This is a genomic window from Marinobacter halodurans, from assembly GCF_004327985.1.
Classification (GTDB): Bacteria; Pseudomonadota; Gammaproteobacteria; order Pseudomonadales; family Oleiphilaceae; genus Marinobacter_A; species Marinobacter_A halodurans.
Map to the genome: position 1 here is coordinate 1 of NZ_SJDL01000021.1, position 57,439 is coordinate 57,439.

The 57,439-nt window shown below is 61.6% G+C and carries 53 protein-coding genes (1 of these 53 cut by a window edge); 29 read left to right on the forward strand and 24 right to left on the reverse strand.

The genetic code is table 11. The features are described from left to right. Positions 1-620: 620 nt before the first annotated feature. The 9 genes from EZI54_RS13505 to EZI54_RS13545 all read right to left on the reverse strand — a co-directional run bounded on the left by EZI54_RS13505 (position 621) and on the right by EZI54_RS13545 (position 13,099). Complete coding sequence (locus tag EZI54_RS13505; RefSeq protein WP_131482418.1) at positions 621-1,364, reverse strand: response regulator; 744 nt, start codon at positions 1,362-1,364, stop codon at positions 621-623. Positions 1,365-1,554: 190 nt separating this feature from the next. Continuing rightward, positions 1,555-2,262, reverse strand: a complete 708-nt coding sequence (locus EZI54_RS13510; protein WP_131482419.1) for a sensor histidine kinase — start codon at positions 2,260-2,262, stop codon at positions 1,555-1,557. Then, on the reverse strand, positions 2,259-3,899 hold the full coding sequence (locus EZI54_RS13515; RefSeq protein ID WP_242674463.1) for a tetratricopeptide repeat-containing response regulator: 1,641 nt from the start codon (positions 3,897-3,899) through the stop codon (positions 2,259-2,261). The genes EZI54_RS13510 and EZI54_RS13515 overlap by 4 nt, the downstream gene beginning before the upstream one ends. Before the next feature lie 2 nt (positions 3,900-3,901). Then, positions 3,902-7,426 (reverse strand): hybrid sensor histidine kinase/response regulator, encoded by a 3,525-nt coding sequence (locus EZI54_RS13520; protein WP_131482420.1) that lies wholly within the window; start codon positions 7,424-7,426, stop codon positions 3,902-3,904. A 59-nt stretch (positions 7,427-7,485) separates the two neighbouring features. Further along, a complete protein-coding gene (locus EZI54_RS13525) occupies positions 7,486-7,989 on the reverse strand; it encodes a hypothetical protein (RefSeq protein WP_131482421.1) in 504 nt (167 codons plus the stop codon). A gap of 87 nt (positions 7,990-8,076) precedes the next feature. Beyond that, positions 8,077-9,843, reverse strand: coding sequence for a sodium:solute symporter family protein (locus tag EZI54_RS13530; protein ID WP_131482422.1), 1,767 nt, complete (start codon positions 9,841-9,843; stop codon positions 8,077-8,079). Positions 9,844-9,848: 5 nt separating this feature from the next. Continuing rightward, on the reverse strand, positions 9,849-10,112 hold the full coding sequence (locus EZI54_RS13535) for a DUF4212 domain-containing protein (RefSeq protein ID WP_131482423.1): 264 nt from the start codon (positions 10,110-10,112) through the stop codon (positions 9,849-9,851). Between the two features lie 363 nt (positions 10,113-10,475). Further along, the gene (locus EZI54_RS13540; protein WP_242674468.1) at positions 10,476-11,183 is read right to left on the reverse strand and encodes a 3'-5' exonuclease; all 708 of its coding nucleotides are present in this window, start codon (positions 11,181-11,183) and stop codon (positions 10,476-10,478) included. 5 nt (positions 11,184-11,188) lie between these two features. After that, positions 11,189-13,099 carry a putative nucleotidyltransferase substrate binding domain-containing protein gene (locus EZI54_RS13545; RefSeq protein ID WP_131482425.1) on the reverse strand — a complete coding sequence of 637 codons (1,911 nt, stop codon included), beginning with the start codon at positions 13,097-13,099 and terminating at the stop codon, positions 11,189-11,191. A 383-nt stretch (positions 13,100-13,482) separates the two neighbouring features. Between EZI54_RS13545 and smrA the strand changes: the two genes are divergently transcribed. The 7 genes from smrA to EZI54_RS13580 all read left to right on the forward strand — a co-directional run bounded on the left by smrA (position 13,483) and on the right by EZI54_RS13580 (position 18,756). Continuing rightward, on the forward strand, positions 13,483-14,064 hold the full coding sequence (gene smrA, locus EZI54_RS13550; protein WP_131482426.1) for a DNA endonuclease SmrA: 582 nt from the start codon (positions 13,483-13,485) through the stop codon (positions 14,062-14,064). 114 nt (positions 14,065-14,178) lie between these two features. Then, on the forward strand, positions 14,179-14,415 hold the full coding sequence (locus EZI54_RS13555) for a hypothetical protein (protein ID WP_131482427.1): 237 nt from the start codon (positions 14,179-14,181) through the stop codon (positions 14,413-14,415). A 297-nt stretch (positions 14,416-14,712) separates the two neighbouring features. Beyond that, positions 14,713-15,681, forward strand: a complete 969-nt coding sequence (locus EZI54_RS13560) for an XdhC family protein (protein WP_131482428.1) — start codon at positions 14,713-14,715, stop codon at positions 15,679-15,681. A gap of 51 nt (positions 15,682-15,732) precedes the next feature. After that, complete coding sequence (locus EZI54_RS13565) at positions 15,733-16,359, forward strand: methylthioribulose 1-phosphate dehydratase (RefSeq protein WP_131482429.1); 627 nt, start codon at positions 15,733-15,735, stop codon at positions 16,357-16,359. Next, positions 16,356-16,916, forward strand: coding sequence for a 1,2-dihydroxy-3-keto-5-methylthiopentene dioxygenase (locus EZI54_RS13570; RefSeq protein WP_131482430.1), 561 nt, complete (start codon positions 16,356-16,358; stop codon positions 16,914-16,916). The genes EZI54_RS13565 and EZI54_RS13570 overlap by 4 nt, the downstream gene beginning before the upstream one ends. Beyond that, a complete protein-coding gene (gene mtnC, locus EZI54_RS13575; RefSeq protein ID WP_131482431.1) occupies positions 16,913-17,605 on the forward strand; it encodes an acireductone synthase in 693 nt (230 codons plus the stop codon). The genes EZI54_RS13570 and mtnC overlap by 4 nt, the downstream gene beginning before the upstream one ends. A gap of 107 nt (positions 17,606-17,712) precedes the next feature. Next, the gene (locus EZI54_RS13580; protein WP_131482432.1) at positions 17,713-18,756 is read left to right on the forward strand and encodes a DUF3080 domain-containing protein; all 1,044 of its coding nucleotides are present in this window, start codon (positions 17,713-17,715) and stop codon (positions 18,754-18,756) included. Between the two features lie 6 nt (positions 18,757-18,762). Here the strand turns inward: EZI54_RS13580 and tfpB are convergent, their stop codons facing one another. From tfpB to arsC, 4 genes are read right to left on the reverse strand one after another with little or no spacing between them, the layout of a single operon-like run. After that, positions 18,763-20,544: a type IV pilus assembly ATPase TfpB gene (gene tfpB, locus EZI54_RS13585; RefSeq protein ID WP_207389215.1), complete on the reverse strand. Its 1,782-nt coding sequence runs from the start codon at positions 20,542-20,544 to the stop codon at positions 18,763-18,765. 7 nt (positions 20,545-20,551) lie between these two features. After that, positions 20,552-20,905: a DUF2069 domain-containing protein gene (locus EZI54_RS13590; RefSeq protein WP_131482485.1), complete on the reverse strand. Its 354-nt coding sequence runs from the start codon at positions 20,903-20,905 to the stop codon at positions 20,552-20,554. Between the two features lie 8 nt (positions 20,906-20,913). After that, positions 20,914-21,516: an NAD(P)H:quinone oxidoreductase gene (gene wrbA / locus EZI54_RS13595; protein ID WP_131482434.1), complete on the reverse strand. Its 603-nt coding sequence runs from the start codon at positions 21,514-21,516 to the stop codon at positions 20,914-20,916. 10 nt (positions 21,517-21,526) lie between these two features. Continuing rightward, positions 21,527-21,880, reverse strand: coding sequence for an arsenate reductase (glutaredoxin) (gene arsC / locus EZI54_RS13600; protein WP_131482435.1), 354 nt, complete (start codon positions 21,878-21,880; stop codon positions 21,527-21,529). Positions 21,881-21,954: 74 nt separating this feature from the next. Here arsC and EZI54_RS13605 point away from each other — a divergent pair, with 74 nt between their 5' ends. From EZI54_RS13605 to EZI54_RS13685, 17 genes are all read left to right on the forward strand, one after another. Beyond that, on the forward strand, positions 21,955-22,407 hold the full coding sequence (locus EZI54_RS13605) for a TlpA family protein disulfide reductase (protein ID WP_242674464.1): 453 nt from the start codon (positions 21,955-21,957) through the stop codon (positions 22,405-22,407). A 136-nt stretch (positions 22,408-22,543) separates the two neighbouring features. Beyond that, positions 22,544-26,032, forward strand: a complete 3,489-nt coding sequence (gene dnaE, locus EZI54_RS13610; protein ID WP_131482437.1) for a DNA polymerase III subunit alpha — start codon at positions 22,544-22,546, stop codon at positions 26,030-26,032. Positions 26,033-26,185: 153 nt separating this feature from the next. After that, complete coding sequence (gene accA, locus EZI54_RS13615; RefSeq protein WP_131482438.1) at positions 26,186-27,139, forward strand: acetyl-CoA carboxylase carboxyl transferase subunit alpha; 954 nt, start codon at positions 26,186-26,188, stop codon at positions 27,137-27,139. A 43-nt stretch (positions 27,140-27,182) separates the two neighbouring features. After that, positions 27,183-28,445 carry a tRNA lysidine(34) synthetase TilS gene (gene tilS, locus EZI54_RS13620; protein ID WP_165495751.1) on the forward strand — a complete coding sequence of 421 codons (1,263 nt, stop codon included), beginning with the start codon at positions 27,183-27,185 and terminating at the stop codon, positions 28,443-28,445. 90 nt (positions 28,446-28,535) lie between these two features. Then, complete coding sequence (locus tag EZI54_RS13625) at positions 28,536-30,170, forward strand: CTP synthase (RefSeq protein ID WP_131482440.1); 1,635 nt, start codon at positions 28,536-28,538, stop codon at positions 30,168-30,170. Between the two features lie 62 nt (positions 30,171-30,232). After that, entirely contained in the window at positions 30,233-31,078 is an 846-nt protein-coding gene (gene kdsA / locus EZI54_RS13630) for a 3-deoxy-8-phosphooctulonate synthase (RefSeq protein WP_131482441.1), read from the forward strand. Positions 31,079-31,134: 56 nt separating this feature from the next. Then, the gene (eno, locus tag EZI54_RS13635) at positions 31,135-32,430 is read left to right on the forward strand and encodes a phosphopyruvate hydratase (RefSeq protein ID WP_131482442.1); all 1,296 of its coding nucleotides are present in this window, start codon (positions 31,135-31,137) and stop codon (positions 32,428-32,430) included. Positions 32,431-32,657: 227 nt separating this feature from the next. Further along, complete coding sequence (gene ftsB / locus EZI54_RS13640) at positions 32,658-32,930, forward strand: cell division protein FtsB (RefSeq protein ID WP_123635515.1); 273 nt, start codon at positions 32,658-32,660, stop codon at positions 32,928-32,930. Positions 32,931-32,959: 29 nt separating this feature from the next. After that, complete coding sequence (gene ispD / locus EZI54_RS13645) at positions 32,960-33,667, forward strand: 2-C-methyl-D-erythritol 4-phosphate cytidylyltransferase (protein WP_131482443.1); 708 nt, start codon at positions 32,960-32,962, stop codon at positions 33,665-33,667. Then, the gene (ispF, locus tag EZI54_RS13650) at positions 33,667-34,146 is read left to right on the forward strand and encodes a 2-C-methyl-D-erythritol 2,4-cyclodiphosphate synthase (RefSeq protein ID WP_131482486.1); all 480 of its coding nucleotides are present in this window, start codon (positions 33,667-33,669) and stop codon (positions 34,144-34,146) included. The genes ispD and ispF overlap by 1 nt, the downstream gene beginning before the upstream one ends. Further along, on the forward strand, positions 34,143-35,126 hold the full coding sequence (gene truD, locus EZI54_RS13655) for a tRNA pseudouridine(13) synthase TruD (RefSeq protein ID WP_131482444.1): 984 nt from the start codon (positions 34,143-34,145) through the stop codon (positions 35,124-35,126). Before ispF ends, truD begins: the two co-directional genes overlap by 4 nt. A gap of 80 nt (positions 35,127-35,206) precedes the next feature. Next, positions 35,207-35,956, forward strand: coding sequence for a 5'/3'-nucleotidase SurE (gene surE / locus EZI54_RS13660; protein ID WP_131482445.1), 750 nt, complete (start codon positions 35,207-35,209; stop codon positions 35,954-35,956). After that, entirely contained in the window at positions 35,956-36,612 is a 657-nt protein-coding gene (locus EZI54_RS13665; RefSeq protein WP_131482446.1) for a protein-L-isoaspartate(D-aspartate) O-methyltransferase, read from the forward strand. The genes surE and EZI54_RS13665 overlap by 1 nt, the downstream gene beginning before the upstream one ends. After that, positions 36,609-37,574, forward strand: coding sequence for a DUF368 domain-containing protein (locus EZI54_RS13670; RefSeq protein WP_242674465.1), 966 nt, complete (start codon positions 36,609-36,611; stop codon positions 37,572-37,574). The genes EZI54_RS13665 and EZI54_RS13670 overlap by 4 nt, the downstream gene beginning before the upstream one ends. A gap of 285 nt (positions 37,575-37,859) precedes the next feature. Next, positions 37,860-38,639, forward strand: a complete 780-nt coding sequence (locus tag EZI54_RS13675; RefSeq protein ID WP_207389216.1) for a peptidoglycan DD-metalloendopeptidase family protein — start codon at positions 37,860-37,862, stop codon at positions 38,637-38,639. 148 nt (positions 38,640-38,787) lie between these two features. Further along, positions 38,788-39,786, forward strand: coding sequence for an RNA polymerase sigma factor RpoS (gene rpoS / locus EZI54_RS13680; protein WP_131482447.1), 999 nt, complete (start codon positions 38,788-38,790; stop codon positions 39,784-39,786). A gap of 226 nt (positions 39,787-40,012) precedes the next feature. Then, the gene (locus EZI54_RS13685; RefSeq protein ID WP_242674466.1) at positions 40,013-40,579 is read left to right on the forward strand and encodes a chalcone isomerase family protein; all 567 of its coding nucleotides are present in this window, start codon (positions 40,013-40,015) and stop codon (positions 40,577-40,579) included. Between the two features lie 529 nt (positions 40,580-41,108). Here the strand turns inward: EZI54_RS13685 and nth are convergent. The 8 genes from nth to metG all read right to left on the reverse strand — a co-directional run bounded on the left by nth (position 41,109) and on the right by metG (position 49,703). Next, complete coding sequence (gene nth / locus EZI54_RS13690; protein ID WP_131482448.1) at positions 41,109-41,750, reverse strand: endonuclease III; 642 nt, start codon at positions 41,748-41,750, stop codon at positions 41,109-41,111. A 7-nt stretch (positions 41,751-41,757) separates the two neighbouring features. Continuing rightward, a complete protein-coding gene (locus tag EZI54_RS13695) occupies positions 41,758-42,474 on the reverse strand; it encodes an electron transport complex subunit E (protein ID WP_131482449.1) in 717 nt (238 codons plus the stop codon). A gap of 1 nt (position 42,475) precedes the next feature. Next, on the reverse strand, positions 42,476-43,132 hold the full coding sequence (gene rsxG / locus EZI54_RS13700) for an electron transport complex subunit RsxG (RefSeq protein WP_131482450.1): 657 nt from the start codon (positions 43,130-43,132) through the stop codon (positions 42,476-42,478). 11 nt (positions 43,133-43,143) lie between these two features. Then, the gene (gene rsxD / locus EZI54_RS13705) at positions 43,144-44,187 is read right to left on the reverse strand and encodes an electron transport complex subunit RsxD (RefSeq protein ID WP_131482451.1); all 1,044 of its coding nucleotides are present in this window, start codon (positions 44,185-44,187) and stop codon (positions 43,144-43,146) included. A gap of 18 nt (positions 44,188-44,205) precedes the next feature. Continuing rightward, positions 44,206-46,377, reverse strand: a complete 2,172-nt coding sequence (rsxC, locus tag EZI54_RS13710) for an electron transport complex subunit RsxC (protein WP_131482452.1) — start codon at positions 46,375-46,377, stop codon at positions 44,206-44,208. Then, complete coding sequence (gene rsxB / locus EZI54_RS13715) at positions 46,377-46,970, reverse strand: electron transport complex subunit RsxB (protein ID WP_131482453.1); 594 nt, start codon at positions 46,968-46,970, stop codon at positions 46,377-46,379. Before rsxB ends, rsxC begins: the two co-directional genes overlap by 1 nt. A gap of 13 nt (positions 46,971-46,983) precedes the next feature. Further along, positions 46,984-47,565, reverse strand: a complete 582-nt coding sequence (gene rsxA / locus EZI54_RS13720) for an electron transport complex subunit RsxA (RefSeq protein WP_131482454.1) — start codon at positions 47,563-47,565, stop codon at positions 46,984-46,986. Positions 47,566-47,648: 83 nt separating this feature from the next. Next, positions 47,649-49,703, reverse strand: coding sequence for a methionine--tRNA ligase (gene metG / locus EZI54_RS13725; protein WP_131482455.1), 2,055 nt, complete (start codon positions 49,701-49,703; stop codon positions 47,649-47,651). A 226-nt stretch (positions 49,704-49,929) separates the two neighbouring features. Here metG and apbC point away from each other — a divergent pair, with 226 nt between their 5' ends. The 4 genes from apbC (at position 49,930) to EZI54_RS13745 (ending at position 53,679) form a co-directional block, all read left to right on the forward strand. Further along, positions 49,930-51,027 carry an iron-sulfur cluster carrier protein ApbC gene (apbC, locus tag EZI54_RS13730; protein ID WP_131482456.1) on the forward strand — a complete coding sequence of 366 codons (1,098 nt, stop codon included), beginning with the start codon at positions 49,930-49,932 and terminating at the stop codon, positions 51,025-51,027. Positions 51,028-51,171: 144 nt separating this feature from the next. Beyond that, positions 51,172-51,738: a dCTP deaminase gene (gene dcd / locus EZI54_RS13735; protein ID WP_123635530.1), complete on the forward strand. Its 567-nt coding sequence runs from the start codon at positions 51,172-51,174 to the stop codon at positions 51,736-51,738. A 45-nt stretch (positions 51,739-51,783) separates the two neighbouring features. Continuing rightward, a complete protein-coding gene (locus tag EZI54_RS13740) occupies positions 51,784-52,389 on the forward strand; it encodes a YjaG family protein (RefSeq protein ID WP_131482457.1) in 606 nt (201 codons plus the stop codon). A gap of 12 nt (positions 52,390-52,401) precedes the next feature. Next, positions 52,402-53,679: a valine--pyruvate transaminase gene (locus EZI54_RS13745; RefSeq protein WP_131482458.1), complete on the forward strand. Its 1,278-nt coding sequence runs from the start codon at positions 52,402-52,404 to the stop codon at positions 53,677-53,679. Here the strand turns inward: EZI54_RS13745 and EZI54_RS13750 are convergent. The 3 genes from EZI54_RS13750 to purM all read right to left on the reverse strand — a co-directional run bounded on the left by EZI54_RS13750 (position 53,642) and on the right by purM (position 56,291). Continuing rightward, positions 53,642-54,403 carry a DUF3108 domain-containing protein gene (locus tag EZI54_RS13750; RefSeq protein ID WP_131482459.1) on the reverse strand — a complete coding sequence of 254 codons (762 nt, stop codon included), beginning with the start codon at positions 54,401-54,403 and terminating at the stop codon, positions 53,642-53,644. The genes EZI54_RS13745 and EZI54_RS13750 overlap by 38 nt on opposite strands. Before the next feature lie 131 nt (positions 54,404-54,534). Next, a complete protein-coding gene (purN, locus tag EZI54_RS13755; RefSeq protein WP_242674467.1) occupies positions 54,535-55,227 on the reverse strand; it encodes a phosphoribosylglycinamide formyltransferase in 693 nt (230 codons plus the stop codon). After that, a complete protein-coding gene (gene purM, locus EZI54_RS13760) occupies positions 55,224-56,291 on the reverse strand; it encodes a phosphoribosylformylglycinamidine cyclo-ligase (protein WP_131482460.1) in 1,068 nt (355 codons plus the stop codon). The genes purN and purM overlap by 4 nt, the downstream gene beginning before the upstream one ends. Before the next feature lie 302 nt (positions 56,292-56,593). On the opposite strand from purM, the gene EZI54_RS13765 reads away from it, so the two are divergent. Beyond that, a protein-coding gene (locus tag EZI54_RS13765; RefSeq protein ID WP_131482461.1) for a DUF2066 domain-containing protein crosses the window boundary here: on the forward strand, positions 56,594-57,439 show its 5' portion. The gene runs 465 nt beyond the window's last position; 846 of the gene's 1,311 nt are visible here — the first part of the coding sequence; it begins with the start codon at positions 56,594-56,596; the stop codon falls past the right edge of the window.

Below are 57,439 nucleotides of genomic sequence, written 5' to 3' on the forward strand. Positions count from 1 at the left end.
GCCAAAGAAGGTGTTCGACCGCCTGTCTCTGGTCAGTTTGCTGGATACGATAAACCGGCTTCAGAGCCAATCATGAACCGCCGTGGTACGGAACCGTATGCCCGGTGGTGTGAGAGGACGGGGGAGGTGACTCCCCCTCCTACTCGATGCCTCACAAAAGTGACCTGCGGGGTGTGCAGAGAACCTCTCCACCGCCCGGGGCGAAACGCTTCAATGCCGGCTAATCCGCCTGCTCCTGCCAGTATCCAGTCCCGCTCGGTGGACCGCAGATCACGACTGCGGTTGGAAAACTAATGACCCCCTTGCTTCAAATCATCGAACCATTGCCAATGTGCAAGAAGACAGCTCCCCAACAGGCTTATCGACCTTCTCCAGACCTATCCCCGAAGACCTACCGTCTACCTACTACAGCTTGCGCACAGCGGTGCCATCAGACCATACCGCCACCACGCCCACTCCCTCTCTCCAAGTTGCTCTCCGTTGCTCCCATATCCCCAGGCTGATGCCACGCAGAACCAGCCGTATCACCATCATTTACCCAGGAAAAAGCCCCGACAGTCTGAACCGCCGGGGCCGCCTGGAACACAATGACTGAAAGCCAAAAGGCATAAGTGACCTGGTTACTGCCCCTGCCCATCAATTCCCACTATCTGGGCAATAATGTCCTGAATCACAGTGAACTGCTCATTCACGCTATTGAGTACCTGTTTGACCTGCGCCAATTCGAGGGAAAAATACACCGTCACGGCCACCAGCCCCACCAGTGTCAACGACCAAAGCAGGCGCAGTCGACGGTAGCGTCGATCAACGCGTTCCTCCAACTGTGCCTGAAGGGTGGCGACGGTTGTTCTCAGTTGATGAAGTTCGTCGTGGGAGTCTTCGTAGGCGATCTCAAGCGTCGACAGGCGGCCGGTCAGGCGACGGTTGACAGACGTCTCCTCGGTGCCGTTAAGTGGCTCCCGGGGTAGGGGAAGTACGGGAATATCGTCATCGCGGCCGGCCAGGATGGAATCCACCATCTCCAGAAGTTGGTCTCGATCCACCTGCTTGCTGATCACCCCTGCAGCGCCCAGGGCTTTCGCATCTTCCAGGTATTTATCGGCATTCTGGGAGGTGTACATGAAGACCGGAATATTCCGGGTGTCGGGATCGTCCTTGAGAATCTTCAGGGCATCGAAGCCATTCATGCCCGGCAGCAGGTGATCCAGAAAGATCAGGTCGTAGGACTCCGCACGGAGCATTTTAAAGCCCTCTTCCGCGGAAGCTGCCCCCCGGGCCGTGAAATCCCCTTTCTCAAGCATGCGGGCAAGGATGATCCGTGCCGTCGACGAATCATCAATAATCAGCGCGTGGCCGCGAGGCATAATTCTCTCCTTATGAACTGATGACTCCGACCACACCTGGGCCTTCTTGGTAGTCGCCCTCAGACGCTTTAACCCTTGCCTGGATTCACCGGAGGAGCGCCTGCTTGCCTGGAGTTCTCGAAAAAGTTATCCCGTCATGTCACCCGGCGCAAGGAATTGGTGCCGGTTCCTGTGAGCACCGTCGATGCCCTCAGGGCAGGTGAATCTCGAAGACGCCTCCGCCGAGAGGCCCGCCGTTAAACAGGCGAACGAAACCGGTCCGTTCCCCCTCCTGGTGGAGGCGGGCAACGGCATCCGCAAAGTAGAGGCCCAGCCGCGTGCTGCCGCTGTCGAAGTCGATAGGGGCGGATGTTCCCGGGGACGTCGACAACATACTGGCAGGGTACCCCTTGCCGTCGTCTGCCACCTGGATGACCAGGTATCCATTCTCTTCCCGACTGCCCATGCGAATGCGTTTGTCGGTATAGCGGATGGCGTTATTGAGTGTGTCATTCAACACGCCGCTTAGGAGGTCTGCGTCGAAAAAGCCGCTGATTGGATCAGCGGTTATCTCGTAACTGATGCCACGACCATCCAGGAGTGGCACATGGCGCGCGAGTTGGGCTTCCAGGTAGTCGGGAACGAAGTGTTCCTCGACATGCGCCGAGAGATTCGACTGGTCCAGCCGGTAAAGCCCAAGTAGCTGGACCAGGTCTGAATGAACCCGTTCGGCCTCGTAACGCAGGGTGTTGAAACGGGGCGATTGAGCCCCATCCGGCGACAGTTCATCCCGCAGCTCATCCAGCGAGTGCAACAGCATGCCCAGCGAGTTCTTCATGTCGTGAACGGCAGAGGCCATGACCATGGCAAAATCCGGCGACGGCTTGGTGCCCTGATCGGGTTGGTCGGCATCAGTCATGACAGACCCTCGACTTTGCGTTTGAGCGATTGGAAACGACGATACTGCTTATGTCGCTCGGGCAGGCTCTCCAATTGAGCCAGACACTGTCGGCACTCCCGGATCAACGGTTGCCGATCGGCTCCCTGGTCGATCTGCCGGAGGCGGACCTGTATCAGGTTAAGGTTCAGGGCCGGGTGGGCCGGCACCAGTTTCAGGGCTTCCGAGAAACTGGTCGCCGCGTTATCGAGGTCCCGATTCTCGAAGGCCTGGATACCCTGGCGAGTAAGACGGCGGGCCTGCAGTTTTTGGCGGAAACTGACCGGCTCATCCAGTAAGGCTTCGATGTCGGACTGTACCGCTTCATTGCCTTCACAGCGCTGGGACAGCGCCATCAGTCTCTGCCAGGCTTCATCCCGGCGATCCATTGCAAACAGCGAACGCGCCAGTTCGAGCTCAGTATCCGGGGCATTGCCTTCTTCGCTTTCCAGGAAGCTGTTGATGATGGCACTGGCTTCGCTCGTGCGTTTCTGGCCCTGGTGAACCCGGGCCTCGATCAGCCGTGACACCTCCGGAACCCCGGCCGAGTCGGGGAATCGCTTGCGAACGAGCGCGAGGGCCCGCAGCGCTTCGTCGGCCCGGCCACGGCCCTCATCACTGGAGTCATCCTCGCTGAGATCGCAGAGTGACCGTCCCAGACCCAGGTAGTGGTCCGGGTGGTCGTGAATGCTGTAGTGGCCCAACTGGACCGTGCGGCGCCATGCCTCACAGGCGGTATCCATGTCCTGGTTGCTGCCGGCCAGCATGGCCAGTTGCTTCTGCCGCAAAATGGCATTGGGCGACAGGGTGGCCGCCTGTTCCAGCGTGCGTTGTGCCGTTCCCTGCTTGCCCGCCAGTGACTGGGCACGCGCCAGGTGATCGTAGGCCTCGACCATGTCGGGCTGTTTCTCGATCAGGGTATGGAGGGCGTCTATGGCCTCAGCATAACGCTGCTCGGCGATCAGGATGCGCCCCAGCCCCAGGCGAGCCCAGGAAAGTTCCCTGGACTGCAGGACATCCTCGCAGATCTTGCGCGCATGGCTGTAATCGCCCACCTGGTAATACAGGTCTGACAGCGTCTTGAGAATCCAGGTTCGATAGCGCGGCTGTTGGGGCAGCATCTGTGTACACAGGGAAATCGCCTTGGGCAGGTTGTCCAGGTCCATTTCCCGGTTGATCGGCAAAAGTACGGCCCGCTGCTGCAGGAGGGCACCAAGTCGCTGGCTCAGGGACGCCTGGTTGATGGGTTTGGTGAGGTAGCCGTCCGGCTGGTATTCCCGGGCTCCCATGACCATCTCCTTGGACGTTTCCGCGGTCACCATGATGAACAGTGCCGTACGTCGCAACAGCTTGCGGTGGCGTAACTCCTCGAGAATGTGTTGACCGTTCTTCCCGGCACCCAGATTGTAATCGCACAGGACGATATCGAACTGCTCGTAGGTGCAGCTCTGGATGGCCGCGTTGCCATTGGCACAGGCCTCGATATGGCCGATACCCATGCCGCGCAGCATCTGCCTCATGGACAGGCGAAAATTTTCGAAATCGTCCACGATCAGAACCCTCAGTTTCGAGTAGTCGATCGGTTGGGCGCTGGACGAGGTCGTTGTCGAAGATTGCACGGTCAGACCCCCTGGGCGGCTTTCTTGAGCTGCTTGTTCACCATGGCTCGCAAGGCGGCTGGTTTTACGGGTTTATACAGGATCTGATACCCCAGCTCCAGCGTTCGGCTGCGGACATCCTCGGCCATGTAGCCGGTGATCAGAATGCCGGGAATGGACTCTCCCAGTTCCGCGCGCAGGGTATTCATGGCATCGAGGCCGTTCCTGTCGTCGTCCAACTGGTAGTCGGCCAGTATGATGTCGGGCGGATCCCCGGCCAGCTTATCGCGAGCCTCCTCCAGGCTGCGGGCCGGAATGACCTGGCAGCCCCAGTTATTCAACAGTGCGATCATGCCATCGAGAATGTTCTCGTCGTTGTCGATGCACAATACCGACAGTCCCTTGAGGTTGGACAGACCGCGTGACGAGGATTTCGAGGTCTGGGCCGTTGCACTGACTTCGACCGGCTCCACCCGCGGCACCGTGATGCTGAACATGCTGCCGCGGCCCTGTCGGGAGCGTACGTTGACCGGGTGATCGAGCATGGTGCTGATGCGGTCGACGATGGCCAGGCCCAGGCCAAGCCCTTTCTGGTCACTGGCCTGCTGCAGGCGGCGAAATTCTTCAAAGATCTGTTTCAGCTTGTCGCTGGGGATGCCGGGACCGGTATCCCAGACTTCGATTCGGATGTAGCCCTGCAGGCGCCGGCAACCCAGGAGGATGCGGCCGGTGGGCGTGTAGCGGATGGCATTGGACAGGAAGTTCTGGATGACCCGGCGCAGCAGTTGCAGGTCGGAATGGATCCAGGCGGAGCAGGGCACCATGTGCAGTGCCAGGTTCTGTTCCTGGGCGATGGCGGAGAACTCTGTCGACAGGTGGCGCAGCAGCTCGTTGACGGAGAAACTGGAGCGCTTGGGTTCCAGCGCACCGGCATCCAGCTTGGAGATGTCCAGCAGCGTGCTGATGATCTCCTCGGCGGCTTCCAGCGAGCTGTCGATGTGATCCACCAGTTCCTTGAGCTCGGTCCCCGAGGCCTTGCCGGCCAGCGCCGAAGTGAACAGGCGCGCTGCATTCAGCGGCTGTAGCAGGTCATGACTGGCGGAGGCGAGGAAGCGGGTTTTACTGACGTTGGCCTGCTCGGCGACGGACTTGGCGGTCAGGAGCTGCTCGTTCAACACCTGCAGTTCCTGGGTCCGTTCTTTGACCCGCTGCTCCAGATAGATGTTCGTCTCCTTCAGCGCCTGCTCGGTCCGGCGCATGGGAGTGATGTCCTGGAATGTGGTTACATACCCGCCGCCGGGAATCGGGCTGCCTTCGATCTGCAGCACTGTGCCGTCCGGTCGGTGCTGCTCATCGCCGAAGGCCAGGCCCTCTCGCATGCAGTGCAGCCGGTATTCCACCAGCTCGTCCACCTTGCGGGCGGGCAGGTTGGTCACCATGTTGTAGCGGATCAGGTCCGCGAATGGCCGGCCGGCGCGCACGAAGCCGCGTGGGTAGGTAAACATTTCCAGGTAGCGCTGGTTCCAGACCACCAATTGCTGCTGGTGATTGACCACGGCCACGCCCAGGCTGATGTTCTCGATGGCGGACTGCAGCAACTCCCGGCTGAACGTCATGGCCTGGGAGGCCTCGTCGACGATGCTGACCACATCCTCGATCTGCATGTCACGCCCGGTGAGCGTGGACTCCAGTACGACCCGGGCCGTGGATGCCCCGATCACGGAGGCCAACTGGCGTTCCACATACTTCATCAGGTGCGTACTGGCCGGCCGGTGCGGTGACAGCCGGATGGCGTTCCGCCGCTCGTAGTTGCGGAACAGGGTATAGGCCCGCTCCTCGCCCATGAAACGGTCCGCAACCGCCTGCAGGTCGGAAATCAGGATCTCGCCCTCCCAGACCTGCTGCTGAGGTGTGTCGGCCCTGGGCTCGGGATCGTGGAAGAAAGACGCAATCTGGATCTTTTCCCGGACCCGTTGGCGAGTCACCAGGGACAGGGCAATATAGATCAGCATGTTGCAGCCGAGACTCCAGATAATACCGTGGCTGACTTCGTCCATCTGCAGGCCGAACAGGGCGGTGGGACGGGTCCAGGCAATGCCCAGGATGCCGTTCTCGATCAGGGTATGGCCGAGCCAGCCGGTCGACGTCAGCGTCGGGATCAGCAGGGTGTAGCACCACATCAGGAAGCCCGCGGCCAGGCCCCATACCGCCCCGGTGTGATTGCCCCGCCGCCAGATGATGCCGCCCACGAGTGCCGGGCCAAACTGGGCCGCAGCCGCAAACGACAACAGACCGAACGCGGTCAGGCTGTAATCCTCACCGGCCAGCCGGTAAAACCCATAGGCGATCAGCAGGATCACGAAAATCGCCACCCGGCGAATACTGAGCAGGAGGTAGCTCAGGTCCCCGCGCCGGCTCATGCGTGGATGGAAGAACTTGAGCAGCGCCGGCATGATGATTTCGTTGCTCACCATGGTGGAGATGGCCACCGAGCACACGATGACCATCGCTGCGGCGGCTGATCCCCCGCCCAGGAAGGCCAGTACCGCAAGCCACTGCTCCCCGGCCAGGATGGGCAGGCTCAGGATCATGACGTCCGGATTGGTCTGCCCGCTGGTGGGCAGCAGCAGCCCGCCGGCAGCAATCGGCACCACGAAGGCGCTGGCGATGAGCAGATAGGCCGGCATGGCCCACCGGGCGGTATTCAGGTCGCGATGGTCGGTGTTCTCGACCACCGTGACGTGGAACTGGCGGGGCAGGCAGATAATGGCCAGCATGGCCACCAGTGTCTGGGTAATGAATGCCACCGGCTCGATGTTGTCGGTGGTGAGCGTACCCATCAGGTTGGCATCGCGGATGCGTTCGAACAGGTCACCGAAACCATCGTACAGCCCATAGCTGACAAACAGCCCCACCGCGACGAAGGCAACCAGCTTGATCACCGACTCGAAGGCAATCGCCTGGATCATGCCCCGATGGTGTTCGGTGGATTCCAGGTGGCGGGTACCGAAAAGCACCGTAAAGATGGCCAGCGCCAGCGTGATATACCAGGCTGAGTCGGTCCATGCCGCTTCGCTGATGGAAGGCTGGAACAACCCGCCGGGTTCGGTCAGTACATTGAATCCCATGGCAATCGCTTTCAGTTGCAGGGCGATATAGGGAATGCTGCCCACCAGCGCGATCACCGAGATCAGCGCGGCCAGGGTCTGTGACTTGCCGTAACGGGAGGCGACGAAGTCCGCAATGGACGTGCTGTTGTTGCGCTTGCTGATATAGATGATGCGTCGCAGCAACGGCGAGCAGAGCAGGAACACCAGCAGGGGGCCCAGGTATATCGGCAGGAACCCGAAACCCTCCTGGCTGGCCCGGCCGACAGCACCGTAGAACGTCCACGAGGTAAAATACACCGCCAGGGAGAGGGCGTAGATGTGGGTGCGGGCAAATTTCCGCTGGTAAAGGCCGGGGTGGCGGTCGCCCGCCCAGGCCACCAGGAACAACAGTGAGATATAGGTTACGGAAATCAGGGCGAGTAGCCAGACACTCAGCATAGAAAGCCTTTGCCGCGGAACATCTTCCAGTCAGTTTGTTCGGATCAGGTGACTACTGGTCAGGAGCATACCCGAGCGAGCAGCGGGTCGCTGTCGGGCAATTGCCGGAGCGCCTTGGTGTTCGCCTTACCATCGTCGCCCACGGGGACCAGTTCCTGAGAGGTGCAGTTCAGGAGGTAGACCTGTTCTTTTACCGAGTCAGTATAGGTCCTCTCAAACTGGTAAAGATAGAAACTCGCCACATCGGGGTCCGACGAGATACGGGTGATGCTGTTGGTGTCGAGCACCGTAAAACGGGCAACCTGCGGCACGATCAGGCTCCAGGGGCGCCAGATGACCCTCTGGGTCTCTTCGCTCACAACCTCGGCGCCCTTTGGCAGGCGTGATTGCATCACGGTGTGCCAGGTGTACTCGTTGTAGGCCAGGTAACCCAGCATGCCGGCACCGGCAAATACCGGAATCAACCAGCGTGGTGCCTTCTGTCGGGTTGCGGCGCGAATACCCAGGGCCAGACCGGCAGCACCGAGGCCCGCAAACACGGTAGCAACAAAATTCCAGAACATCGGGATTCCTTAAATAAAACGGGCTTCCCCGGAGGGAAGCCCGCTTGTGGTCGTTATGCAGCTAGCTGCATTGAACTACATTTCGGATTAATGGTCGACCGCGTTGCTGGCACCACGAGGGTAGCGCACGCTCTCGACCAGATCCTGGATCTCCTGCGGAGGTTCCTCGGTTGCGGAGGACACCGCGAAGGCGACGACAAAGTTGAAGAGCGCACCAATGGCACCGACGGACAGCGGGGAAATCCCCAGTACCCAGTGCTCCGGTGTGTCCGGCAGGTTGTTGGTGCCGGGGATGAACAGCCAGCCCTTGTACACGAAGATGTAAGCCAGCGTGAAGGCCAGGCCCACCAGCATGCCGGAAATGGCACCGGTGTTGTTCACCCGCTTGGAGAAGATCCCCATCATCAGCGCCGGGAACAGGGAAGCGGCAGCGATACCGAACGCCAATGCCACCACCTGTGCGGCAAAGCCGGGCGGATTGGCCCCCAGGTAGGTGGCCACGACGATGGCGACCGACATGGAGATCCGCGCGGCCATCAATTCGCCCTTCTCGGTGATGTTCGGGTTGATCGACCCTTTGATCAGGTCGTGACTGACCGCCGACGATATGGCCAGCAGCAGACCCGCCGCTGTGGACAGGGCGGCTGCCAGCCCCCCGGCGGCAATCAGACCAACGACCCAGCCCGGCAGGTTGGCGATTTCCGGGTTGGCCAGCACCAGGATGTCCCGGTTGACATCCAGCTCATTCCCGTTCCAGCCGCGGGCTTCAGCCTCGCTCTTGAAAGCCGGGGTGTCGTTGTAGAGCTGGATCCGGCCGTCGCCGTTCTTGTCGGTATACTGGATCAGACCGGTGGTCTCCCACTCCTTCACCCAGTTGGGACGGTCGTCGTACTGGATGGGGGCCGACTGGGTGCCTTCCGGATAAATGGTGGTCATCAGGTTCAGACGCGCCATGGAGGCAACAGCCGGTGCCGTCAGGTAGAGCAGGGCGATAAAGACCAGGGCCCAGCCGGCAGACCAGCGGGCATCCGCCACCTTGGGTACCGTGAAGAAACGGATGATGACGTGCGGCAGACCGGCCGTACCGATCATCAGTGTCAGCGTGAACAGCACCATGTTCAGTTTGTTGTCCACGTCTGCCGTGTACTCATTGAAACCCAGATCGGTAATGACCTGATTCAGCTTGTCCAGGATCGGCATGCCTGAAGCCGTGTGATCCGAGAACAGACCCAGCGCCGGAATCGGGTTGCCGGTGAGCTGCAGGGAGATGAACACCGCCGGAATCGTATAGGCGACGATCAGCACGCAGTACTGGGCCACCTGGGTGTAGGTGATGCCTTTCATGCCACCGAGTACGGCGTAGACGAAGACCACCACCGCGGCGATGATCAGACCCATGGTGGCGTCCACTTCCAGGAAGCGGGAGAACGCCACGCCGGCACCGGCCATCTGGCCGATAACGTAGGTCACCGAGGCGACAATCAGACAGATCACGGCGACCAGGCGCGCGTTCTTGCTGTAGAACCGGTCACCGATAAACTCGGGCACCGTGAACTTGCCGAACTTGCGCAGGTAGGGCGCCAGCAGCATAGCCAGCAGCACGTAGCCGCCGGTCCAGCCCATCAGGAAGGTGGAGTTGGCGTAACCACCGGCGGCAATCAGGCCCGCCATGGAGATGAAGGATGCCGCGGACATCCAGTCGGCGCCGATGGCCATACCGTTGGTGACCGGGTGCACGCCGCCACCGGCCACATAGAAGTCCTTGGTGCTTCCGGCCTTGGCCCAGATGGCAATGGCAACATAGAGGGCGAAGGAGCCGCCCACGAACAGAATATTAATGGCAAATTGACTCATCGTGCTTACTCCTCATGCAGGCCGAATTTACGGTCGAGCGCGTTCATTCTCCAGGCATAGAAGAAGATCAGAACGATGAATGAGAGAATGGAACCCTGTTGGGCAAACCAGAATCCCAGATCCGTTCCGCCGACGTGAATGCCGGCCAGAAGAGGACGGAAGAGTATCCCGCAGCCGTATGAGACGAAGGCCCAGACGATCAGGCATCCGACAATTAGGCGCAGGTTGGCCTTCCAGTAATCCACAGCGTTTTGAGGGTCGTGCGACATAACAGCTCTCCAATGTTGTTTTTATTGAACATGGGCTCTTTATTGGTAGGCGTTTGGTCCGAGACCGGCGGGACTGACGAGATGATCGTCGGCGGCTGTCCGCTCCATGGCCGGATGTGGCCGGGGCGTGGATCAATACCGCCTCGGATCGGGGTTCGTGAAGTGCTGCACGGCGCTCGGGTCACTCGGAAATACTTGTTCGCATTCTTTTTCCATCTTTACCCAGAGTCAGACTCTACCGGGAGTCCGGGTATTGGATATTGGCAAATAGTCTAAGAATGCAATGGTTAGTGCTGAAACATCTTTGGAAAGTGATATGTCGCTTTGCCAACAGATAAGGGAGGCGGGAAAAGTGCCCATATATCAATGGTTTTTTAGCTGCTGGATGCGGCGCCCGACCCGCAGGGTAGCGTCGAGGTCGGCCAGGGAGTGGATGTTTTTCCGGCTGGCATAGCGCAGGGCGATCAGTGCCAGCTCCGCCGTGGCCATGGCATCGGCCGCCGCGTGGTGGCGTTCACTGACCGTCAGTCCGAACCGGTCCACCCAGTCGTCCAGCCGGCCTTTGCCCGCCGTGGCGTCGGGGAACAGGGCAGGCAGGATCTCGGCAACGTCCAACCAGGCATGGCTGGCGGTGTAGCCCAACTGCTTTTTCAGGGCCTTCTCCAGGAAACGGCGGTCGAAGGCGGCGTGAAAGGCCAGGATGGGATCGCCGTTCATCCATTGCAGTAGGCGCAGGAGGGCATCTTCCGTTTCGTGCCCGCGCTGGAGGGATTCCGGGCCGATCCCGTGGATCAGGACGGTTTCGCGGATGTCCAGTTCCGGGCGCCGCAGGATCAGGTCGAATTGATTACCCAGAGGGATGCTCATCCGGTCTATGGCGACGGCGCCAATGGCGATCACCTCGTCCCGGGCGGGGTTGAGGCCGGTGGTTTCCAGGTCCAGGACGATCAGCCGCTGGTCGGCGAACGCCGTGCTGTCCAGCCGTCTGGGCGAGGGCAGATCCGCCGTATTCGGGTGTCGGGCCGATGAGCGTCGGCGCCGTGACAGCCAATGGCGGAGGTGTTCGAACAGGGCCGTCATAATTGATAGGTGATCTCGAGCTTGTGCTGGAGTCTCTGGGCCTGACGGAACGACTCCCGCAGGATCCGCCGGTCCAGGGGATTAAGGTCGTCGGGATTGACGTAGTTGTGCAGGGGCTGGTCCTGGCTGGCCTGTTCCTGGTGGGCACGCATCCGGATGGCCTGGATCAGTCCATAGGCCTCTTTCCAGGCGTTGGCGTCCTTGCGGTCGAAAACGCCCTTTTGTGCCAGTTTCTCCATGCGTTCAACCGTGTTGGATTCGGTAATGCCATGGGCCAGGGCAAACACGCGAACCGACTCGACAAAGGGGGCCAGACCTTGGCGCTTGAGGTCCAGGGTGTGTTTCTCTCCATCGGGAGCGTAGCGAAAGCCGCGGAACAGGGTCAGTGGCGGGCGCCGTTCCACGGCATTGGCTGCCAGCATTTTCTGGAACAGCGCGTTTTTCTGGATGCGCCCCACAATTTTTTTCTGGAGTGCCTCCAGTGGAGCGGCGGGACCGAACACGGCGCGCATGTCGAGAAAAATCGAAGAGTAGACCAGGTTCTGGGGCGTCGAGGTATCGATAAACCGAATAAACCAGTCGTCCCATTCGCTGCTGCTCAGGCACAGTTTGGGGTTGCTGGCCATGATGTTGCCCCTGCACAGCGTGAAGCCGCATTCGGCCAGTTCGTTGTTGGCGGTCTCCGCGAATGGCAGCAGCCGCTTTCGCACGTCGTTTTCGCTCATGCCGTCCGGCGGGTCGAACAGGATGCCATTGTCCTGGTCCGTCAGCAGCGTCTGTTCCTGGCGCCCCTCGCTGCCGAAGGTCAACCAGGTAAAGGGGATACCGGGATCGCTTTTCCGGATATTCAGTTCGAGGACACGGCGCACCGTCACGTCATTCAACGTCGTGATGATCTTGACGATCTGCCCTGAATCGGCGCCATGGGCAAGCATGGTGTCGACCAGTCGCGACACTTCCGAGCGCAGGCTGACGAGGGTCCTCAGGTGTGATGCCGTGGCGATGGTGCGTGCCAGGCGAACCAGGTCGACCCGTTGCAGGGAAAAAAGGTCGCGCTGGGAGACCACGCCGGCCAGCCGGCCTTCCTCGTCGACCAGGCACAGGTGGGCGAAATGGTGCTCGGCCATCAGCATGGCGGCGGAAAACGCATCCCGGTCCGCCGGCAGGGTCATCGGTTCCCGCGTCATGACCTGGCTGACAGGCGCATCCAGGGAGGCGGTTTCCTCAGCCACCATGGTGCGCAGGTCGCGCAGGGTGAAAATGCCCACGGGCTGGCGGGTTTCGTTGGTCACGATAATGCTGCCCACGTCATTCTGGTGCATCCGGGCCACGGCCTTGCGGATGGGAGTGTCCGGTGAGCAGATGATGGGGTTGCGCAGGGCGTAGCGGTCCAGCGGCGTGTCCAGCGAGTGGGTGGGGCTGATCGAGGCCATGGCACCGGACTGGATGCGCTGGTTCACCTGATCCAGCAGACTGCTGACCCCGCGCAGACAGAAATCACGAAACGGATCGCTTTCAGCAAACAGCGTGACGAAACCCTGATGATCCAGGCTGAGACAGAAGGTGTCTCCGGCGGCCCGGTGAAGGGTCCGGGTCGGGCGCTCACCAATCAATGCAGCCAGCGGGAAGCACTCGCCCTGGCTGATTTCGAACGTGGTCTGCACACTGCCGTCCTTGCCTTCCCGCTCACCGCGGATCAGGCCCTGCTTGACGACATTGAACGTGGTCACCGGCCCGTCGTCCGGGGAAATCACCACATCGTTGTCGGCGTAGAAACGCAGCGTGCAGTGTTCGGCAAAATGAGCCAGATGATCCTCGTCCATGCTGGCAAACGGGTTGTGTTCGCGCAGGAAGGCCATGATAGCCCGTGTGTTCTGCGGATGTGAGTCCCGGATTTCGGCGGGCATGGCGGTTCCTGCGGTGCGTTGGGGTGTTGTTACCGGGAGAGTTTAGTCGAAGCTGTCGAATGCCAGGAATGCCGATGCGTAAGACTAATGTACAACTGTCGGCGTGGCATGATTTGGATAAGGTATACGCAGTTATCTCGTAACTGATCTCCGTCGGGATAACTGTCTGTGGTGTCTGAAAGCTTAAGGGAAGTTATCTTCCCGATATTATGCTCCCCCCGGTCCCCTCCGGGGGTTTTTTCGTTCTGGGCTTTCAATTCCTGCCTGATCCCCCTCTTTCGACTTGCTTCCGTGCCGGCATGGCTGGTGGTAGAGTTTTTCTGTCCACTCCTGTTTTTTGGAGAGTCCCGGACACGCACCACTGCAACAAATCGGGAAGAACCATGACCACAAAAGAGGAGCGGCTCAGCTTCCTGGAGGAGATGAGCGACGTCCGCCGCATCAAGCGCCCGAACCAGGCCGACGTGCAGGCATCGCGTGCGGTCACACCAGGCCACCTCGAACGCCAGCGCGCAGCGGTCAACGAGACACCGCGGGATGCCAATCCGCTGACCGGTGACAATGTCGACCCCCTCAAGAGCCACGATGTGCTGGCCTACCAACGGCCTGGCATCCAGCATGGTGTCTATCGCAAGTTGCGCCTGGGCCAGTACCCGATCGAGGCACGCCTTGATCTGCACCGCATGACGGTGGAGGAAGCACGCCGGGAAGTGTTCAGTTTTATCAACGAATGCCTCGCCCATGGCATCCGTTCCGCCTTGATCCTGCATGGCAAGGGGGAGCGAAACCCGGATGGGATCGCCCAGCTAAAGAGCTATCTGGCCAAGTGGCTGCCGGAGCTGGAGCCGGTCATGGCCTTCCATTCCGCGCAGAAACACCACGGCGGCACCGGTGCTGTCTACGTCATGCTGCGCAAGGGCGAGCGTGATAAGCAGCGTAACCGGGAACGCTTCGGATCCAAGTAAACGGATTGTCATCTCTGCGGTGCCTTGAGTGTGCCAGCATGAGCGACACTTAATACTGTGTGCTCTGGATCTGTGTTGAAATAGCGGGACTTGAAAGCCATCAGGGAGTTATTCATGCGTAAGTTGATTCTGGTCGCGCTGGTTGGGTTGGTGCTCGCCGGCTGCAGTAAGGACCGTGTGTTCTGGGACGACAACGGTAAAGTGGATGAAGCCACCCAGGACCGGAAGGTCTGGGACGATAATGGCAAGATTGACTCCAAGGATCGCAAAGTCTGGGATTCCAACGGCAAGATGGATTCCGGAGAGCGTAAGATCTGGAATGACAGTAACGGGGACCCGGTGATCGAGTGATTCGACGATTGAGATGGGTATCTGATCAAGGCGCCGGGCATTGCCCGGCGTTTTGCGTTTGGCCTGCCGGGTGCCGGAACAGTCCCGCTCGAGCCCCATGGATGTCGAGGATGAATTGAGTGACTGCTTCAACTGCGGCTAGACTCCTGCTAACAAACACCAGGTGAAGGGTCGGCATGCCTGGACGGGAATCCCCGTTTCGGCGTCGAACAGGAATCGGAAATGATCGTAACCCGGGTTGCCGGTTGCAGAAAGGCCGCGCGCGTATGGCGCAAGGCGCTGCGGGGGAGAGGCTAGATGGCGCACCCTCAGATGTCCGTTCTCGAGTCTGCCCGGCGATGGCTGGCAGCGGGCGAGCGTGTCTGGCTCTGTACCATCCTGGAAACCTGGGGGTCGTCGCCGCGACCTGCCGGATCGATGCTGGCGGTGAGCGGTGACGGCCACTGGGCCGGGTCGGTATCCGGAGGTTGCCTGGAGGAAGACCTGCTGCAGCGCACCGCCCGGGGCGATCAGCCCGATACGCCGGTGATCGTTGATTACGGTATCAGCGCGGGCGATCAGGAGCGTTTCAGGTTGCCCTGCGGTGGTCGTATCCAACTGCTGGTGGAGCCCCTGTCCGCTCGACATCTTGATGGCATGCAGCAGCTACTGCAGGCGCTGGCGGACAATCGAGCGGTCTGCCGGATCGTGGCGCTGGACACGGGGGCGGTTTCGATTGAGCTTGATGTCCCGGCGCCAACCGGGATCCGTCAGGAAGAGGGCCGCGTCCATCAGGTACTGGGGCCCGAATGTCGATTGCTGCTGGTAGGCGCTGGTGACGTGTCCGCCCATGTGGCCGCCTTTGGCCATCGCTGCGGCTTCGCGGTAACCCTGTGTGAGCCCCGGGAAGCCTTCCTGCGGGGCTGGTGGGAAGCGGAGACGCCGGCGGTTGCTACATTGCCCGACGATCTGGTGATGGAATCCTTCAGTGACCGCTATAACGCGGTGCTGGCGCTGGCGCACGACCCCCGGGTCGACGACATGGCTCTACTGGCTGCGCTCAATTCCGAGTGCTTCTATGTTGGCGCGATGGGGTCGAAGCAGACGTCCCGTGCCCGTCGCGAGCGGCTCTTGTCCCTGGGCGTTACCGATGAGCAACTGGCGCGTCTGCACGCTCCTGTCGGCGTAGCCATCCGCAGCAAAACGCCGGCGGAAATCGCTGTATCGATCATTGCGGATCTGGTGGACGCCCGACATGACTTGCTGGCCGGTAGCGGCGCTCTATAATACCGGGCAATTGATGAAGGATTCCTGAGTTGCCGACCGCCTGGAGGCCCCATGTTTGATGTAACCCGCTATGCCGAGGCTGCCCAGTCGCTGATCGAAGCCGGCCGTTTCCTGTATGCCAACGGCTGGTCTCCGGCGACCAGTTCCAACTATTCTGCCCGCATCGATGAGCAGCATGTCGCGATTACCGTGTCCGGTCGCCACAAGGGGCAACTGGGTGCCGGCGACATCATGGTGGTGGACCTGACGGGAAAGCCGGTGCAGAGCAATACCCGTTCGTCGGCGGAAACCTTGTTGCACACGGTACTCTATGAGCAGTTTCCGGATATTGGTGTGGTGCTGCATACCCACTCGGTGAATGCCACGGTGCTCAGCCGGGCGCTGGCAGGTGAAGGGCGGCTCGAGTTGCGGGACTACGAGTTGCAGAAAGCCTTTCCGGGCGTGGGCACCCACGAGTCCACGCTGAGCATCCCGATTTTCGAGAACACGCAGGATATCGAAGCGCTGTCCCGGGAGACGCGGCAATGGTTTGCCGAGCATCCGGACCAGCCGGGCTACCTGATCCGGGGACATGGCCTTTATACCTGGGGAAAGACCATGGCAGACTGTTTACGCCATGTTGAGGCATTTGAGTTCCTGTTCGCCTGTGAACTGGAAATGATGAAGGTGATACGATGACCACGCTACGAATTTACCGCGAGCAACAGCCGGATCAGCCGAAGGTTGTGACCGACGACCCGAGCGACATCCAGCGTCTGCTGGAGGAGCAGGGCGTCCGCTTCGAACAGTGGCCGACCCGCGATCTGCCGGCCGACGCTTCCCAGGACGCCATCCTGGAGGCGTACGCCGATGAAGTCGCACGGCTGACAGACGAGTGCGGCTTCCAGACCGCCGATGTGGTCAGCCTGAGCGCCGACAACCCCAACAAGGATGCGGCACGCAGGAAATTCCTCGATGAGCACACCCACAGCGAGGATGAAGTCCGTTTCTTCGTGCGGGGCCAGGGGCTGTTCTACCTGCACTTCGGTGACAGGGTATACGCCATACTGTGCCAGCAGAACGACCTGATCAGCGTACCGGACGGTACCCGCCACTGGTTCGATATGGGACCGGAACCGGAATTCACCTGCATCCGCCTGTTCTCCAACCCGGACGGCTGGGTGGCCAGTTTTACCGGCGAGGATATTGCCAGCCGCCTGCCGCGATACGAGAGCATGCTGGGAGCAGCCGGATGATTCGCGTCATCCTGACGGACATCGAGGGCACCACCAGCTCCATCAGCTTCGTGCACGATGTCCTGTTCCCATATGCCGCCGAACACATGGCGGCGTTCGTGCGGGAGCGGGCGGATGACCCGGCGGTGCGGGAGCAACTGGATGCGGTAGCCCGGGAAACCGGAACCGACGCCCGCGATCTGGAGGCGTTGGTTACGGTGCTGCAGGGCTGGATCGACGAGGACCGCAAGGCCACACCGCTGAAGGCCCTGCAGGGCATGATCTGGGAAAAGGGCTATCGCGACGGCGACTTCCAGGGCCACGTCTATGACGATGCGGCCGGGAAGCTGCGTGAATGGCACGATCGCGGTTTGCGCCTGTACGTGTATTCGTCCGGTTCCGTGCAGGCCCAGAAGCTGATCTACGGCTTCAGTCGGTGTGGTGACCTGACGCCGTTTTTCAGTGGCTACTTCGATACCCGGATCGGCGCCAAGCGCGAAACCGCGGCGTATCAGGCGATCCTGGATGACCTGGGTGTCGAGCCCGAGACGGTCCTGTTCCTGTCGGATGTGACCGCGGAGCTGGATGCGGCGTCTGAAGCCGGCATGGAGACCATCCTGTTGGTCCGTGATGGCGATGCGCCGCAGACCGACTACCGGGTTGCCCGCGACTTCGACGAGGTCGACGGACTGATGAACACAATCGACTGATACCGGGGCGGGCTTATTCGGCCCGCCTTCTGCACTTTTTCTCCTTTCCCTGCGTACACTTGGCTCAGACACCTGCTTTCGGGGCTGATGCATTGCGCGCGACGACGATGATCCTCATTTCGGTTTTGGCCAGTCTGCTGGCGGGCTGCAATCCGTTCTCGGCGCCGGACGCCATGATGGACGAGTATGTCGATCGGGTAGCCCGCGTCCTGGACGAAGGCACACACTTGTCCAGCGTACCCCTGGCGGACCTGTTTCCCCGACGCCGGGAGCGGCGGCTGGAGATGCCGAGGCTGGAGCTGGACATGCTGGATTTCCTGTCTCTATACGGGTGTGACCTGCAGGTGGTCGTCGGCGAACGCAACTCCGGCCTGGGGCGGGTGATGCAGCCGGTCAACGTATTGCGCTACGAATTGCGCTTCATCAATGCCGCGCGGGATTGCCTGCCCAAGCTGGCAGACGACAGGGAACTGTACGCCTCGGTGAAACAGGCCCGTGAAGCCAAACTGGAAAGCCTGCCGATCGCCATCTGGAACGCCACCTGGGCCACGGAGGAGATTGAGCAACTCTTTACCCGGACGGAAGGTCCGCTACCGATGGACGCCAGCGGCGAGATGGTGGCGGATCTATCCGCCGATCTCGGCCTGCTGAACGACCGGCTTGCGGCCATCGAGTCGGGCGATATGAGTATCGATCTGGGCTTTCTGGGCGGTGTGCACCAACGCTGGCAGGCGGAAAACCGGATGGGGCAACTGATCAAGAGCGCCCTGTTGCTCACCACGCGCCTGAACGACGCGGCGGACCTGGTCGAGCAGCGACTGGCGGATCATCCGCTGTGTCTGAATGGTCAAACGAACAATGACGCGGATATCGCCAGGAACATGTTCTTCAAGATCTACGCGGGGAAAGTCCAGCCCTACCTGGCGGCCGTGGAACAGGCGCGGCAGTCACTGGTGCCGGGTTTCGAGGAACTGGGTCGCAGCCAGATGGCGGTGATGCCCGAGGGTTTCAAGGCCTATTTCAAGCGCTATATCAGCCAGCAGGGGCCGGACAGTCTCTGGCGGCAATTCGATGAGGCCATCGCCCGACATACCAGGCAATGGCAGATCCTGCTAAAACAGTGCGGGATGTCGCCCGGCGCGGCGTCCTGATCCGGGTCAGCGCTGGCTTTCCGGTGTGACCCGCAGGATCTCCTCGATGGTCGTGGAGCCGGCGGCAATCTTCTGGGCGCCGCTCAGGCGCAGCGACCGCATGCCGTCCTTGTAGGCATCGATCCGCAATTGCTCCAGGTCGCAGGATTCGTCCACGCGCTGGCGCAGGGCGGGGGAGAGCTGCAGGATCTCGTAGACCCCGGCCCGGCCGCGATACCCCGTGTTGCGGCATTCCAGGCAGCCGCCCGGCGCATAGACTTCCGTGGGCTTGGGCGCCTTCCAGGGGCGGGTCAGGCTGGCCCAGGCTTTCTCGTTGATCTGCGCGGGTTGCTTGCAACTGGGGCAAAGCGTCCGTACCAGACGCTGGGCCATGACCCCCAGCACCGTCGCCCGAATCAGGTAAGGCGGAATACCCAGCTCGATCAGGCGGGTGATGGCACTGGGCGCATCGTTGGTGTGCAGGGTGGACAGCACCAGGTGGCCGGTCAGCGCCGCCTGGACCGCCATCTCGGCGGTTTCCAGGTCACGGATCTCACCCACCATGATGATGTCCGGATCCTGCCGCAGCAGGGCCCGGACTCCGGAAGCAAAGGTCAGGTCGATGCCGTGCTGGACCTGCATCTGGTTGAAGGCCGGCTCCACCATCTCGATCGGATCCTCGATGGTGCAGATGTTGACTTCCGGCGTGGCCAGTTGCTTCAGGGTCGAGTAGAGCGTGGTGGTCTTGCCCGAACCGGTGGGGCCGGTGACCAGCACGATGCCGTGGGGCTGGCCGGTCATCTCGTTCCAGCGCTGGATATCGTCCTTGCCGAAGCCGAGCTGGTCAAAGCTCTTGAGCAGGACCTCCGGATCGAAAATCCGCATGACCATCTTCTCGCCAAAAGCCGTGGGCATGGTGGCCAGACGCAGCTCCACCTCGCTGTTGTCCGGCTTGCGGGTCTTGATGCGGCCGTCCTGGGGCTTGCGCTTTTCGGCGACGTTCAGGCGGCCGAGGATCTTCAGGCGGCTGACCACGGCAACACCGACCTGGTCGGGGAACTCATAGACGTTGTGCAGCACGCCGTCGATACGGAACCGAACCTGGGAGATATTCCGGCGGGGTTCGATGTGAATATCGCTGGCGCGTTGCTCGAAGGCGTACTGCAACAGCCAGTCGACGATCTTGACCACGTGCTGATCGTTGGCGTCCGGGCTTTTGTCGTCGCCCAGGTCCAGCAACTGTTCGAAGTTGTGGATGTTGCCGCCGCCCTGGCCGGCACTGCCGCTGGCTTTGCTGACCGAGCTGGCCAACTGGTAGAACTCGACAGTGAAGCGCCGGATGTCTTCCGGGTTGGCAACGACGCGCTTGATGTCCTTTTTCAGGACGTGGCGCAGGTTGGCTTCCCAGTCACCCTTGAACGGTTCGGCGCTGGCGATCCAGACTTCCTCGGGGTATATCTCCACTGCCAGGATATTGTGGCGCTGGGCAAAGGCGAACGACATGACCCGCGCGACGCCGGGGGCGTCGATCTTCAGGGGATCGATGTGGTAATAACGCTGGTTGGCCCAGTTGGCGAGCCATTCGGTGAGCCGGTCCAGATCCAGGGTGCGCCCGGTTTTCTGGCTGGTCAGCCCGGCAATCGCGACCACTTCCAGGGGGTGGCGCTTGTTGGAATCCGCGCCCAGGTTGGCGGTCAGTACGCGCTCGGCGTCTTCCTGGGTGATCTGCCCGTCGTCCACCAGGGCCGTGCAGATGTCCCGAAGAGTCAGCGTGGCGCGTGGCGGAGCGGCAAGGGTGGTGGTCGACATAGGCAAACTACTCGGGCCGGTTGGTTTTCAGATGCACCATAGCAGAAACGAACAGCAGGAGTGTGACCAGGGCATTGATACTGGGCACCACCGCCCCCTGTGTCAGCCAGGCGCTGACCGTGAACTGGGTGAAATAGAAGATCAGCACGAAACTCAGCCAGATCAGCCCCCGGTTATCACCGCGGATCACGATGGGGATGAACAACAGCAGGGGCACCAGCTTGACCGTCAGCACCAACGGCAGGGACAGCGCCGGATCCGGCGCCGGCCAGAAGGTGGTCAGGACCAGGAGCGCCAGTAGCAGGCCGTAGAGCACCTGACAGAGTAGGCGGGTATGGCGGGCTCGCGCCGAATGCAGCATCGTCACCTCTAATCCGACAGTGTCACCGCCAGGCGCCCCAGCCTTTCGCCGAGGGCCTGGCAAATGGTGGCTTCGTCTGGCGTGATCGTGTGGGGCTCATCGGTGCCGGCCCAGTGACTGGCGCCGTAGGGCGTGCCTCCGGCCCCGGTCCGCGACAGGGCCGGTTCCGTATACGGTACCCCGGTAATCAGCATGCCGTGGTGCATCAGGGGTATGGCCATGGAGAGCAGGGTCGCTTCCTGGCCGCCGTGCAAACTGCCGGTGGAGGTGAAGAGGGCGGCAGGTTTGTCCACCAGCGCCCCGTTCAGCCACAGGTCGCCCGTGGAATCCAGGAAATGCTTGAGCGGTGCCGCCATGTTGCCGAACCGCGTAGCACTGCCCAGCGCCAGGCCGGCGCAGTGACGCAGCTCCTCAACGGTGCCGTAGACCGCACCCTCTTCGGGGACGGGCGGCATGCTGGCTTCGCTGTCCGGGGAGACCGGCGGCACGGTGCGCACACGGGCCTCGATGCCATTGACGCGGTTCACTCCACGGGCGATCTGCAGCGCCATGTCGGCCGTGTGGCCGCTGCGGCTGTAATACAGGACGAGAATATAGGGCTGTTCGCTCATCCGGTTGACCTCAGAGGATGTCCAGTACGGATTCCGGGGGCCGGCCCAGGGCGGCTTTGCCGTCGTGCAGGACGATCGGCCGCTCGATCAGTTTCGGATGGGCCACCATGGCCTCGATCAGCTGGTCGTCGGTGAGGCTGCTGTCATCCAGGCCCAGTTCCCTGTATTCGGATTCGCCCTTGCGCATCAGGTCCCGTGGCGACTTGCCCAGCTGTTTAAGGATGCCGGCAAGCTCGTCGGCCGTCGGCGGTGTGTCCAGGTAGCGGAGGATTTCCGGCTGGATGCCTTTCTCTTCAAGCAGTGCCAGGGTCTGGCGCGATTTGGAGCAGCGTGGATTATGGAAAATGCGGGTTGGTTCTGTCATTGTGCTGGCCTCGAATTCCGGGTTCTCATGATCGGCGTTAGCATTGGAAGGGTAGTCTAACAGGAGGGATGCGTTTGCAGTACATTCAACGGTTTATCCCGATAGGTCTGGTACTGGCGGGTGCCTTGGTACTGTCCGGCTGCAACCGTCCCAGCTTCCAGGATGCCCAGGGACAGACCCTGGACTGGTCCAGCCTCCGTGGCCAGTGGGTCGTGGTGAACTACTGGGCCGAGTGGTGCAAGCCCTGTCGCGAGGAAATTCCCGAGCTGAACCAACTGGACCAGTCGCCGGAGGTGACCGTGCTGGGGGTCAATTTCGACGGCATCACCGGTGAACCATTGCGCGCCGTGGCTGACAAGATGCAGATCCGCTTCCGCCTGCTGGCGGAGGATCCGGGACCGGCGCTCGACTGGAAGCAGCCGGTCGGTCTGCCCGCGTCCTTTATCGTCACGCCCGAGGGCAAGCTGCTGGAAGCCCGGTTCGGCGCCCAGACCGAAGACGGTCTCAGGGCGTTGATGGATCTCTGAAACGCGCCGGATTCCTGAGTGGTCCGATGCCGCATGCGATCGGATCGATTGACGGAAATCAAGGGCGAATTGTCGCGGCAGCGCTGTTAGAATTTGCCTTTGATTGTTGACCCAAACAGAGCCTGATTTGCAGCCCATGTCCAATACCTTTGTCCATCTGCGCGTCCACTCCGAATACTCCCTGGTGGACGGTATTGTCCGTATCAAGCCGTTCATCAACCGGGTGGCCGAGCTCAACATGCCGGCGGTGGGGCTCACCGAGCAGTCCAACATGTGCTCCCTGGTCCGCTTCTACAAGGCCGCGATGGGGGCGGGCGTCAAGCCGATCATCGGGGCCGACATCTGGCTGGAAAACCCCGAGGAGCCCGAGAAGCCCTTCCGGCTGACCCTGTTTGCCCGCAACCAGACCGGTTACCTGCACCTGACGGAAATCATCTCCCTGGGCTATACCGACGGCCAGCTCCACGGTGTCCCCATTATCCGGCGGGAGTGGATCGAGGCCCGGGCAGAGGGGCTGCTGGCCCTGTCCGGCGCGAAAGTGGGTGACGTCGGTCGGGCGTTGCTGGCGGGCAAGGTGGATCTGGCCCGCGAGCGCGCGGAATACTGGAAACGCCTGTTCCCGGATGCCTACTACCTGGAATTGCACCGCACCGGGCGGCCGGGCGATGAGGACTGCCTGCACCTGAGTGTCGAGCTGGCCGACCAGATGGAACTGCCGGTGGTCGCCACCAACGACGTCCACTTCCTCAACCAGGAGGATTTCGAGGCCCATGAGGCCCGGGTCTGTATCGGTGAAAGCCGGACACTGGACGATCCGCGGCGGGAGCGTCGGTTCAGCGACCAGCAGTACCTGCGCAGCCCCGAGGAAATAATCGAGCTGTTCTCCGATATTCCCGAAGCGATCGAGAACACGGTCGAGATTGCCCGCCGATGCAGCGTCAAGGTGCGCATGGGTGAATACTTCCTGCCGGATTATCCGATCCCGGACGGGATGACCATGGACGACTACTTCCGCAAGGTATCGGAAGAGGGCCTTGAGGACCGGCTGTCGCGGACCATCTCCAAAGACGATCCGGACTATGAGGAAAAGCGCGCGGCCTATTACAAGCGCCTCAATTTCGAGCTGGACATCATCATCCAGATGGGGTTCCCGGGCTACTTCCTCATCGTTATGGACTTCATCAAGTGGGCCAAGAACAACGGGGTTCCGGTCGGGCCGGGGCGAGGTTCGGGCGCCGGCTCGCTGGTGGCCTACGCCCAGCAGATCACCGACCTGGACCCGCTGGAGTATGACCTGCTGTTCGAGCGCTTCCTGAACCCGGAGCGGGTGTCCATGCCCGACTTCGACGTCGATTTCTGTATGGAAGGCCGTGACCGGGTCATCGACTACGTGGCCGAGAAGTATGGTCGGGCGGCGGTCTCCCAGATCATCACCTTCGGTACCATGGCTGCCAAGGCGGTGGTACGTGACGTGGCGCGGGTGCAGGGCAAGTCCTATGGCCTGGCGGACAAGCTGTCCAAGCTGATTCCGTTCGAGGTGGGCATGACCCTGAACAAGGCCATCGAGCAGGAAGAGCAGTTGCGGGATTTCCTGGCCCAGGATGAGGAAGCCCAGGAAATCTGGGAAATGGCCCTCAAGCTCGAGGGTGTCTGCCGGAACGCCGGCAAGCACGCCGGGGGCGTGGTGATCGCGCCCACCAAGATTACCGACTTCTCGCCACTCTACTGCGATGACGAGGGCGGCTCGCCGGTCACCCAGTTCGACAAGGGCGACGTCGAGGACGCCGGGCTGGTCAAGTTCGACTTCCTGGGGCTGCGGACCCTGACGATCATCAACTGGGCCCTGGAGATGATCAATCCCAAGCGGGAGAAGCAGGGCCAGGCACCGCTGGATATCGGCAAGATTCCGTTGGACGACGTGCGGTCGTTCGACATGCTGAAGAAGGCGGAAACCACGGCGGTCTTCCAACTGGAATCCCGCGGCATGAAGGACCTGATCCGCCGCCTGCAGCCGGACTGCCTGGAAGACATGATCGCCCTCGTGGCCCTGTTCCGTCCCGGTCCGCTGCAATCGGGCATGGTGGACGACTTCATCGACCGGAAGCACGGACGCCAGCCGCTGTCCTATCCGCACCCGGACTATCAATACGAAGGCCTGAAGCCGGTACTGGAGCCCACCTACGGCGTCATCCTCTACCAGGAACAGGTCATGCAGATTGCCCAGGTGATGGCCGGTTACACCCTGGGTAACGCCGACATGCTGCGCCGGGCCATGGGTAAGAAAAAGCCTGAGGAGATGGCGAAGCAGAAGCAGTTCTTCCTGGAAGGCTGTGAGAACAACGGCATTGAGAAGACCCTGGCCGAGAACATCTTCGACCTGGTGGAAAAATTCGCCGGTTACGGTTTCAACAAATCGCACTCTGCCGCCTACGCGTTCGTGTCTTACCAGACGCTGTGGCTCAAGGCGCATTACACCGCCGAATTCATGGCTGCGGTACTGACCGCCGATATGCAGAACACCGACAAGGTGGTGACGCTGGTCGAGGAGTGCCGCAGCCTGAAGCTGGACCTGGTCCTGCCGGACGTCAGCACCTCGGAGTACACCTTTACGGTGAACGAAGAGGGGCAGGTGGTTTATGGCCTGGGGGCCATTAAAGGTCTGGGTGAAGGGCCGATCCAGAGTATTGTCGAGGCGCGCAGGGAAGGCGGTGCGTTCAAGGATATGTTCGATTTCTGCAAGCGTGTCGATCTCAAGCGGGTCAACAAGCGCGCGATCGAGGCCCTGATCCGTGCCGGTGCCATGGACAAGCTCGGCCCGGGCCGGGCGCAGATGATGGCCAGCATCGAGAAAGCGGTGCAACAGGCCGGCCAGCAGTCCCGCAACGAGTCCGTGGGCATGGTGGACATGTTCGGGGAAACCCTGGACGGCACCGATTGCGACCCGTTCGAGGAAGTCCGCAATGTGCGGGAATGGCCGGAGAAAGAGCGCCTCAAGGGCGAGAAGGATACCCTGGGCCTGTACCTGACCGGTCATCCGTTTGACGAATACGAGAAGGAAGTCCGCCGGTTTGCCCGCCAGTCCATCGCCGACCTCAAGCCGGGCAAGGCGCCACAGCGCGTGGCCGGCCTGGTCGTGGCCATGCGTACCATGAGGAACAAGCGGGGGCAGACCATGGCGTTTATCACCCTGGACGACCGGTCCGCCCGCATCGAGGCGACGCTGTTCTCCGAGACCTTCAACGACAACCGGGAACTGTTGCAGTCCGACGAAGTGGTGGTGGTGGACGGCACCGTCAGTCATGACGATTATTCCGGTGCCCTGAAGATGCGGGTCAGCGATGTGATGGACGTGGCGACGGCCCGGCAGCGCTACAGCCGGGGCCTGCAGATGTCGCTCTCCGCCTCCCAGTTGGGCAATGGCCTGCTGGACAAACTGGACCGCACACTGCAGCCTCACCGGGGGCGCGAGGGGACCGGCTGCCCAGTGTGGATCAACTACCAGAGCGACGAGGCCCGCACCCGGATTCAACTGGGTGAAACCTGGCGGGTCCAGCCCAACGACGATTTGCTGCTAAACTTGCGACATCTTGTCGGCGACCAGGCGGTGGAACTGGTTTACGACTAATGTGTATAGCGCAAGCGGGTTCGGACGAGCCGGGTTATACCAATGTCCGCTTTTTATAGGCATTCGGGCCTGTTAGGTTCCCTACATGACACTGGAATGGGTGTCCCGATACCGGTTTAGACGGGACACGAGAGCCAACGACGACGGAAGATCATGAATCCCAACTACCTGGATTTCGAACAGCCTATTGCCGACCTGGAAGCCAAGATCGAAGAGCTGCGCCTGGTTGGTAACGACAGCGAACTGAACATCACCGACGAAATCAGTCGCCTCAAGAACAAGAGCGTCAGCCTTACGGAGAACATCTTCTCCAGCCTGACGTCCTGGGACATCGCCCGGCTGGCGCGTCATCCCCGGCGCCCGTACACGCTGGACTACATCGAGATGATGCTCGACGATTTCGATGAGTTCCACGGTGACCGCAAGTACGCCGACGACCTCTCGATCGTGGGTGGTACGGCTCGGCTTGACGGCCAGCCGGTGATGGTCATCGGTCATCAGAAGGGACGTGAAGTCAAGGACAAGGTCAAGCGCAATTTCGGGATGCCCCGGCCGGAGGGCTACCGTAAGGCCCTGCGTCTTATGGAGATGGCCGAGCGCTTCCGCATGCCGATCCTGACCTTTATCGACACGCCGGGCGCCTACCCGGGCATCGGTGCCGAAGAGCGGGGCCAGAGTGAAGCCATCGCCTACAACCTGGCGGTGATGTCGCGCCTGAAGACCCCGGTGATCGCCACGGTGATCGGCGAGGGTGGTTCCGGCGGGGCGCTGGCCATCGGTGTCTGTGACCGCCTCTACATGCTCCAGTATTCCACGTACTCGGTGATTTCACCGGAAGGCTGCGCCTCCATTCTCTGGAAGAGCGCCGAGTACGCCGCCCAGGCTGCCGAGGCCATGGGGGTAACGGCCAGCCGGTTGAAGGAACTCAACCTGGCGGACGTAGTGATTCCCGAGCCGCTGGGAGGCGCCCATCGCTCGCCGGAAGAGATGGCGAAAGCGCTCAAGGCCCAGTTGAAATCCGGCCTGGCCGAACTGTGTGCGCTGGAAACGGACGACCTGGTCGATCAGCGCTATGAGCGCCTGACCGCCTATGACTCCGGCCGGTAACCGGCTCGATCCTTCGACATGGCCTGCGGCATTGCGGCAGGCCATGTCATCCCTCCCCGACTCTTCACGCATGGTGGTTGCCCTCAGCGGTGGCCTGGATTCCGTTTTCCTCCTGAATGCAGCGGCATCCTGGTTTGCCGATCGTGACGACTGTACCGTCAGTGCCTTGCATGTGAACCACCAACTGCAGCCAGCGGCCCGGGATATGGCGGAGTACAGCCGGTTGGCCTGTGACGCCCTGGGTGTGCAACTGGTGCAGGTTCGTGTGGACGTCAGCGATGGCGACAGTATCGAGAACGAAGCCCGCAAGGCCCGTTACCGGGCGTTCGAGCAGCACCTTCAGCCGGACGACTGCCTGTTGATGGCCCATCATGCGGACGACCAGGCTGAAACCGTGTTGTTTCGCCTGGTACGGGGCAGCGGTGTGCGGGGCCTGGCCGGCATGCCGCAGAGCCGCGAACTGGGAGCGGGGCACCTGTGTCGCCCGCTGTTGGGGCTGGAGCGGCGTGACATCGAGGCACTTGCCGGGTCATGGGGGCTGCAATGGTTCGACGATCCCACCAATGCGGAAACCGGCTTCGATCGCAACTATCTCCGGCACCAGGTACTGGCACCGCTGGTGCACCGCTGGCCGGGAGTGCTCGGCAGTATTGGCCGGGCGGCCCGGCAATGCGATGAAGCCAGCCAACTGACGGCCCGTCTGGCGGCCTTGCAGCGCCGGGAGATCGAGGACGGCCAGGGGCGCCTGTCGGTCTCCGGGCTGGTCGCGCTGGATGATCTGCCGGCACAGAAAAATCTGCTACGCTGGTGGTTGATTGATTGCGGATACGAACCACCGCCGGCGGCCCGGTTGGAGCAGGCCCTTACCGATTTGCTGTACGCCGGGCAGGACCGGGAGCCGGAGTTGCGTGGCGAGGGCTATCACCTCCGGCGCTACCGGGAGCGGCTGTATTGCCTGCGCGACAAATTCGATGAGCCGGTGTCTCCCGCGACCTGGGTCACCAGTGAGCGTTTGTCCTGGGCCGGCGGCGAAGTCAGGGCGATCGGGGGCGGGCGTTGCCTGACCCTGACCGTGACGGCACGGGCCGGCGGTGAACGTCTTCGGCCCGTACCGGGTGGCCCCAGCCGGCCACTGAAGAAATGGCTGCAGGAGCAGGGCGTGCCGCCCTGGGAGCGGGACCGTATCCCGCTGATCTGGCAGGACGGAGAACTGATGGCTGTCGGCGATCTGTGGGTTTCCCCTACACTTGTGGAGGCCACTGGCGTCGCGTCATGGCGGATTGTCTGGGAGCGGGATTGTCGTTGAGTAAGCGGGGGCCTTCTGGTATTCTGGCGTCCCATCTTGAGATGACAATCTCCCCCCTTCACCGAACCAGATAAATCACACGGAAACTGCATGACGCGTTATATTTTCGTCACCGGCGGTGTCGTGTCCTCATTGGGCAAAGGGATCGCTTCCGCTTCCCTTGCGGCCATCCTTGAGGCGCGCGGCTTAAAGGTCACCATTCTCAAGCTGGACCCATACATCAACGTCGATCCCGGCACCATGAGCCCTTTCCAGCATGGTGAAGTCTTCGTGACCGAAGACGGTGCCGAGACCGACCTCGACCTCGGGCACTACGAGCGTTTTATCCGTACCCCGATGAGTCGCCGCAACAACTTCACCACCGGTCGCGTCTACGAAGAGGTGATCCGCAAGGAGCGCCGGGGCGATTATCTGGGCGGCACCGTACAGGTCATTCCCCACATCACCGACGAAATCAAGCGTCGGGTCGTCGAAGGCGCCGCCGGTGCCGATGTGGCCCTGATCGAAATCGGCGGTACGGTCGGGGACATCGAATCCCTGCCGTTCCTGGAAGCCACCCGCCAGCTGAAAGTGGAAGTGGGGCCGCGTCGTGCACTCTTCATGCATCTGACCCTGGTGCCCTACATCGCCACCGCCGGTGAGGTGAAAACCAAGCCGACCCAGCACTCGGTGAAGGAAATGCGCTCGATCGGCCTGCAGCCGGATATCCTGCTGTGCCGCTCCGAGCATGAAGTGGACCTTAGCTCCCGCCGTAAGATTGCGCTGTTCACCAACGTGGAAGAGCGGGCGGTTATCCCGTTGCAGGATGCGAAATCCATCTACCAGATTCCCCGCATGCTGCATGAGCATGGCCTGGACGAGCTGATCATCGAGCGCTTTGGTCTGGAGAGTGACGCCGGTGCGGTGAACCTGTCCGAATGGGATGCGGTGGTCGATGCCCAGCTCAATCCGGAGCATGAAGTGACCATCGCCATGGTCGGCAAGTACATGGAACTGCTGGACGCCTACAAATCGCTGATCGAGTCCCTGTTGCATGCCGGCATCAAGACGCGCACCAAGGTCAACATCAACTACATCGATTCCGAAGACATCGAGCGTGACGGTACCGGCGCGCTGGAATCCGCCGACGCCATCCTGGTGCCGGGCGGCTTCGGTGAGCGTGGTGTGGAAGGCAAGATCGAAACCGTTCGCTACGCCCGAGAGAACAAGGTGCCGTACCTGGGCATCTGTCTGGGGATGCAGGTGGCGGTTATCGAATACGCCCGCAATGTCGCAGGCCTGACCGATGCCCACAGTACCGAGTTCCGCCCGCAGACCACGACGCCGGTCGTCGGTTTGATCACCGAATGGCTCGATGCCACCGGGGAAACCGAGCAGCGCGACGCCGCTTCCGATCTGGGCGGCACCATGCGTCTTGGCGCCCAGGACTGCGTACTGGGCGACGATTCCACCATTGCCCAGTGCTACGGCCGCAAGGTGATTCGCGAGCGCCATCGTCATCGTTACGAGGTGAACAACCATTTCCTGCCGCAGCTGCAGAATGCCGGGCTGCGTATTTCCGGGCACTCCACCGACGGCCGTCTGGTCGAGGTTGTCGAGGTGGCGGATCACCCCTGGTTCGTGGCCTGCCAGTTCCACCCGGAATTCACGTCCACACCGCGTGACGGGCACCCCCTGTTCAAGGGCTTCGTCGAGGCGGCCCTGAATCGCAGGAAAACGAGTTAAACGTCGCGCCGGCCCACTGTGGCCGGCGCCGTTGTTTCCATCGCAGGAGCATTGAGTCCGACATGTCTCAGAAAACCATCACGGTCGCGGACCTGTCCATCGCCAACGACCGGCCGTTCGCGCTGTTTGGCGGGATGAACGTTCTCGAATCCCGCGACCTGGCCATGGAAGTGGCTGAAACCTACGTCGATGTGACCCGCCGGCTGGGCATTCCCTACGTTTTCAAGGCGTCTTTCGACAAGGCCAACCGGTCGTCCATCCACTCCTTCCGGGGCCCGGGCCTGGACGCCGGCATGGAAATCCTCAAGGACATCAAGGACCGTTTCGGCGTGCCGATCATCACGGATGTCCACGAGCCCTGGCAGGCCCAGCCTGCCGCCGAAGTCTGCGAGGTTATCCAGCTGCCGGCCTTCCTGAGCCGCCAGACGGACCTTGTCGAGGCCATGGCCCGCACCGGCGCGGCGATCAATATCAAGAAAGCCCAGTTCCTGGCACCCCAGGAGATGAAGCACATCATCAACAAGTGCCGGGAAGCGGGCAACGACCGCATTATCCTGTGCGAGCGCGGGACCAGCTTCGGTTACAACAACCTGGTGGTCGATATGCTGGGCTTCGGCATCATGAAGGACTTCCAGTACCCGGTGTTCTTCGATGTCACCCATGCCCTGCAGATGCCGGGCGGGCGTGCCGATTCGGCCGGGGGGCGGCGGGCCCAGGTGGCCGATCTGGCCCGGGCGGGGATGTCCCAGGGGCTGGCCGGCCTGTTCCTGGAAGCTCACCCGGATCCGGAGAACGCCAAGTGTGACGGTCCCTGTGCACTGCGCCTGAAGCAGTTGGAACCGTTCCTCAAGCAGGTCAAGGCCATCGACGACCTGGTCAAGGGCTTCGAACCCCTGGATACGGCCTGATATTTCCCAATCCTGAATTTTCCAATTCCGATAAATCTAAATTCTGGAGATAAAGCATGACCAAGATCGCGGATATCAAAGCGCGCGAAATCCTTGATTCACGGGGCAACCCCACGGTAGAAGCCGATGTTATCCTTGAGTCCGGCACTGTCGGCCGCGCCTGTGCACCGTCCGGCGCCTCCACCGGCTCCCGCGAAGCCCTGGAACTGCGCGACAAGGATGCTTCCCGTTATATGGGCAAGGGCGTCACCAAGGCGGTTGGCGCGGTCAACACCCGCATCCGTGAAGCCCTGAAAGGTTTCGACGCAGCTGATCAGCGCGGCCTGGACAAGGTCATGATCGATCTGGACGGCACCGAGAACAAAGCCAACCTGGGTGCCAACGCCATCCTGGCGGTGTCCCTGGCCGCGGCCAAAGCGGTAGCGGCCGAGCGCAGGATTCCACTCTACGCCCACATCGCCGATATCAACGGCACCGCAGGTCAGTACTCCATGCCGGTCCCGATGATGAATATCCTCAACGGCGGTGAGCATGCCGACAACAACGTCGACATCCAGGAATTCATGATCCAGCCGGTGGCGGCGTCCAGCTTTGCCGAAGCCCTGCGTATCGGTGCCGAAATCTTCCACAACCTGAAGAAGGTGCTGCAGGCCAAGGGCCTGAACACCGCCGTCGGCGACGAAGGTGGCTTCGCCCCGAACCTGCCGTCCAACGAAGGCGCACTGGCGGTGATCAAGGAAGCGGTTGAGAAGGCCGGTTACGAGCTGGGCAAGGACGTGACCCTGGCCCTGGACTGCGCGTCCTCTGAATTCTATCGCGATGGTCAATACGACCTGGCGGGCGAAGGCAAAAAATACGATGCTGCCGGCTTTGCCGACTACCTGGCTGGCCTGTGCGACAGCTATCCGATTGTGTCCATTGAAGACGGTATGGACGAGAGCGACTGGGACGGCTGGGCCACCCTGACCGAAAAAGTGGGTGACCGGGTACAGCTGGTCGGTGACGATCTTTTCGTGACCAACACCAAGATTCTGAAACAGGGTATCGACAAGTCCATTGCCAACTCCATCCTGATCAAGTTCAATCAGATCGGCAGCCTCAGCGAAACCCTGGACGCCATCAAGATGGCGCAGGACGCCGGCTACACAGCGGTGATCTCGCACCGGTCCGGTGAAACCGAAGACACCACGATTGCCGACCTGGCCGTGGCCACCTGCGCGGGCCAGATCAAGACCGGCTCTCTGTGCCGTTCTGACCGTGTGGCCAAGTACAACCAGCTGCTGCGTATCGAGGAAGAGCTGGCTGGAAAAGCACCTTACCGTGGCCTGAAGGAAATCAAAGGCCAGGCGTAAGCTGGCGGCACAGCGCCCGGCCAGACCGGTTACCGGGCGTGTTGCACAGGAAGGCTCAGGTGTAAAATCTGGGCCTTTTTGTCAGATCAGGCCAGGTTGGGCCGTGCATCTTTATTTTTGCGTGGTTCCGTAATCGCGCCTGGCTGATTTTTAGGCTAGACTTCGGTGGAAGTTCATAATGCAGCGCGCTGATTGTGCGCTGTTTTTGTCTCTATCAGGGTTTGTTCATGAAAGTGTTGTGGGCTGTCATGGCTGTATTCATCGTTCTTCTGCAGGCGCGCCTGTGGATCGGCGAGGGCAGTTTTGCGCAAGTCTGGCAGCTGCAGCAGAAGATTGAAGCCCAGAAAGCCGAGAATGGCACGCTGGCGGATCGCAACGAACGACTCTATGCCGAAGTGCGCAACCTGCGCAGCGGCAAGGGCGCGATCGAAGAGCGCGCGCGCATGAATCTCGGCCTGATTCGCGAAGATGAAACCTTCTTCCTGGTGGTCGATCCCTGATCTTCAACCGGGCCCCTTCGGATAGTTCCATGACGCAACGGCAATACTGGCTTGTGGTTCCTGCCGCGGGCATCGGGCAGCGCATGCAGGCCGACCGCCCGAAGCAGTATCTGCAACTCAGGCAGCGCTATATTCTGGATATCACCCTGTCCCGTCTTTTGGACACCGGCCTGTTTGCGGGGGCCATGGTGCCTCTGCATCCTGACGACCGCTGGTTCGTCGGCAGTGACAGCGCCTCTGACGCCCGCATCCTCACCTGTACCGGCGGCGGCGACCGTTCCGACTCCGTTCTGTCCGGGCTGGATGCACTGGCCGGCAGGTTGTCCGATGACGACTGGGTGCTGGTTCATGATGTGGCTCGTCCCTGTGTCGCGGCCGAGGATATCCGGCGGCTGATTGTCGGCCTGGGGGAGGGCGATATCGGGGGGCTGCTGGCGGCGCCGGTCTCGGATACCATCAAGCGTCAGGCTGCTGACGCCGACTCGGTCTCGGAGACGGTCGATCGCCGCGCCCTGTGGCGTGCCTTTACGCCCCAGCAATTCCGCTATGGCCTGCTGCGCACCGCACTTGGGCGGGCCCGGGATCGCGGGGTTGCGGTGACCGACGAATCGTCGGCCCTGGAGGCCATGGGATACGCACCGAAGCTGGTCCGCGGCCGGACCGACAACATCAAGATTACCGTGCCCGAGGACCTTCCGCTGGCGGGCTGGATACTGGATCAACTGGAACACAAATGATGCGAATCGGACAGGGCTACGACGTCCATGCCTTCTGTGAGGGCGACCATGTGATGATCGGCGGTGTGCGGATTCCCCATGGCCAGGGCGTCAGGGCGCACTCCGACGGCGACGTCCTGCTGCACGCGGTGGCAGACGCGCTGCTCGGTGCTGCGGCGTTGGGCGATATTGGGCACTTCTTCCCGGATACGGAGGCCCAATGGCAGGGCGCTGACAGCCGCGAGCTGTTGCGGTCCGTCTACCGGGCCGTCCGGGAAGCCGGCTTCCGCGTGGCCAACGTCGACAGCACGATCATAGCCCAGAAGCCCAGGATGGCGCCGCATATCGCGCAAATGCGTGAATGTATCGCCGCCGACCTGGAGGTGCCCGTTTCGACGGTCAGCGTCAAGGCTACCACCACCGAGAAACTGGGATTCACCGGGCGTGAAGAGGGCATCGCGTGTCAGGCCATCTGCCTGTTGCTGGATGGCCCCCAATGAGTCACTGGCGTCTCGATTGGCCATCCGCGTCAGGGCCCCGGTTGGGTACTGCGGTGATGCGGTCGCAGCCGGAGGATTTCCAGGTCGTGGAGGAGATGGCCTCTCCTTTTTCGGGAGAGGGCGAGCATCTGTGCCTGTTCCTGGAAAAGCGGGGCGACAATACGGAGTACGTGGCCCGTCAGCTTGCTTCCATGACGGGTATCCGGCCCTTCGATGTCGGCTTTTGCGGCCTCAAGGACCGGCATGCCGTGACCCGTCAATGGTTCAGCCTCTATCGCCCGGGCCGGACAGACGACACCGGGCTGGTGGAGGCGATTGGTGAGCACTGGGTGGTCCTGGAGCAATCCCGTCACCAGCGCAAGCTGCGGCGCGGTGATCACGTCGGCAACCGTTTCCGGCTGACGCTGCGCGATGTGACGGCACCAGGGGCCGCGCTGGATGAGCGGCTTGCGGCCATCCGCGCGGGCGGGATTCCCAACTATTTTGGCCCGCAGCGATTCGGCCGTGACGGCAATAACCTGTCACAGGCCGTCGCGCAGGGTGATCGGCCACGACGCGGGCGCAATTTCAAGGCGGGTATGGCCTTTTCAGCCGCCCGGTCATGGCTGTTTAATGAAGTTCTGGCAGAACGGGTGGCGCGGGGCGACTGGGGCCGTCTCCTGGATGGCGATCCCTGGTCGTCCGAGCCCTCCGGCCCGCTTTGGGGGGACGGCGGCACCCAGGCCACGGGTGAGCTGGAGGCGATCGAACGGGCCGTGGTTGCCCGGCATCCGGATATGGCGGCGGTGTTTGCCAGCACCCGGATGAAGCCCGAGCGCCGTCCATTGATGCTGCCGATTTCCGGACTGGACTGGAACTGGCCCGGGCCAGACTGCCTGCAGCTGGATTTCCGTTTGGCCCCGGGCGGTTTTGCCACGGCCCTGGTAGCCGAAATTCTCGACACTGTTGCTGGCGGGAGCGATGCAAACCCGGCATCATAGTCGGTTGACATCCATACTCCTGCCATCGGTTTGAATGCGGACCGGTGACTTTGGCGGCAGGCAATGATACGGAGACTGAAGTGCGGATTTTGCTGGCGAATGATGACGGTGTTCATTCTCCGGGGCTGAAGGTTCTTTACGAAGGGCTCCGGGGACTCGGTGAACTCAGTGTGGTGGCCCCTGACCGCGATCACAGCGGTGCAAGCAACTCCCTGACACTGAATCGCCCATTGACGGTCGAGACCCATCCCCAGGGGTTCCTGTCGGTGGACGGTACGCCGACGGACTGCGTCCACCTGGCCGTGAACGGGCTGTTCGACCGCCCGTTCGACCGGGTTGTTTCAGGCATCAACACCCACGCCAATCTCGGCGACGACGTGATTTACTCCGGGACGGTCGCTGCCGCCACGGAAGGGCGGTCGCTGGGGTTGCCGGCGATTGCCGTCTCCCTGGTAAACGATGGGCACTTCCACTATGAAACGGCGGCGCGCGCCGTACGTATGCTGGTGGAAAAGGAAGCGACCCTGGCCCTGGGGCCGCGCTGTCTTCTGAACGTGAACGTCCCGGATGTACCCTGGGACGAGCTGGCCGGCTTCCAGGTGACGCGCCTGGGGCATCGTGGGCGTGGCGAGCCTGCCATTCCAATGACCTGCCCGCGGGGCAAGAAACGCTACTGGATCGGTGCGGCCGGTGCCGGCGACGATGCCGGTCCGGGAACGGATTTTTACGCGGTCCGTCACAACTACGTCTCGATCACACCGATCCAGGTGGATATGACGCGTCATGAGGCCCTGGATTCGTTGCGTCACTGGCTGGAGGCGGACGACTGATGGTGGCAGAACTGCAGGGGATCGGTATGACATCCCGTCGGACCCGAATGAGACTGATCCAGCGCCTGCGGGAGTCGGGCATCCGGGATGAGCGGGTGCTGACCGCGTTGTCGGAGACGCCACGCCATATCTTTCTGGACGAGGCGCTGGCTCACCGAGCCTACGAGGACACGGCATTGCCCATCGGCTACCAGCAGACCCTTTCCCAGCCGTACATCGTGGCCCGCATGACCGAAGTCCTGATGGAGCATGCCCCGTCGCGGGTCCTGGAACTGGGAACCGGATCCGGGTACCAGGCCGCTGTCCTGGCGCAGCTGGTTGACGAAGTGTTCAGCGTCGAGCGGATTAACCCGCTGCTCAACAAGGCGCGTGAGCGCATGCGGACGCTCAGGTTGCGTAATACCAACCTGCGGCTCGCCGGCGACGTGATAGGCTGGCCCGAGCAGGCGCCTTTCGATGGCATTATCGTGACCGCGGCGCCGGCCTCCTTGCCGGATGAACTGCTGTCTCAACTGGCCGATGGCGGTGTCATGGTGGTACCCATTGGAGAGGCCTCCCAGATCCTGACGAAAATCATCCGCCAGGGTGACGATTATGAGGTTACCGAACTGGAACCGGTTCGCTTCGTGCCACTGCTGGGTGGGGTGGTCCGATGAGCGGTAAGCAGCATGCTTCGCCCGAGCGCCATCACCCGGCTGCGATCTTCCTGCGGGGATTGGCCATGGGCGCAGCCGATGTGGTGCCGGGCGTTTCCGGCGGCACGATCGCGTTTATTACCGGTATTTACGAGCGCCTTCTTAACGCGATCGGTGCTTTTCCGGGCGCGTTGACCGGGGAACTGCTCCGCGGGCGCGTGGGGGCTTTCTGGGCGCGGATGGACGGTACCTTCCTGGCGTTGTTGTTCGGGGGGATCCTTGTCAGCATCGTCACGCTGTCCGGCGCGATTCGTTTTGCACTCTCCCACTATCCGGTGTTGCTCTGGAGTTTCTTCTTTGGCCTGATCCTGGCGTCGGCGTGGCACGTGGGGCGTGAGATCGGCCGCTGGGGGATCGGGCAGTTCCTGCTTCTCGCGATCGGGGCGGTAGCGGCCTGGCTTGTTACCCAGATGTCGCCGGGCGAAGCCCCGGTGACCTACTGGACGCTTTTCGGATCCGGCGCCCTGGCCATCTGCGCGATGATCCTGCCGGGGATTTCCGGCAGTTTTATCCTGTTGATGATCGGCATGTACGGGCCGATCCTGACCGCCGTTAACGAATGGCAACTGGACCGTCTTGGACTGTTTGTGACAGGTTGCATTATCGGGCTACTGTCCATTGCGCAACTGCTGTCATGGGCTTTCCGTCGCTATCGGGATGGCATGCTCGCGCTTTTGACCGGTTTCATGCTGGGGGCGTTGAGCAAGGTCTGGCCCTGGAAAGAGGCTGTCAGTTGGCGTATCAACAGCCATGGCGAGCGGGTTCCGCTGGAAGAGATCAACCTGTTGCCCGGCACATACGCCAATGTGACCGGAGAGTCGTCCGCACTGATGATGGCGATTGGCCTGGCTATCCTTGGAGCGATCGTCGTCCTGGGTCTGGAGTGGTTTGGCCGGATGCGACAGTCTCGCGCGACGGTGTGACCCGGTCGTGTTTCGGGCAGGATGGTGTTCCCTGTCACAACAAAAGTGTGAACCTGTTACTTTTCGTGTTACCGATCGGAACACCTTTGAAGATTAAGTAACTTTAATTTGTTTAAAAAATATGCAATGAATTAGTGACTTATATTGCATTCTTCAGGGAGTGCACTATTTTTCATACCAATTCGAAATAAAAAAGAAGCTGTTATTTCCGTGAGCTTAGATGGTCGTACAGGTTTTCGGGATCAGAAACCGGCGGTTTCTTTCCTGACGCAGTGTTGCCGCCGTCTGTCCTTCCGGGGTCTGGGCGCCAGCCTGCTTGTCCTGTTTCTGCTCACGGGCTGCAATACCGCGGACATCTACCAGGACGATCGCTACAATCCGCCGGTCTACTGGGGGCAGCATGTGGTCCGCTCCGGGGAAACGCTCTACAGCATCGCCTGGCGCTATGGCCGCGATTATCGCGAACTGGGCAACGCCAATGGCATCAAACCGCCTTACACCATCAAACCCGGCCAAGTGATCCGCCTGGACCTGAGGGGCCACGTCCCTTCCGGGCAGTCCGCATCGCCGTCGCCGACCCGCACCGCCCGCCACTCTGCGCCCCGCCATGCGCCGTCCACCGCATCCAAACCGCGCGTCCAGCGGGCACCTGAGGCCGACAAATCATTGCGTGACCAGACCCAGGTGGTGTCTGATATCCAGTGGCGCTGGCCCAACGTTGGCCCCGTAATTGCAGGATACTCAACGTCGGGAAAAGTCAATAAGGGCATTGATATTTCCGGCAAGCCCGGTGACCCGATCAGGGCAGCCGCCAGTGGTAGCGTGGTCTATGCGGGCAGCGGGTTGTTGGGTTACGGTAACCTGATCATCGTTAATCACAACGAGCACTACCTGAGCGCATACGCTCACAACCGGAAGATATTGGTGCAGGAGGGAGAAAACGTCAGGGCGGGCCAGCTCATTGCCGAAATGGGCAGCAGCGGCGCCAACGCGACGAAGCTGCACTTTGAAATAAGAAAAAACGGCAACCCGGTGGACCCGATGAATTACCTGCCACCGAGGTAGGCGGAACCGCCCGGACTGCTGAAGCTCGCATGTCACATCGCTGAAAAGTAAAGATGTCATAAGCAGTTGAAAAGAACAGCAGGCATCTGTCGAACAACAAGAACTCCGGCAGGTGATAAGAATGGGGTTTAAAGGCGGGGCAAGAACTATGTCAGCAGAGCGTGATGAACTCATTGTTGATCGAGTAGCAGATGTCGAGGATTCAGAAGAAGAAACTCTGACAGTCGACTCCAGTAACGAAGACCAAGACGATGCGCCGTTAACGGACTCGTCCGACCTTTCCAAGGTTTCCGGCCGCTACTACACCAGTCAGAAGCAGTTGGACGCCACCCAGCTTTATCTCAACGAAATCGGTTTTTCTCCACTTCTCACTCCCGAAGAAGAAGTCTACTTTGCACGGCTGGCCCGCAAGGGGCAGGAAGCCGGGCGCAAGCGCATGATCGAGAGTAACCTGCGGCTGGTGGTCAAGATTGCCCGGCGTTACGTCAATCGCGGCCTGACCCTGCTGGACCTGATCGAGGAAGGTAACCTGGGGCTGATCCGCGCGGTCGAGAAATTCGACCCGGAACGGGGCTTCCGGTTTTCCACCTACGCCACCTGGTGGATCCGTCAGACCATCGAGCGCGCTATCATGAACCAGACGCGCACGATCCGGTTGCCGATCCATGTGGTCAAGGAACTCAACCTGTATCTACGCGCCGCACGCGAACTGACCCAGAAGCTGGATCACGAGCCATCCGCGGAGGAAATCGCGCAGATGGTCGACAAGCCGGTGACGGACGTGAAGCGGATGCTCGGGCTGAATGAACGGGTTGCGTCGGTGGATACCCCCATCGGCAGCAGCGGCGAGAAATCGTTGCTGGATACCGTGGCTGACGAGGGCGCCACCGATCCGGCCGATCTGCTGCAGGACACCAACATGCAGGGATGCATCGAGCGTTGGCTGGATCAGCTCAGCGACAAGCAGCAGGAAGTGCTTTCCCGTCGCTTCGGGCTGCGGGGTTACCAGACCAGCACGCTTGAGGAGGTTGGGCAGGAAATCGGCCTGACCCGTGAGCGGGTCCGCCAGATCCAGGTGGAGGCGTTGCGTCGTCTGCGCGAGATTCTGGAGAAGGAAGGTCTGTCCTGCACCATGCTGTTCAAGTAAACGTTCCTACATAGTGTCGTTCGAAAGCCGGTGGCTCCGATGGGGCCACCGGCTTTTTCGTTAGTGGGAAGCCGGTGGCGCGATGGTACGGAGTGCCCATCCCATGCGGCTTTGGCAAATGAGAACCAGGCATCGGTGAGGATTCGACGGCATTGCTAAAATGCAATTGGTCTGGAAAGGCTAAAGTTATAAAATAAATAACAATCAAATGTTTAGGGACATGATGATGAAAAAGGTTACCTCAGCACTGCTGCTCACTCTTGCCCTGGTAGGACCGGCGTCTGCGTTGACCCTGGAAGGCGTCGATGTGCCGGATCACATGAAGGCGGACAGTTCCAACCTGGTGCTCAATGGCGCCGGGGTCCGTTCCAAGTGGTTCCTGGACCTGTACGTCGGGAGCCTGTTTGTGCCCCAGAAACAGTCCGATCCCAAAGCGATTATCGATGCCGATCAGCCCCAGGCCATCCGCCTGGACATCATTTCCGGCATGATCACCAGCGATCGCATGACGGAAGCCACCATGGAAGGCTTTGAGGCTTCCACGGATGGCAACATGGCACCGGTCAAGAAAGAGATCGACCAGTTCATGGGCGTCTTCAAGGACGAGATCAAGGAAGGGGATGTCTTCGATCTGGTGTATGTGCCCAACGAAGGCGTCCAGGTATTCAAGAACGGCACCAGGAAGGACACGATTCCCGGTCTCGAATTCAAGAAGGCGTTGTTCGGCATCTGGCTGTCCGACGAGCCAGCCCAGGAGGACCTGAAAGAGGCGATGTTGGGCAAGGCGGATTAAACCCGACTTGGTCGGATCGGTGATTTGAGAAAGGGAGCCATCTGCGGCTCCCTTTCTTGTTTGGGAGATATGGGTTCGACGGGAGTGGTTTTCCCGAATTGGCAGCCTTGAAGGCTGCTCCGAAGCTGAAAGGGTATTCTAGTAGTCTGTTTTCCAAACATTGTGAGGTCAACTCTCCCTCTCCCCTGGCGGGAGAGGGGGGGCGTCAGGCGCCCTAAAAGTGCCGACAATGATCCCGGCGAGCCTTTCGCCTCGTCCCTCTCTCTCCAAGCATCCGCTCCGCACCCCGGCCCACATCCAGAGGCTGTGGGCGTTCCGGCGGGCGAAGCGATGCTATGCTTCGCTGTTTCCGCCTGCACCCCGCCAGGGGAGAGCGGCTTTAAGCTGCCAACCTTTTGCAAAAGCCTCTTTAGCTTCGGCACCACTAATCTGACCGTTCAGCATCCACGTACCTGGAGCTATTGCAGCACCCTCTATAGCTTCTGAGGCGCCGCCCCTCATCCGGCGGTTCAGCCGGAGAGATCACGGCTCAGTCCAGATATTCCCGCTTATCCTTGAACTCGCACAGATCCTCGATAATGCAGCTCCCACACTTCGGCTTGCGCGCCGTGCAGGTATATCGCCCATGCAGGATCAGCCAGTGATGGGCGTCCTGCAGGTAGGGTTTGGGGACCAGCCGCACCAGCCGCTTTTCCACTTCCAGCACATTTTTCCCCGGTGCAATGCCGGTCCGGTTGGAGACCCGGAAGATGTGGGTGTCCACGGCCATGGTGGGTTGGCCGAAGGCGGTGTTGAGCACCACGTTGGCTGTCTTGCGACCGACGCCGGGCAGGGCTTCGAGTGCTTCCCGGGTTTCCGGCACCACGCTGTTGTGCTGTTCCACCAGCGCCCGACAGGTCTTGATGACATTCTCGGCCTTGCTGTTAAACAGGCCGATGGTCTTGATGTATTCCTTGAGGCCGTCCACGCCAAGCGCCAGGATGGCTTCGGGCGTATTGGCCACCGGGAACAGCTTGGCGGTGGCCTTGTTGACGCCCACATCGGTGGCCTGGGCGGACAGGATGACCGCGATCAGCAACTCGAATGGAGTGCTGTACACCAGCTCCGTGGTGGGATTGGGATTAGCCGCTTTGAGCCGTTCAAAGATCTGTGTCCGTTTTTCCTTGTTCATCAAAGCCTCAGGAGACGTTACCGGTCACGCGAACGCGCTTGCTGCCGGTAGTGACCGGCTGGGTGTCGCGGGCGGCCTGACGTTTGCGGATCTGGCCATCGATGCCGTTCTTCAGGGCGATCAGGAAGCCGAGACCGACAAAGGCGCCCGGCGGGAGGATCATGAACAGCACATTCGCGTAGTCATCGAACACCTGGATTTTCCAGGTGCTGGCGCCTGCGCCAAAGATCAGGTCCATATTGGAAAACAGCGTTCCCTGTCCGATCAGTTCGCGGATACCGCCCAGGACAATCAGTACGGCGAGAAAGCCCGCCCCCATCATGAAGCCGTCGAGTACCGACAACAGAACGGGATTGCGGGAGGCAAACCCGTCGGCGCGTCCGAGAATGGCGCAGTTGGTGACGATCAGCGGGATGAAGATGCCCAGGATTTCGTAGAGCTGGTAGGTGTATGCCTGCATCAGCAGCTCGGCGCAGGTGACGAACGACGCGATGATCATCACGAACGCCGGCAGGCGTACGGAATCGGAAACAAAGTTGCGAATCAGCGAGACCGAGAGATTCGATCCGACCAGGACCAGCAGGGTAGCCAGTCCCAGGCCGATCCCGTTTACCACCGTACCGGTGACGGCCAGCAGGGGGCACAGCCCCAGCACCTGTACCAGTGCCGGGTTGTTGGCCCAGAGGCCGTCCTTGATGATTTCCTTGAGGGTCTTGTTGGCCATATCAGCCTCGATCTCCGTCCGTTGCGCTCATACCCGCCGTCGGGGCGAGCAGGGTGTCACGATGGGCCTGGAAGTAGAGCAGGGCGTTGTGGACAGCGCCCACGACCGCGCGTGGGGTGATCGTCGCGCCGGTGAACTGGTCGAACTGGCCACCGTCCTTGGCCACGGCCCACTGGCTTTTGGCCGTGTTCTCCAGCGACTTGCCGTTGAAGCTGTAGACCCAGCTGGTTTTCTTGGTTTCCACCTTGTCGCCCAGCCCGGGGGTTTCGTGGTGTTGCGTCACGCGGACGCCGAGAACTCGCCCCCCGTCATCAATGCCTACCAGGAGGTGGATGTCGCCGGAGTAACCATTATGGGCCACTGCCGGCAGGATCACCCCCGTGACTGCACCGTCCTTGCGGGCAATGTGCGCTTGCAGGGTTTCGGTCAGACCCAGTTGTTCGTCTGGCCCGACCAGTTGGGTGGCGGCCAGCAGGTCGTTGGTATGCTGCTCTTCCGGGATGATCTGCAGCAGGGCGCCGGCTTCGGCCTTACGGATCTGATCCTGTATGCGGTCCGACGTAAAGGCATGGGTGACCGCAATCGTTCCGGCGGTGATGACCGCGAATAGGGCCAGTCCGACGGCGTTGCGAGTGATCGATTGTCCAAGTGCAGCCATGACTCGTCCTGTTACGCCTGATCGGATTTGACGCGACGGGCCTTCTGGTGGCCGTAGGTGCGCGGTTGGGTGTAGTAGTCGATGAACGGTACGGCGAAATTCATCAGTAGCACGGCAAAGGCCACCGCATCCGGGTAGCTGCCCCAGGTGCGGATGATGTAGAGCAGTATCCCGATACCGGCGCCGTAGACCAGTTTGCCCTTGCGGCTGGTTGCCGCCGTCACCGGGTCCGTCGCAATGAAGAAGGCGCCCAGCATGGTCGCGCCGGACAGCAGGTGGATCGTCAGGGGAGCGTAGCGGTCCGGGTCCCAGCCAAAGGCCAGGCTCATCAGGGACAACGCAGCGAGCAGGCTGACCGGAATGTGCCAGGTGATCAGGCGCAGGGCAATCAGCAGCAGGCCACCGGCCAGGAAGCCAAGGTTTACCCACTCCCAACCCTTCGAGACGAAATCCCCGAACGCCGGATTCTGCAGGACCTGGCTGGACAGATGGGTCTTGATGTCGTGTTTGTAGACATCCAGCGGCGTGGCCATGGTGTAGCCATCGACGGGTTCGGCGCCAGTGAAGTTCAGGGCAATGGTGTGGAGCAGTCCCGGGGTATCGGCACCGAGTCCGGTCGGGCTGGCCCAGTTGGTGGTCATGGCGACCGGGAATGAAACCAGCACCAGTGCATAGCCCACCATTGCGGGATTGAATGGGTTGGAGCCCAGGCCGCCATACAGCTGCTTGGCCAGCAGGATGGCGACGACCACGGCGACGGCGCAGACCCACCAGGGGGCGAACGGCGGCAGCGACAGCCCCAGCAGCAGACCGGTGACCGCTGCCGTGTTGTCCTTCAGGAAAAACGCAACCGGCCGCTTGCGCAGCAGGAGAATGACGCCCTCGGTCAGCAGGGCTAGGGCGACGCAGAATACGGTGTTCACCAGATTGCCCCAGCCAAACCACAGTGTCTGGGCCAACAGGCCGGGAAGCGTGGCCAGGATTACCCAGAACATGACCCGGGAGGTTCTCTGCGGGCCGTGTGCGTGAGGGGATGACAGTCTCAGAAAAGCCATGGGGTGTCTCGTTCTCCGTCAGGACTCGGCGTCCGCTGTCTTTCGGGCATCCGCCAGCGCCTGCTCGGCGCGGGCGACGCGGTCCTGGTTCTTGGCCACGGCACGCTCCAGTTTGTCCACGTTGTCACCGTCGGCCTCGCGGGCTTCCTGCAGCATGCCCTGCATGGTTTCGAGCTTGGCGCGGGCCTTGTCCAGGGCGGCTTCCAGTTCCGGGATATCGGCTGTTGGCGTGGACGGGGCGGGACGCGCGGCGTTCAGGGCCTCTTGCGCGGCCTTAACGCGCTGTTCGTTCTTGGCCACGGCGCGTTCCAGCTTGTCGACGTTATCACCGCCCTCCGAGCGGGCGTCAGCCAGCATGCTGCGCATGGTGTCCAGCTTGGCGGCGGCCTTGTCCACATTGGCCTTGAGCGTGTCCAGGTCCGGCGCCGGAGTCTCCGCAGCCGCGGGTGCTTGCGCCGCATCCAGGGCCGCCTGCGCCGTGGCTACGCGCTCCTCGTTCTTGGCGACCGCCCGCTCCAGCTTCTCGGTGTCGCCACCCTGGTCGCGCGCCTCCTTGAGCAGGCCCTGCATGTTCCGGAGTTTGGCCCGGGCCTTGGTCAGGTTGGCTTCCAGGGTTGCGATATCCGGCGTTTCCGGCGCTGCGGGTGTCTCGGCTTTGGCTTTCATGCCCTTGCGGGCCAGGGCGGCTTCAACAGCAGCGCTGGCGGATTTCTTTGGTGTCTCGGCGGCCGGTTCACGCTTCTCCGCCTGGGCCTTAGCCGCGGCTTCGGCGCGAGCCTTGCGCTTGGCCTCCTTCTCGGCCTGCTCCCGCTCCAGTCTGGCCTGGCGGGCTTCGAAGCGTTCCCGGGCACGGTCGGACTTGATCTGGTCTTCCCTTTGCCGGCGGATCTCGCCCTTGGCGTAGCGGTAGAACTGCACCAGCGGGATCGTGCTGGGGCAGGTGTAGGAGCAGGCGCCGCATTCGATGCAGTCGAACAGGTTGTGCTGCTCGGCTTTCTCGAACTCCTGGGACTGGGCGAACCAGAACAGCTGTTGGGGCAGCAATTCCATGGGGCAGGCTTCGGCGCACATGCCGCAACGGATACAGGGCTGCGCGGGCGGAGGCGCCGGGAATTCGTCCGGAGAGCCGGCAATGATGCAGTTGGTGGTCTTGATCACCGGGACGTCCGGATTCTCAAGGGTGAAGCCCATCATCGGCCCGCCCATGATCAGGCGCTGCGTCCGCGACGCGTCGAAGCTGGCGTGCTCCAGCAGGAAGCGGATCGGCGTACCGATCAGGGTTTCCACGTTACCTTGGTTGGCCAGCCCTTCGCCGGTCAGCGTGGTGATGCGGGAGATCAGGGGTTCGCCGAAACGAACGGCCCGGTAGACCGCTGCGGCCGTACCCACGTTCTGGCACATCACGCCGATATCCGCAGGAATGCCGCCGTGAGGCACTTCCAGGCCGGTGAGCAACTGGATCAGCTGTTTTTCCCCGCCCGAGGGGTATTTGGTAGGAACGACCGCGACCTCGATGCGCGTACCCGCCACGGCCTGCTTCAGCGCCTCGATGGCTTCCGGCTTGTTGTCCTCGATGCCGATAACACACTCTTCCGGCTCCAGGATAAACGCCATGATTTCCAGCCCGCGCACGATGTCGATGGCGCGGGTCCGCATCAGCATGTCGTCGGCGGTGATGTAGGGCTCGCACTCGGTCCCGTTGAGAATCAGGGTGCGGACCTTATCGTCCCGGGGTGGGTACAGCTTGATCTCGGTGGGAAAGCCAGCGCCGCCCATCCCGGCAATGCCGGCCCGGCGGATCCGTGCCAGCAGGGCCGGTGCCGATTCGTTGTGATAGTCCTCGAGCGGTTCCAGGTCGGTCCACTGTTCCTCGCCATCCGGGCGCAGGACCACGCACCAATCGGTCATGCCGGAGGGGTGGGGCACCGGATGCGGGACGATACCTTCAATCGTGCCGGATGTGGGCGCATGCACGGCGACGCTGACGCGGCCCTGCGGCTCGGCAAGCATCTGGCCTTTCAGGATCCGGTCGCCGGTACCGACCAGGGTCTGGGACGGCGCACCGATGTGTTGCTGGAGCGGAATATAGAGCGCATCCGGCAGCGGCAGTGTCCGGATCGGCGTTGCCGTGGACTGGTGCTTGTTCTCGGGCGGGTGGATCCCGCCGGGGAAGTCCCAGATCTTGCGCATCAGGACATCACCTCGGTCCGGTCGCTGGCGATCACCCGATCCTTCGCCCGGTTCAGCTCCGGACGCTCCCAGTTCCAGGAGCGGATGGTGGTGGGTACGGGCACCATGTCGATGCAGTCCACCGGGCAGGGCTCGACACACAGGTCGCAGCCGGTGCATTCGCTCTCGATCACCGTATGCATATGCTTGGCCGCGCCCAGGATGGCGTCGACCGGACAGGCCTGGATGCACTTGGTGCAGCCGATGCATTCGTCTTCACGGATGATGGCGACGCGCTTGCCCTGGTCCACGCCATGCTCGGCATCCAGGGGTTCCGGTTCCACATCCAGCAGGTCGGCCAGGGCGTGGATGGTGGCTTCACCGCCTGGAGGGCACTTGTTGATGGCGTCGCCGTTGGCGATGGATTCGGCGTAGGGGCGGCAGCCGGGAAAGCCGCATTGACCGCACTGGGTCTGGGGCAGTAGTGCATCGATCTGGTCGATAATGGGGTTGCCTTCGACCTTGAAACGCTCGGCGGCAAAGCCCAGCAGGCCGCCAAAGATCAGGGACAGGACGACGAGCGCACCGATGGCAATAAGAATGCTGGTCCACATGGTGATGACTCCGTCAGATGCTTACCAGCCCGGTGAAACCGAGGAAGGCCAATGACATCAGACCGGCGGTCACCATGCCAATGGCAGCACCCCGGAAAGCGAACGGCACGTCGGCCACCGCGATCCGTTCGCGCATGGCGGCGAACAGGACCAGGACCAGTGAAAAGCCCAGTGCCGCACCGAGCCCGTAAAGTACGGACTCGATGAAGTTGTTGTTGCGGTTGAGATTGAGCAGCGCCACGCCCAGAACCGCGCAGTTGGTGGTGATCAGCGGCAGGAAGATGCCTAGCACCCGGTAGAGCAGCGGGCTTGTCTTGCGCACCACCATCTCGGTGAACTGGACGACGACTGCAATCACCAGGATAAAGGTGATGGTCTTTAGGAACGCCAGGTTCAGCGGTGCCAGCAGGTAGGTGTAGACCAGGTAGCTGCAAACCGAGGAGAGGGTCAGCACGAAGGTGGTGGCCAACGACATGCCCATGGCGGTTTCCAGCTTGTTGGATACCCCCATGAACGGGCACAGGCCCAGGAATTGAACCAGCACAAAGTTGTTGACCAGAATCGTGCTGACCAGGATCAGCAGGTAGTCTGTCATGCGATCTCTCTCCGCGCGCCTTGGTGGCGTTTTCTGCCGGGGGATCGTCGTGCGATGCCCCCTTATTCCGGGTTCCAGGCCGGTTACATCACCCGCTGACCCGGTTGGGCGCCGGAATCCGGTGACAGGATGAAGATATCCTTGCCACCCGGACCCGCGGCCAGGACCATGCCTTCCGACATGCCAAACTTCATCTTGCGCGGCTTCAGGTTGGCGACCATGACCGTCAGCCGGCCTTCCAGCTCTTCCGGTTTGTAGGCGGACTTGATGCCGGCGAACACGTTGCGTTGGTTGTCGCCGATATCGAGCGTCAGGCGCAGCAGCTTGTCGGCGCCATCCACATGCTCGGCCTTGACGATCTTCGCCACGCGCAGGTCGACCTTGGCAAAGGCGTCGAAATCGATCTCGTCCGCCAGCGGTTCAACCCCGTCGGCCCTGCTGTCAGCCGGCTTGGTGGCCCTGTCGCCGGTGGCCGCAGGCAGCTCTTCCTTCGAGGCCTCCAGCATGGCGTCGATCTGCTTCATCTCCACCCGGCTCATCAGCGGTTTGAACTTGTTGATGGCGTGGTTTTCCAGCAACCGGTCGCGGCCGTTCCAGTCCAGTCTGGCGTTGAGGAACGCTTCCGCGGCCTCCGCGGTGGCCGGCAGGATCGGCGCCAGGTAGGTCATCAGCAGCCGGAACATGTTGAGGGCGTTGGTGGAGATCGCCTGTACGTCTGCGGCGCGCTCGGCGTCCTTGATCAGGACCCAGGGCTCCTCGTCGTTGACGTACTGGTTGGCGATGTCCGCCAGTTCCATGATCCGGCGCATGGCGCGACCGAATTCACGGCCTTCGTAGTGCCCGGCAATCTCGTCGCCGGCCTTGATGAACTCGGCGAGTTTTTCGGTCTCGGTAACCTGGCCCAACTGACCGTCGAACTTCTTGGTGACAAAGCCGGCGGTGCGGCTGGCGATGTTCACCACCTTGCCCACCAGATCGGAATTCACACGCTGCGCAAAGTCCTCGAGGTTGAGGTCCATGTCGTCCACATTGCTGGTCAGCTTGGTGGCGAAGTAGTAGCGCAGGTATTCCGGATTCAGGTGATCCAGGTAGGTCCGCGCCATGATGAAGGTGCCGCGGGACTTGGACATCTTCTTGCCGTTTACGGTGATAAAACCGTGGGCATAGACCGCGGAAGGCGTGCGATAACCGGCACTGTGCAGCATGGACGGCCAGAACAGGGCGTGGAAGTTGATGATGTCCTTGCCGATGAAGTGGTACACCTCGGCAGTGGAGTCGGCCTTCCAGAAATGATCGAAGTCCAGGTCGTCGCGGCGCTCGCACAGGTTCTTGAAGCTAGCCAGGTAGCCGATCGGCGCGTCCAGCCAGACGTAGAAATACTTGCCCGGTGCATCGGGGATTTCGAAGCCAAAGTAAGGGGCATCCCGGCTGATGTCCCACTCCTGCAGGCCGGCATCCAGCCACTCGGCCAGCTTGTTGGCTACCTGGGGCTGCAGGGTGCCGCTACGGGTCCACTCGCGCAGGAAGTCGGCAAACTCCGGCAGCCGGAAGAAGTAATGCTCGGATTCCTTTTCGATCGGGGTGGCGCCGGAAACGGCCGAGCGCGGATTGATCAGCTCCGCCGGGGTGTAGGTGGCACCACAGACTTCGCAGTTGTCACCGTACTGGTCCTCGGACTTGCACTTCGGGCAGGTGCCCTTGATGAAGCGGTCCGCCAGGAACATTTCCTTCTCGGGGTCGTAGGACTGGGTGATGTTCCGGGTCGCGATGTGGTTGTTTTTCTTCAGTTGTTCATAGATGTAGGAAGAGAACTCGCGGTTTTCCGGCGAATGCGTGCTGTAATAGTTGTCGAAATGGATCAGGAACCCGCTGAAATCCTGCTGGTGTTCCTGGTTGATCCGTTCGATCAGCGCTTCCGGGGTGATGCCCTCGCGCTCGGCCCGCAGCATGATGGCGGTGCCGTGGGCGTCGTCGGCACACACGTAGACGCAGTTGTTGCCCCGCATGTTCTGGTAGCGCACCCAGATGTCGGTCTGGATATATTCCAGCAGGTGACCCAGGTGGATCGGCCCGTTGGCATAGGGCAGGGCGCTCGTGACCAGGATGTCGCGCTTGGACTGTGCGTTGGCTTGCGTCATTTGATGTCCCAAACGTTGATCGGGTATGAAGTGGCTCCGGCGGATGCCGGAATTTCGGGCCCCGAATAATACCGTTACGGTGGGATTTTTTCATCCCGTTTATTGCGGCTTACCTTTGTGCGACACAGCCATGTGCAACGGTTCAGTGTTTGTGGTGGCTGTGGTTAAATAGCCCTACTGTAATAACATAGTATTTTACTCAGGTAATGCCCGCTTGGAGACGGATATGAGCGAAATTTCCCGTGATGCTGTCGATGCCGCGATCCGCGAGTATCGTGACCCCTACCTGGATCAGGATCTGTTTGCACTCGACGCGGTTAAATCCGTTGCGATTGAGGGGGGCAGGGTCACGGTCGATGTCGAGCTGACTTATCCGTCGGAAGGCATCGCCGGCGCCTTGCGTCAGCTGGTTGGCCATGCCATTGAGAGCGTGCCGGGCGTCGGCGAGGCGACTGTGAACACCCATCAGACCATTCGCGCCTATCAGGCACAGAAGGAGCTGCAATCTATCGCCGGTGTGAAGAACATCATTGCGGTGGCTTCCGGCAAAGGCGGCGTGGGGAAATCCACAACGGCAGTGAACCTGGCGCTGGCGCTGAGCCTGGAAGGCTGCCGGGTGGGTATTCTGGATGCGGATATCTACGGTCCCAGCGTGGGTATGATGCTGGGACTGCCGGAAGGCACACGGCCGCGGACCCGCGACAACAAATGGTTCATTCCGGTCCCGGCCCACGGTATCGAGGCCATGTCCATGGCTTTCCTGGTCACCGACAAGACGCCGATGGTCTGGCGCGGTCCCATGGTCAGTGGGGCGGTTCAGCAACTGCTGACCCAGACCCAGTGGAACGACCTGGACTACCTGATCGTCGACATGCCGCCCGGTACTGGCGACATCCAGCTCACCATGGCGCAGAAGGTGCCGGTTACCGGGGCGGTGATCGTGACCACGCCGCAGGACATCGCGTTGCTGGACTGCAAGAAAGGCATCGAGATGTTCCGCAAGGTGGATATTCCGGTGCTGGGCGTGATCGAGAACATGAGCGTGCACATCTGCAGCAACTGTGGGCACCACGAGCCGCTGTTCGGCGAGGGCGGCGGCCAGCGCGTTGCCGAAGACTATGACACCGAGCTTTTGGGCCAGTTGCCGCTGCATATGACCATCCGCGAGCAGACCGACAGCGGCCAGCCTTCGGTGATTGCCGAACCGGATTCCGAAGTGGCCCGAACCTATCGGGATGCGGCCCGTCGCATGGGGGCCCTGTTGTCCCGCCGGGAGCGTAACCTGGCGTCGCCGATCCCCAGCATTTCGATCAGCGACGACTGAGCGGACAGCTCCCGGCAAACGACCCACCGAAATGCTGGCGCCGCTTTGTTTTAAGCGGCGCCAGGCGTTACCATAGCGACCTTTGTGATCGCGCAGCCCGGCCGGGTCCTGCGCACGCCCAGTTTCCCGTACGAGAACCAGACGATGACGATTAAATCCGATAAGTGGATCCGGCGCATGGCGCAGGAACACGGCATGATCGAGCCCTTCGAGCACGATCAGGTGCGCGAGTCCTCCAAGGGGCGTGTCATTTCCTACGGCACCTCCAGTTACGGCTACGATGTTCGCTGCAGCAACGAGTTCAAGATTTTCACCAACGTCCACTCGGCCACGGTGGATCCCAAGAATTTCGACGACGACAGCTTCGTCAACGTGACCAGCGACGTCTGTATCATTCCGCCCAACTCGTTCGCCCTGGCGCGGACCGTGGAGTACTTCCGGATTCCGCGCAATGTCCTGACCGTCTGCCTGGGCAAGTCCACATACGCGCGCTGCGGTATCATCGTCAACGTCACTCCGCTGGAACCGGAGTGGGAAGGCCAGGTCACGCTGGAGTTTTCCAACACCACCAACCTGCCGGCGAAGATCTACGCCAACGAAGGGGTGGCCCAGATGCTGTTCTTCGAATCCGATGAGGTGTGCGACACCAGCTATCGGGATCGGGGCGGCAAGTACCAGGGGCAGCGTGGCGTCACCCTGCCGCGGACCTGACCGGGCCCGGAGTATGGCGGTGTCCTTGTTGACGGAGAAACGCTCGTGAACGCCAACCAGTTTATCAAGGCCCTGGAGCAACTGCGGGGATGGCGCGAATTCGTCTTCATCCTGGCGCTGGCCGAGCGTGGGTTTCCCAACTATGTGCTGTTCGACGACGCCATTGGCGCCAAGCACGCGGCCAAGATGCGGCTGCTGCTGGATCAGGCCTGGGACATGCTCCAGGAGAAGAATGTCGACGCCCGGGTGACCCAGGCGCTGGCGCGACTGGAGAACCTGGCGCCGGATCCCGACGCCTACGACATGTACGGCGTCTATCCGGCCGACGATTTCTGCAAGCTGCTGGAGCAGGCTCTGTTGAACCGCCTGAACAGCACCAAACAGCGTGCCCTTGAGGCTTCCCAGTGGGTCACCGCAACCGTGGCCCAGTTCATCGAGATGGCCGAGGGCGAGGATCTGGATGAGGATGCGCTGGTTCGACTGCTCGACAGGCATGAGCTGATGAAAGCGGACAAGCTGTTCCAGCGGGATTTGCTGCTGTCCCTGAAGAAGCAGCGGGTGCCGACCGAGACGTTCGTGGCCTCGATAAAAGAGGAGGCGGCCAATGGCGGCGTGAGCAACCTGGGGATTGCGTTGGACGATGATGAGTAACGGGAGCCGTTCATGAAACTCTCCGCATTCGGTCGCAAGTTCACGGCTGAAGCCGGGATCACGTCGCTGATGGACGATCTGGGGAATGCCCTGGCGTCTGGTGACGACATGATCATGATGGGCGGTGGCAACCCGGGCCACGTGCCGGCCATCCAGGACCGGTTGCGGGACATCCTGAAATCCCTGACCGAAGACGATGAGGCATTCCGCCGCCTCGTGGGTGTCTACGATCCGCCCCAGGGTGAGAAGCAGTTCATCAGCGCGCTGGCGGACCTGCTGAACAGGGAGTACGGCTGGGGGCTCACACCCGGGAACATCGCCCTGACCAACGGCAGCCAGGCGGCGTTCTTCATGCTGTTCAACATGTTCGGCGGGGACGATGGCGAGGGCCACCAGCGTCATATCCTGCTGCCATTGGCGCCGGAATATATTGGTTATGCGGACGCGGGTTTGGGGCATGACCTGTTCCGGGCGGTCAAGCCGGAGATCACCGAAACCGGGTCCCACGAGTTCAAGTACCGGGTGGATTTCGACGCCCTGAGTGTGACCGATGAAACCGGTGCCATCTGTGTTTCTCGCCCGACCAACCCGACCGGCAATGTGGTCACCGATGAGGAAATGGCGCGCCTGGAGGCGCTGGCGGTCCAGCATGATGTGCCGCTGATCGTCGACGGCGCCTATGGTACGCCGTTTCCCAGCCTGTTGTTCGTCGACGCCACGCCGCGCTGGAACGACCAGATCATTCTCTGCCTGAGTCTGTCCAAGCTCGGCCTGCCGGCAGCCCGCACCGGCATCGTCATTGCCAGCGAACCGGTGATCCGGGCGCTGTCGGGTATCAACGCGATCATGAACCTCGCCACCGGCAGCTTCGGTGCCATGCTGGCCGAGCCGTTGGTGCGCAGTGGAGAGATCCTGTCCCTGAGCCGTGATGTGGTGTGCCCGTTCTACCGGGCCAAGATGCAGAAGGCTGTCGCCGTATTGCACGACAAGCTGGGAGATCGCTGCCCCTGGTCCGTACACAAGCCAGAGGGCGCGATGTTCCTGTGGTTATGGTTCCCGGATCTGCCGGTCAGCAGTCTGGAACTCTATGAGCGCCTGAAACAGCGGGGCGTGCTGGTGGTGTCCGGGCACTATTTCTTCCCGGGACTGGCGGACGATGACTGGCGCCATCGCCATGAGTGCCTGCGCGTGACCTATTCCCAGGACGATGACCGGGTCGCGGAGGGGTTGGCGATCATTGCCGATGAGGTGCTCAGGATTTGGTCTGAATCCGGATCGGATCGCCGTTGACGGTCGCTTCTTCCAGGTGGATCTCGTAGCGGGTCCCGTCGGGTTCGATCTGGATCAGTCGCACCAGTAGGTAATTCCAGTCCGGGGCAAACCACATTAGGGTTTTGCGCTTGCTGTCGGGCGCCCGCACCTTCTCCACCTTGATCGTGTTCACGTTGCCGAACTTGCCGTTCAGGGTTTCTTCTCCCAGCACGGCGAAGGTGTCTTCGTCGATCCGGTTCTTGTCGACGATCTTATAGTGCATCTCCTGTTCGCCATCCCTCACGTCCTGCTGCAACTGGAGCTGGAAGCTCAAGGGATCCAGCGCGCCGCGCGGGAACGCCACATCCACCTCCCGGCCCTCGTAGTTGCCGGTGGCCTGGTGGGCGGCCCAGTTAAAGTCGATGGCCCGGTGGCGGTCCGGAATCATCATACCTTCCAGGGCATAGCGGTAGATCGATGGCTGGGCATGGCCGCTGATCCAGTTCAGGCGTGAGCTTTCATTGATGTCGGCAATAAAGGACTTCACCTGAAAGTTGTACAGCCAGCTTCCATCGTCCTGTTTGGTGAGGGTGCGGGTGGCTGAGCCCTTGAAGGGAATCCCCTTGTCCAGGGTAGCCCGATAGGTGGCCGAGTAGGGGAGTAGGCCCGGTTGTGGCTCACCGGCGGCCAGGGCCGGTGCGGCCGCCAGCAGGAACAGGGCGGCCAGCTTTCCGAAAATAACGAGTCGAAGCAGTGCGTGCATGAATCTGTCGTCCGGAGTCGTCAATGACGCGGGGACCGGTTGGTGCGGTTCCTGGCCGGTCCGGGTTTATTCCAAAACTAGAGTATGCGGTAGCAGCCCGCAACCGCATTTCCGTGACGTTGAATTAATGCCTACTGGTAGGCGTCGGCCGGCAGGCTCAGTACCTGTGGAAGTGGGCTTCCGTCGAACAGCACTTCATCGTTGCCCAATGCAATTCTCCCTTCGCAGAACCAGCGCAGGATGATGGGATAGAGCACGTGCTCGCGGGCCTTGACCCGGGCCGCCAGGGTGTCGGCGGTGTCGTTCTCCAGGACCGGCACTTCCGCCCGGGCAATGACGGGGCCGCCGTCGAGCTCTTCGGTCACGAAATGGACCGACGTGCCGTGAGTCGCGTCACCCGCATCCAGGGCCCGCTGGTGCGTGTTCAGGCCCTGGTATTTCGGCAGCAGCGATGGGTGGATGTTGATCAGGCGGCCGCGGAAATGGCGCACGAAATCTTCGGTCAGTATGCGCATGAAGCCGGCCAGGACGATGGCGTCCGGGTTCAGTGCTTCCAGTTTGCGAAGCAGGTCCGCATCGAAACTGGCCCGATCCCTGTACGTGGTGTGATCGACCACAAAGGTTTCGATGCCGGCCTGCTCGGCCCGCTGTAGGCCGGCGGCATCCGGCCGGTTGGAGCCCACGGCCACGATACGCCCGGGATGGCCCGGCGCACGGGTGGATTCGATCAGGGCCTGCAGGTTGCTGCCGGTGCCGGAAATCAGGACGACGATGCGCGGTTCCAGCGGGTTGTCGTTGCCGGATGGGTCCATGGCTGCATTCATGAGCGGGCGGCACCGGGGCGGTAGACGACGCGATCGGTCTCGCCGGCATCCTTGGCCGGGTGTTCGATGTGGCCCAGGCGCCAGGCGGTCTCGCCCAGGCCGGTCAGGGTGTCGAGCGCATCCTGTGCCTGGTCGGCGGGCACGCAGATCACCATGCCGATACCGCAGTTGAAGGTGCGGTACATTTCACGGTCTTCCACGTTGCCGGCGTCCTTCAGCCACTGGAAGACCGGCGGCAGGGTCCAGCTCTCGGTATCGACAACGGCGACTGTGCCGTCCGGCAATACGCGGGGAATGTTTTCCGGCAGGCCGCCGCCGGTGATGTGGGCCATGGCCCGCACGCCGACGGTCTTGATCAGCTTCAGCAGGTTCTTGACGTAGATCCGGGTGGGTTCCATCAGGGCGTTGCCCAGGGTGGTATCGCCCATCGCCATGTCCAGGTCGGCGCCGCTGACGTCAATGATCTTGCGGATCAGGGAGTAGCCATTGGAGTGGGGGCCGGAGGACCCCAGGGCGATCAGGGCATCGCCGGCCCTGACGTTCAGGCCGTCGATAATCTCATTGCGTTCGACGATGCCCACGCAGAAGCCGGCCAGGTCGTAATCGTCACCTTCGTACATCCCGGGCATTTCGGCGGTCTCGCCACCCACCAGGGCGCAACCGGCCAGCTCGCAACCCCGGCCGATGCCATCCACGACGTCGGCGGCCACGTCAACGTTGAGTTTGCCGGTGGCGTAATAGTCGAGGAACATCAACGGCTCAGCGCCGCCGACGATCAGATCGTTGACGCACATGGCCACCAGGTCGATGCCGATGGTGTCGTGACGGCCCAGTTGCATCGCCAGACGCAGCTTGGTGCCGACGCCGTCGGTACCGGACACCAGGATCGGCTCCTTGTAGCCGGAGGGTAGGGCCACCATGGCGCCAAAACCACCCAGGCCACCCAGGACTTCCGGGCGACGTGTCCGCGAGGCGGTGTGTTTGATGCGCTCCACGAGCGCATTGCCGGCGTCGATATCCACACCGGCATCGCGGTAGGTGAGTCCGGTTTTCTGGTCGGTCATGATGTGTGCTGCCCTGATCAGGAAAAAGGGCGGCAATTTTAGCAGGTGGCGGGGGCCGGTCCAATGCCTGGAGGGTGATATGACGGAAAGCCGAAACCGGCCCACCGTGGCGCGATTAAAAAATGGAGAGGCGACCGGTCCGCGGCTCGCTACTCAGTGCCGGGACCTTGGTGTATCCTATGCGCCAATCAAGCCAAGGAACGTCTGGAAAAGTCCTTGCGGCGACGCGTTGCGGTGCAATGCACCGGGTGCTTCATCGACGATCCGGGTTTTTCAGCGTTTCCCAAACAGCAGGGTGATTAATGAAGTCAGCAGCGATGTCACAGCTCAGGATGATGCTCCTGTTGCTCGTGGTGATCATGCCCGGCATGGCGTCAGCGGTGACGGTGGAAGGGCTGTACCAGGTCCAGGTCCCGGTGGCCGATACGTCTCCAGCGTCCCAGCAGGCCGCCTACGCCGAAGGGTTGAAGCAGGTGCTCGCGCGTGTCGCCGGTAACCCGGATGTCCTGCAAAGCGATCAGGTGGATGCGCTGCTGGGCAAGGCCGAATCCCTGGTCCAGGCCTATCAGTACCAGACATCGCCGGAGGGCAATGACGTCCTCACCATTACCTACGGCGCCGTAGCGGTCAACCGGGCCCTGGCCAATATGCAGGTTCCGGTTTGGGGGGCCAACCGGCCGCTGACCCTGGGGTGGGTTGCGGTGGACTCCGGTCGCGATCGCTGGGTGCTGACGTCGGACGATAACGGTCTCGACGCCCATGGGCGGTGGTCGCGGGCGTTCCGGGAGGCGGCGGTCCAGCGTGGCCTGCCATTTGCGCTGCCGCCGTCGGAAGTGCGGGACCAGCGAGATCTGACGTCGGATATCCGGGGGCAGTTCATGGACAGCATACGGACGTCGTCATCCGCGTACCCGCATAACCTGATCAGTGTGGTGAATGTCAGTCGTCGGGGCCCCGGCTGGGAGGCGAACTGGCGTCTTGACGGTCCTGCTTTCAGTGAAACCGGTGAAGTGCGCGACGCGGCCTCCTCCGAAGCGCTGGCGACGGCCGTGGTCGATGCCTGGGCCAACCTGCTGGCAGCCCGCTATTCGGTGGAAGCCGGCAAGGTTTCCGATGCGCAGCGGGTGGACCTGAAAGTCGAGAACATC

Coding starts and splice junctions, on each gene's coding strand:
- EZI54_RS13505 (WP_131482418.1), bottom strand. CDS start 1,364: ATGCCTCGCGGCCACGCGCTGATTATTGATGATTCGTCGACGGCACGG.
- EZI54_RS13510 (WP_131482419.1), bottom strand. CDS start 2,262: ATGACTGATGCCGACCAACCCGATCAGGGCACCAAGCCGTCGCCGGAT.
- EZI54_RS13520 (WP_131482420.1), bottom strand. CDS start 7,426: ATGCTGAGTGTCTGGCTACTCGCCCTGATTTCCGTAACCTATATCTCA.
- EZI54_RS13525 (WP_131482421.1), bottom strand. CDS start 7,989: ATGTTCTGGAATTTTGTTGCTACCGTGTTTGCGGGCCTCGGTGCTGCC.
- EZI54_RS13530 (WP_131482422.1), bottom strand. CDS start 9,843: ATGAGTCAATTTGCCATTAATATTCTGTTCGTGGGCGGCTCCTTCGCC.
- EZI54_RS13535 (WP_131482423.1), bottom strand. CDS start 10,112: ATGTCGCACGACCCTCAAAACGCTGTGGATTACTGGAAGGCCAACCTG.
- EZI54_RS13545 (WP_131482425.1), bottom strand. CDS start 13,099: ATGCCCGCCGAAATCCGGGACTCACATCCGCAGAACACACGGGCTATC.
- smrA (WP_131482426.1), top strand. CDS start 13,483: ATGACCACAAAAGAGGAGCGGCTCAGCTTCCTGGAGGAGATGAGCGAC.
- EZI54_RS13555 (WP_131482427.1), top strand. CDS start 14,179: ATGCGTAAGTTGATTCTGGTCGCGCTGGTTGGGTTGGTGCTCGCCGGC.
- EZI54_RS13560 (WP_131482428.1), top strand. CDS start 14,713: ATGGCGCACCCTCAGATGTCCGTTCTCGAGTCTGCCCGGCGATGGCTG.
- EZI54_RS13565 (WP_131482429.1), top strand. CDS start 15,733: ATGTTTGATGTAACCCGCTATGCCGAGGCTGCCCAGTCGCTGATCGAA.
- EZI54_RS13570 (WP_131482430.1), top strand. CDS start 16,356: ATGACCACGCTACGAATTTACCGCGAGCAACAGCCGGATCAGCCGAAG.
- mtnC (WP_131482431.1), top strand. CDS start 16,913: ATGATTCGCGTCATCCTGACGGACATCGAGGGCACCACCAGCTCCATC.
- EZI54_RS13580 (WP_131482432.1), top strand. CDS start 17,713: ATGATCCTCATTTCGGTTTTGGCCAGTCTGCTGGCGGGCTGCAATCCG.
- tfpB (WP_207389215.1), bottom strand. CDS start 20,544: ATGTCGACCACCACCCTTGCCGCTCCGCCACGCGCCACGCTGACTCTT.
- EZI54_RS13590 (WP_131482485.1), bottom strand. CDS start 20,905: ATGCTGCATTCGGCGCGAGCCCGCCATACCCGCCTACTCTGTCAGGTG.
- wrbA (WP_131482434.1), bottom strand. CDS start 21,516: ATGAGCGAACAGCCCTATATTCTCGTCCTGTATTACAGCCGCAGCGGC.
- arsC (WP_131482435.1), bottom strand. CDS start 21,880: ATGACAGAACCAACCCGCATTTTCCATAATCCACGCTGCTCCAAATCG.
- dnaE (WP_131482437.1), top strand. CDS start 22,544: ATGTCCAATACCTTTGTCCATCTGCGCGTCCACTCCGAATACTCCCTG.
- accA (WP_131482438.1), top strand. CDS start 26,186: ATGAATCCCAACTACCTGGATTTCGAACAGCCTATTGCCGACCTGGAA.
- tilS (WP_165495751.1), top strand. CDS start 27,183: ATGTCATCCCTCCCCGACTCTTCACGCATGGTGGTTGCCCTCAGCGGT.
- EZI54_RS13625 (WP_131482440.1), top strand. CDS start 28,536: ATGACGCGTTATATTTTCGTCACCGGCGGTGTCGTGTCCTCATTGGGC.
- kdsA (WP_131482441.1), top strand. CDS start 30,233: ATGTCTCAGAAAACCATCACGGTCGCGGACCTGTCCATCGCCAACGAC.
- eno (WP_131482442.1), top strand. CDS start 31,135: ATGACCAAGATCGCGGATATCAAAGCGCGCGAAATCCTTGATTCACGG.
- ftsB (WP_123635515.1), top strand. CDS start 32,658: ATGAAAGTGTTGTGGGCTGTCATGGCTGTATTCATCGTTCTTCTGCAG.
- ispD (WP_131482443.1), top strand. CDS start 32,960: ATGACGCAACGGCAATACTGGCTTGTGGTTCCTGCCGCGGGCATCGGG.
- ispF (WP_131482486.1), top strand. CDS start 33,667: ATGCGAATCGGACAGGGCTACGACGTCCATGCCTTCTGTGAGGGCGAC.
- truD (WP_131482444.1), top strand. CDS start 34,143: ATGAGTCACTGGCGTCTCGATTGGCCATCCGCGTCAGGGCCCCGGTTG.
- EZI54_RS13665 (WP_131482446.1), top strand. CDS start 35,956: ATGGTGGCAGAACTGCAGGGGATCGGTATGACATCCCGTCGGACCCGA.
- EZI54_RS13670 (WP_242674465.1), top strand. CDS start 36,609: ATGAGCGGTAAGCAGCATGCTTCGCCCGAGCGCCATCACCCGGCTGCG.
- rpoS (WP_131482447.1), top strand. CDS start 38,788: ATGTCAGCAGAGCGTGATGAACTCATTGTTGATCGAGTAGCAGATGTC.
- EZI54_RS13685 (WP_242674466.1), top strand. CDS start 40,013: ATGAAAAAGGTTACCTCAGCACTGCTGCTCACTCTTGCCCTGGTAGGA.
- nth (WP_131482448.1), bottom strand. CDS start 41,750: ATGAACAAGGAAAAACGGACACAGATCTTTGAACGGCTCAAAGCGGCT.
- EZI54_RS13695 (WP_131482449.1), bottom strand. CDS start 42,474: ATGGCCAACAAGACCCTCAAGGAAATCATCAAGGACGGCCTCTGGGCC.
- rsxG (WP_131482450.1), bottom strand. CDS start 43,132: ATGGCTGCACTTGGACAATCGATCACTCGCAACGCCGTCGGACTGGCC.
- rsxD (WP_131482451.1), bottom strand. CDS start 44,187: ATGGCTTTTCTGAGACTGTCATCCCCTCACGCACACGGCCCGCAGAGA.
- rsxC (WP_131482452.1), bottom strand. CDS start 46,377: ATGCGCAAGATCTGGGACTTCCCCGGCGGGATCCACCCGCCCGAGAAC.
- rsxB (WP_131482453.1), bottom strand. CDS start 46,970: ATGTGGACCAGCATTCTTATTGCCATCGGTGCGCTCGTCGTCCTGTCC.
- rsxA (WP_131482454.1), bottom strand. CDS start 47,565: ATGACAGACTACCTGCTGATCCTGGTCAGCACGATTCTGGTCAACAAC.
- metG (WP_131482455.1), bottom strand. CDS start 49,703: ATGACGCAAGCCAACGCACAGTCCAAGCGCGACATCCTGGTCACGAGC.
- apbC (WP_131482456.1), top strand. CDS start 49,930: ATGAGCGAAATTTCCCGTGATGCTGTCGATGCCGCGATCCGCGAGTAT.
- dcd (WP_123635530.1), top strand. CDS start 51,172: ATGACGATTAAATCCGATAAGTGGATCCGGCGCATGGCGCAGGAACAC.
- EZI54_RS13745 (WP_131482458.1), top strand. CDS start 52,402: ATGAAACTCTCCGCATTCGGTCGCAAGTTCACGGCTGAAGCCGGGATC.
- EZI54_RS13750 (WP_131482459.1), bottom strand. CDS start 54,403: ATGCACGCACTGCTTCGACTCGTTATTTTCGGAAAGCTGGCCGCCCTG.
- purN (WP_242674467.1), bottom strand. CDS start 55,227: ATGAATGCAGCCATGGACCCATCCGGCAACGACAACCCGCTGGAACCG.
- purM (WP_131482460.1), bottom strand. CDS start 56,291: ATGACCGACCAGAAAACCGGACTCACCTACCGCGATGCCGGTGTGGAT.